This is a genomic window from Jeotgalibacillus terrae (assembly GCF_016908195.1).
Lineage (GTDB): Bacteria > Bacillota > Bacilli > Bacillales > Jeotgalibacillaceae > Jeotgalibacillus > Jeotgalibacillus terrae.
The window spans coordinates 171,168-228,838 of the sequence record NZ_JAFBDK010000003.1; the positions used below are offsets into that span (position 1 = coordinate 171,168).

65 protein-coding genes (2 of these 65 cut by a window edge) are annotated in these 57,671 nt (G+C 39.4%); 19 read left to right on the top strand and 46 right to left on the bottom strand.

The genetic code is table 11. The features are described 5' to 3' along the window. Positions 1 to 325 carry the beginning of a serine hydrolase domain-containing protein gene (locus JOD21_RS04010; RefSeq protein WP_204728376.1) on the bottom strand. Its footprint begins 680 nt before the window's first position, so only the first 325 of its 1,005 coding nucleotides appear in the window; the start codon lies at positions 323 to 325; the stop codon falls past the left edge of the window. Positions 326 to 480: 155 nt separating this feature from the next. Here JOD21_RS04010 and JOD21_RS04015 point away from each other — a divergent pair, with 155 nt between their 5' ends. Further along, positions 481 to 1,299 carry an MBL fold metallo-hydrolase gene (locus JOD21_RS04015; RefSeq protein WP_204728377.1) on the top strand — a complete coding sequence of 273 codons (819 nt, stop codon included), beginning with the start codon at positions 481 to 483 and terminating at the stop codon, positions 1,297 to 1,299. A 23-nt stretch (positions 1,300 to 1,322) separates the two neighbouring features. On the opposite strand, the gene JOD21_RS04020 is transcribed toward JOD21_RS04015, so the two are convergent. Beyond that, positions 1,323 to 1,586 carry a hypothetical protein gene (locus JOD21_RS04020; protein WP_204728378.1) on the bottom strand — a complete coding sequence of 88 codons (264 nt, stop codon included), beginning with the start codon at positions 1,584 to 1,586 and terminating at the stop codon, positions 1,323 to 1,325. 225 nt (positions 1,587 to 1,811) lie between these two features. On the opposite strand from JOD21_RS04020, the gene JOD21_RS04025 reads away from it, so the two are divergent. Then, positions 1,812 to 2,042, top strand: a complete 231-nt coding sequence (locus JOD21_RS04025; protein ID WP_204728379.1) for a hypothetical protein — start codon at positions 1,812 to 1,814, stop codon at positions 2,040 to 2,042. Between the two features lie 59 nt (positions 2,043 to 2,101). On the opposite strand, the gene JOD21_RS04030 is transcribed toward JOD21_RS04025, so the two are convergent. The 8 genes from JOD21_RS04030 to JOD21_RS04065 form a co-directional block, all read right to left on the bottom strand. Further along, entirely contained in the window at positions 2,102 to 2,476 is a 375-nt protein-coding gene (locus JOD21_RS04030; RefSeq protein WP_204728380.1) for a VOC family protein, read from the bottom strand. Positions 2,477 to 2,536: 60 nt separating this feature from the next. Continuing rightward, entirely contained in the window at positions 2,537 to 2,845 is a 309-nt protein-coding gene (locus JOD21_RS04035) for a hypothetical protein (RefSeq protein ID WP_204728381.1), read from the bottom strand. A 167-nt stretch (positions 2,846 to 3,012) separates the two neighbouring features. After that, positions 3,013 to 3,462, bottom strand: a complete 450-nt coding sequence (locus tag JOD21_RS04040; protein ID WP_204728382.1) for a DUF1569 domain-containing protein — start codon at positions 3,460 to 3,462, stop codon at positions 3,013 to 3,015. 220 nt (positions 3,463 to 3,682) lie between these two features. Next, positions 3,683 to 4,603: an aminoglycoside phosphotransferase family protein gene (locus tag JOD21_RS04045; protein WP_204728383.1), complete on the bottom strand. Its 921-nt coding sequence runs from the start codon at positions 4,601 to 4,603 to the stop codon at positions 3,683 to 3,685. A 72-nt stretch (positions 4,604 to 4,675) separates the two neighbouring features. Then, entirely contained in the window at positions 4,676 to 5,431 is a 756-nt protein-coding gene (locus JOD21_RS04050) for a class I SAM-dependent methyltransferase (protein WP_204728384.1), read from the bottom strand. Positions 5,432 to 5,522: 91 nt separating this feature from the next. Continuing rightward, a complete protein-coding gene (locus JOD21_RS04055) occupies positions 5,523 to 5,894 on the bottom strand; it encodes a YhfM domain-containing protein (RefSeq protein WP_204728385.1) in 372 nt (123 codons plus the stop codon). Between the two features lie 22 nt (positions 5,895 to 5,916). Then, on the bottom strand, positions 5,917 to 6,468 hold the full coding sequence (locus JOD21_RS04060; RefSeq protein WP_204728386.1) for a 2'-5' RNA ligase family protein: 552 nt from the start codon (positions 6,466 to 6,468) through the stop codon (positions 5,917 to 5,919). Continuing rightward, the gene (locus JOD21_RS04065; RefSeq protein WP_204728387.1) at positions 6,465 to 7,283 is read right to left on the bottom strand and encodes a multinuclear nonheme iron-dependent oxidase; all 819 of its coding nucleotides are present in this window, start codon (positions 7,281 to 7,283) and stop codon (positions 6,465 to 6,467) included. The genes JOD21_RS04060 and JOD21_RS04065 overlap by 4 nt, the downstream gene beginning before the upstream one ends. Before the next feature lie 298 nt (positions 7,284 to 7,581). Between JOD21_RS04065 and JOD21_RS04070 the strand changes: the two genes are divergently transcribed. Together JOD21_RS04070 and JOD21_RS04075 are read left to right on the top strand one after the other, a co-directional pair. After that, entirely contained in the window at positions 7,582 to 7,920 is a 339-nt protein-coding gene (locus JOD21_RS04070) for a PadR family transcriptional regulator (protein ID WP_204728388.1), read from the top strand. Between the two features lies 1 nt (position 7,921). Further along, positions 7,922 to 8,446, top strand: a complete 525-nt coding sequence (locus JOD21_RS04075; protein WP_204728389.1) for a DUF2812 domain-containing protein — start codon at positions 7,922 to 7,924, stop codon at positions 8,444 to 8,446. Between the two features lie 119 nt (positions 8,447 to 8,565). Here JOD21_RS04075 and JOD21_RS04080 read toward each other — a convergent pair whose 3' ends face one another. From JOD21_RS04080 to JOD21_RS04125, 10 genes are all read right to left on the bottom strand, one after another. Then, entirely contained in the window at positions 8,566 to 8,826 is a 261-nt protein-coding gene (locus tag JOD21_RS04080; RefSeq protein ID WP_204728390.1) for a hypothetical protein, read from the bottom strand. A gap of 192 nt (positions 8,827 to 9,018) precedes the next feature. Beyond that, on the bottom strand, positions 9,019 to 9,279 hold the full coding sequence (locus JOD21_RS04085) for a hypothetical protein (protein WP_204728391.1): 261 nt from the start codon (positions 9,277 to 9,279) through the stop codon (positions 9,019 to 9,021). Positions 9,280 to 9,464: 185 nt separating this feature from the next. Beyond that, a complete protein-coding gene (locus tag JOD21_RS04090; RefSeq protein ID WP_204728392.1) occupies positions 9,465 to 10,034 on the bottom strand; it encodes a DUF6434 domain-containing protein in 570 nt (189 codons plus the stop codon). A 902-nt stretch (positions 10,035 to 10,936) separates the two neighbouring features. Beyond that, a complete protein-coding gene (locus tag JOD21_RS04095) occupies positions 10,937 to 12,712 on the bottom strand; it encodes an acyl-CoA dehydrogenase family protein (protein WP_204728393.1) in 1,776 nt (591 codons plus the stop codon). A gap of 19 nt (positions 12,713 to 12,731) precedes the next feature. Next, the gene (locus tag JOD21_RS04100; RefSeq protein ID WP_204728394.1) at positions 12,732 to 13,787 is read right to left on the bottom strand and encodes a phosphotransferase family protein; all 1,056 of its coding nucleotides are present in this window, start codon (positions 13,785 to 13,787) and stop codon (positions 12,732 to 12,734) included. Beyond that, positions 13,784 to 14,197 carry an acyl-CoA thioesterase gene (locus JOD21_RS04105; RefSeq protein WP_204728395.1) on the bottom strand — a complete coding sequence of 138 codons (414 nt, stop codon included), beginning with the start codon at positions 14,195 to 14,197 and terminating at the stop codon, positions 13,784 to 13,786. The genes JOD21_RS04100 and JOD21_RS04105 overlap by 4 nt, the downstream gene beginning before the upstream one ends. Positions 14,198 to 14,212: 15 nt before the next feature. After that, complete coding sequence (locus tag JOD21_RS04110; protein ID WP_204728396.1) at positions 14,213 to 15,091, bottom strand: 3-hydroxyacyl-CoA dehydrogenase family protein; 879 nt, start codon at positions 15,089 to 15,091, stop codon at positions 14,213 to 14,215. Positions 15,092 to 15,345: 254 nt separating this feature from the next. Continuing rightward, the gene (locus JOD21_RS04115) at positions 15,346 to 15,909 is read right to left on the bottom strand and encodes a TetR-type transcription factor C-terminal domain-containing protein (RefSeq protein WP_204728397.1); all 564 of its coding nucleotides are present in this window, start codon (positions 15,907 to 15,909) and stop codon (positions 15,346 to 15,348) included. Between the two features lie 51 nt (positions 15,910 to 15,960). After that, on the bottom strand, positions 15,961 to 16,734 hold the full coding sequence (locus JOD21_RS04120; RefSeq protein ID WP_204728398.1) for an SDR family oxidoreductase: 774 nt from the start codon (positions 16,732 to 16,734) through the stop codon (positions 15,961 to 15,963). Further along, positions 16,731 to 17,960 (bottom strand): acyl-CoA dehydrogenase, encoded by a 1,230-nt coding sequence (locus JOD21_RS04125; RefSeq protein ID WP_204728399.1) that lies wholly within the window; start codon positions 17,958 to 17,960, stop codon positions 16,731 to 16,733. Before JOD21_RS04125 ends, JOD21_RS04120 begins: the two co-directional genes overlap by 4 nt. A 172-nt stretch (positions 17,961 to 18,132) precedes the next feature. Between JOD21_RS04125 and JOD21_RS04130 the strand changes: the two genes are divergently transcribed. Next, positions 18,133 to 18,435, top strand: a complete 303-nt coding sequence (locus JOD21_RS04130; protein WP_204728400.1) for a hypothetical protein — start codon at positions 18,133 to 18,135, stop codon at positions 18,433 to 18,435. A gap of 283 nt (positions 18,436 to 18,718) precedes the next feature. Further along, on the top strand, positions 18,719 to 19,285 hold the full coding sequence (locus JOD21_RS04135) for a GNAT family N-acetyltransferase (RefSeq protein WP_204728401.1): 567 nt from the start codon (positions 18,719 to 18,721) through the stop codon (positions 19,283 to 19,285). A gap of 67 nt (positions 19,286 to 19,352) precedes the next feature. Here JOD21_RS04135 and JOD21_RS04140 read toward each other — a convergent pair whose 3' ends face one another. Continuing rightward, complete coding sequence (locus tag JOD21_RS04140) at positions 19,353 to 19,697, bottom strand: hypothetical protein (protein ID WP_204728402.1); 345 nt, start codon at positions 19,695 to 19,697, stop codon at positions 19,353 to 19,355. Between the two features lie 81 nt (positions 19,698 to 19,778). Then, positions 19,779 to 20,366 carry a hypothetical protein gene (locus JOD21_RS04145; protein WP_204728403.1) on the bottom strand — a complete coding sequence of 196 codons (588 nt, stop codon included), beginning with the start codon at positions 20,364 to 20,366 and terminating at the stop codon, positions 19,779 to 19,781. Positions 20,367 to 20,652: 286 nt separating this feature from the next. Here JOD21_RS04145 and JOD21_RS04150 point away from each other — a divergent pair, with 286 nt between their 5' ends. Then, positions 20,653 to 21,204, top strand: a complete 552-nt coding sequence (locus JOD21_RS04150; RefSeq protein WP_204728404.1) for a hypothetical protein — start codon at positions 20,653 to 20,655, stop codon at positions 21,202 to 21,204. Positions 21,205 to 21,354: 150 nt separating this feature from the next. On the opposite strand, the gene JOD21_RS04155 is transcribed toward JOD21_RS04150, so the two are convergent. Together JOD21_RS04155 and JOD21_RS04160 are read right to left on the bottom strand one after the other, a co-directional pair. Next, on the bottom strand, positions 21,355 to 22,584 hold the full coding sequence (locus JOD21_RS04155) for a DUF418 domain-containing protein (RefSeq protein ID WP_204728405.1): 1,230 nt from the start codon (positions 22,582 to 22,584) through the stop codon (positions 21,355 to 21,357). A 260-nt stretch (positions 22,585 to 22,844) separates the two neighbouring features. Further along, the gene (locus tag JOD21_RS04160; RefSeq protein ID WP_204728406.1) at positions 22,845 to 23,663 is read right to left on the bottom strand and encodes a helix-turn-helix domain-containing protein; all 819 of its coding nucleotides are present in this window, start codon (positions 23,661 to 23,663) and stop codon (positions 22,845 to 22,847) included. Positions 23,664 to 24,088: 425 nt separating this feature from the next. On the opposite strand from JOD21_RS04160, the gene JOD21_RS04165 reads away from it, so the two are divergent. Then, positions 24,089 to 24,256, top strand: coding sequence for an aspartyl-phosphate phosphatase Spo0E family protein (locus tag JOD21_RS04165; RefSeq protein WP_204728407.1), 168 nt, complete (start codon positions 24,089 to 24,091; stop codon positions 24,254 to 24,256). Between the two features lie 268 nt (positions 24,257 to 24,524). Here JOD21_RS04165 and JOD21_RS04170 read toward each other — a convergent pair whose 3' ends face one another. Then, positions 24,525 to 25,316, bottom strand: a complete 792-nt coding sequence (locus tag JOD21_RS04170; protein WP_204728408.1) for a phosphotransferase — start codon at positions 25,314 to 25,316, stop codon at positions 24,525 to 24,527. Between the two features lie 165 nt (positions 25,317 to 25,481). Between JOD21_RS04170 and nagZ the strand changes: the two genes are divergently transcribed. Then, positions 25,482 to 27,173 carry a beta-N-acetylhexosaminidase gene (nagZ, locus tag JOD21_RS04175; RefSeq protein WP_204728409.1) on the top strand — a complete coding sequence of 564 codons (1,692 nt, stop codon included), beginning with the start codon at positions 25,482 to 25,484 and terminating at the stop codon, positions 27,171 to 27,173. 46 nt (positions 27,174 to 27,219) lie between these two features. Here nagZ and alsE read toward each other — a convergent pair whose 3' ends face one another. The 6 genes from alsE to JOD21_RS04205 are packed head-to-tail and all read right to left on the bottom strand — an operon-like array spanning position 27,220 to position 31,826. Next, positions 27,220 to 27,915: a D-allulose 6-phosphate 3-epimerase gene (alsE, locus tag JOD21_RS04180; RefSeq protein WP_204728410.1), complete on the bottom strand. Its 696-nt coding sequence runs from the start codon at positions 27,913 to 27,915 to the stop codon at positions 27,220 to 27,222. 35 nt (positions 27,916 to 27,950) lie between these two features. Then, complete coding sequence (locus JOD21_RS04185) at positions 27,951 to 29,057, bottom strand: PTS fructose transporter subunit IIC (protein ID WP_204728411.1); 1,107 nt, start codon at positions 29,055 to 29,057, stop codon at positions 27,951 to 27,953. Between the two features lie 57 nt (positions 29,058 to 29,114). After that, positions 29,115 to 29,567 (bottom strand): fructose PTS transporter subunit IIA, encoded by a 453-nt coding sequence (locus tag JOD21_RS04190; protein ID WP_204728412.1) that lies wholly within the window; start codon positions 29,565 to 29,567, stop codon positions 29,115 to 29,117. A 27-nt stretch (positions 29,568 to 29,594) separates the two neighbouring features. Continuing rightward, entirely contained in the window at positions 29,595 to 29,912 is a 318-nt protein-coding gene (locus JOD21_RS04195; protein WP_204728413.1) for a PTS fructose transporter subunit IIB, read from the bottom strand. Next, positions 29,909 to 30,343 carry a PTS sugar transporter subunit IIA gene (locus JOD21_RS04200; RefSeq protein ID WP_204728414.1) on the bottom strand — a complete coding sequence of 145 codons (435 nt, stop codon included), beginning with the start codon at positions 30,341 to 30,343 and terminating at the stop codon, positions 29,909 to 29,911. Before JOD21_RS04200 ends, JOD21_RS04195 begins: the two co-directional genes overlap by 4 nt. Continuing rightward, entirely contained in the window at positions 30,333 to 31,826 is a 1,494-nt protein-coding gene (locus tag JOD21_RS04205) for a PRD domain-containing protein (protein ID WP_204728415.1), read from the bottom strand. The genes JOD21_RS04200 and JOD21_RS04205 overlap by 11 nt, the downstream gene beginning before the upstream one ends. 617 nt (positions 31,827 to 32,443) lie before the next feature. On the opposite strand from JOD21_RS04205, the gene JOD21_RS04210 reads away from it, so the two are divergent. Continuing rightward, complete coding sequence (locus JOD21_RS04210; protein ID WP_204728416.1) at positions 32,444 to 32,629, top strand: hypothetical protein; 186 nt, start codon at positions 32,444 to 32,446, stop codon at positions 32,627 to 32,629. 332 nt (positions 32,630 to 32,961) lie between these two features. On the opposite strand, the gene JOD21_RS04215 is transcribed toward JOD21_RS04210, so the two are convergent. The 6 genes from JOD21_RS04215 to JOD21_RS04240 all read right to left on the bottom strand — a co-directional run bounded on the left by JOD21_RS04215 (position 32,962) and on the right by JOD21_RS04240 (position 38,501). Further along, positions 32,962 to 33,576 carry a hypothetical protein gene (locus JOD21_RS04215; protein ID WP_204728417.1) on the bottom strand — a complete coding sequence of 205 codons (615 nt, stop codon included), beginning with the start codon at positions 33,574 to 33,576 and terminating at the stop codon, positions 32,962 to 32,964. A gap of 291 nt (positions 33,577 to 33,867) precedes the next feature. Continuing rightward, on the bottom strand, positions 33,868 to 34,599 hold the full coding sequence (locus JOD21_RS04220) for a class I SAM-dependent methyltransferase (protein ID WP_204728418.1): 732 nt from the start codon (positions 34,597 to 34,599) through the stop codon (positions 33,868 to 33,870). A gap of 674 nt (positions 34,600 to 35,273) precedes the next feature. After that, a complete protein-coding gene (locus JOD21_RS04225; protein ID WP_204728419.1) occupies positions 35,274 to 36,476 on the bottom strand; it encodes a hypothetical protein in 1,203 nt (400 codons plus the stop codon). Further along, entirely contained in the window at positions 36,477 to 36,941 is a 465-nt protein-coding gene (locus JOD21_RS04230) for an RNA polymerase sigma factor (RefSeq protein WP_204728420.1), read from the bottom strand. It abuts the gene before it with no gap. Positions 36,942 to 37,201: 260 nt separating this feature from the next. After that, complete coding sequence (locus tag JOD21_RS04235) at positions 37,202 to 37,735, bottom strand: histidine phosphatase family protein (RefSeq protein ID WP_204728421.1); 534 nt, start codon at positions 37,733 to 37,735, stop codon at positions 37,202 to 37,204. Positions 37,736 to 37,781: 46 nt separating this feature from the next. Then, complete coding sequence (locus JOD21_RS04240) at positions 37,782 to 38,501, bottom strand: DUF1643 domain-containing protein (RefSeq protein WP_204728422.1); 720 nt, start codon at positions 38,499 to 38,501, stop codon at positions 37,782 to 37,784. A gap of 184 nt (positions 38,502 to 38,685) precedes the next feature. Between JOD21_RS04240 and JOD21_RS04245 the strand changes: the two genes are divergently transcribed. The 3 genes from JOD21_RS04245 (at position 38,686) to JOD21_RS04255 (ending at position 42,503) form a co-directional block, all read left to right on the top strand. Then, complete coding sequence (locus tag JOD21_RS04245) at positions 38,686 to 39,771, top strand: type I restriction endonuclease (protein WP_204728423.1); 1,086 nt, start codon at positions 38,686 to 38,688, stop codon at positions 39,769 to 39,771. A 195-nt stretch (positions 39,772 to 39,966) separates the two neighbouring features. Continuing rightward, entirely contained in the window at positions 39,967 to 41,418 is a 1,452-nt protein-coding gene (locus JOD21_RS04250; protein WP_204728424.1) for a DUF5677 domain-containing protein, read from the top strand. Further along, positions 41,415 to 42,503, top strand: coding sequence for a hypothetical protein (locus JOD21_RS04255; protein ID WP_204728425.1), 1,089 nt, complete (start codon positions 41,415 to 41,417; stop codon positions 42,501 to 42,503). The genes JOD21_RS04250 and JOD21_RS04255 overlap by 4 nt, the downstream gene beginning before the upstream one ends. 503 nt (positions 42,504 to 43,006) lie before the next feature. On the opposite strand, the gene JOD21_RS04260 is transcribed toward JOD21_RS04255, so the two are convergent. The 5 genes from JOD21_RS04260 to JOD21_RS04280 form a co-directional block, all read right to left on the bottom strand. Further along, positions 43,007 to 43,654, bottom strand: a complete 648-nt coding sequence (locus JOD21_RS04260) for a hypothetical protein (RefSeq protein WP_204728426.1) — start codon at positions 43,652 to 43,654, stop codon at positions 43,007 to 43,009. 41 nt (positions 43,655 to 43,695) lie between these two features. Beyond that, the gene (locus tag JOD21_RS04265) at positions 43,696 to 44,202 is read right to left on the bottom strand and encodes a PadR family transcriptional regulator (protein WP_204728427.1); all 507 of its coding nucleotides are present in this window, start codon (positions 44,200 to 44,202) and stop codon (positions 43,696 to 43,698) included. 6 nt (positions 44,203 to 44,208) lie between these two features. Further along, the gene (locus JOD21_RS04270; RefSeq protein WP_204728428.1) at positions 44,209 to 46,662 is read right to left on the bottom strand and encodes an FtsX-like permease family protein; all 2,454 of its coding nucleotides are present in this window, start codon (positions 46,660 to 46,662) and stop codon (positions 44,209 to 44,211) included. Then, positions 46,631 to 47,350 (bottom strand): ABC transporter ATP-binding protein, encoded by a 720-nt coding sequence (locus JOD21_RS04275; RefSeq protein ID WP_204728429.1) that lies wholly within the window; start codon positions 47,348 to 47,350, stop codon positions 46,631 to 46,633. Before JOD21_RS04275 ends, JOD21_RS04270 begins: the two co-directional genes overlap by 32 nt. A gap of 465 nt (positions 47,351 to 47,815) precedes the next feature. Beyond that, entirely contained in the window at positions 47,816 to 48,667 is an 852-nt protein-coding gene (locus tag JOD21_RS04280) for a DegV family protein (RefSeq protein ID WP_204728430.1), read from the bottom strand. A 476-nt stretch (positions 48,668 to 49,143) separates the two neighbouring features. On the opposite strand from JOD21_RS04280, the gene JOD21_RS04285 reads away from it, so the two are divergent. Then, the gene (locus tag JOD21_RS04285; RefSeq protein WP_239581363.1) at positions 49,144 to 50,106 is read left to right on the top strand and encodes a TRM11 family SAM-dependent methyltransferase; all 963 of its coding nucleotides are present in this window, start codon (positions 49,144 to 49,146) and stop codon (positions 50,104 to 50,106) included. An 88-nt stretch (positions 50,107 to 50,194) separates the two neighbouring features. Here JOD21_RS04285 and JOD21_RS04290 read toward each other — a convergent pair whose 3' ends face one another. Beyond that, entirely contained in the window at positions 50,195 to 51,250 is a 1,056-nt protein-coding gene (locus JOD21_RS04290; protein WP_204728431.1) for a PQQ-dependent sugar dehydrogenase, read from the bottom strand. 266 nt (positions 51,251 to 51,516) lie between these two features. Here JOD21_RS04290 and JOD21_RS04295 point away from each other — a divergent pair, with 266 nt between their 5' ends. After that, complete coding sequence (locus JOD21_RS04295; RefSeq protein ID WP_204728432.1) at positions 51,517 to 52,281, top strand: SDR family NAD(P)-dependent oxidoreductase; 765 nt, start codon at positions 51,517 to 51,519, stop codon at positions 52,279 to 52,281. Between the two features lie 240 nt (positions 52,282 to 52,521). After that, complete coding sequence (locus JOD21_RS04300; protein WP_204728433.1) at positions 52,522 to 53,913, top strand: right-handed parallel beta-helix repeat-containing protein; 1,392 nt, start codon at positions 52,522 to 52,524, stop codon at positions 53,911 to 53,913. 302 nt (positions 53,914 to 54,215) lie between these two features. Here JOD21_RS04300 and JOD21_RS04305 read toward each other — a convergent pair whose 3' ends face one another. Next, positions 54,216 to 54,731: a GNAT family N-acetyltransferase gene (locus tag JOD21_RS04305; RefSeq protein ID WP_204728434.1), complete on the bottom strand. Its 516-nt coding sequence runs from the start codon at positions 54,729 to 54,731 to the stop codon at positions 54,216 to 54,218. Positions 54,732 to 54,776: 45 nt separating this feature from the next. Beyond that, positions 54,777 to 55,676, bottom strand: a complete 900-nt coding sequence (locus JOD21_RS04310; RefSeq protein ID WP_204728435.1) for a helix-turn-helix domain-containing protein — start codon at positions 55,674 to 55,676, stop codon at positions 54,777 to 54,779. A gap of 143 nt (positions 55,677 to 55,819) precedes the next feature. Here JOD21_RS04310 and JOD21_RS04315 point away from each other — a divergent pair, with 143 nt between their 5' ends. From JOD21_RS04315 to JOD21_RS04325, 3 genes are read left to right on the top strand one after another with little or no spacing between them, the layout of a single operon-like run. Then, a complete protein-coding gene (locus tag JOD21_RS04315; RefSeq protein ID WP_204728436.1) occupies positions 55,820 to 55,963 on the top strand; it encodes a hypothetical protein in 144 nt (47 codons plus the stop codon). A gap of 51 nt (positions 55,964 to 56,014) precedes the next feature. Then, entirely contained in the window at positions 56,015 to 56,689 is a 675-nt protein-coding gene (locus JOD21_RS04320; RefSeq protein WP_204728437.1) for a hypothetical protein, read from the top strand. Positions 56,690 to 56,730: 41 nt separating this feature from the next. Next, positions 56,731 to 57,030, top strand: a complete 300-nt coding sequence (locus tag JOD21_RS04325) for a hypothetical protein (protein ID WP_204728438.1) — start codon at positions 56,731 to 56,733, stop codon at positions 57,028 to 57,030. 173 nt (positions 57,031 to 57,203) lie between these two features. On the opposite strand, the gene JOD21_RS04330 is transcribed toward JOD21_RS04325, so the two are convergent. Next, a protein-coding gene (locus tag JOD21_RS04330) for a GNAT family N-acetyltransferase (protein ID WP_204728439.1) crosses the window boundary here: on the bottom strand, positions 57,204 to 57,671 show its 3' portion. The gene runs 78 nt beyond the window's last position; the window shows 468 of its 546 coding nt (coding positions 79–546); its start codon lies off the right edge, out of view — the gene reads right to left on this strand; the stop codon is at positions 57,204 to 57,206.

Here is a 57,671-nt window from a genome sequence, read left to right on the forward strand (position 1 = left end):
CGGGTATTCCTGATGTGTGCGTTAACAAGTGGTGCACAGTAATGTCATCACTGAAATGAGGAAACGGAATCGTCAGCAGATCTTTCAATCGTGTGTCAAACGTCAACCGCCCTTCCTCTGCCAACTGACAAATGGCTACGGAAGTGAAAATCTTACAGCCTGAGGCTATTCCGAACCTTGTGTCTGCAGAATTAGGAATGCGGTCACTCCGGTTTGCTTTTCCATAGCCATTTTTAATGATTACTTCATGACCCTGCTGAACTAAAGCCGCTCCTGTGAAGTTCATATTGGATATCACCTTTTGTAATGCTTCAAAACTACTCATCTAGCAGTTCCCCTTGCTATCTTTTTTTCATTATAAACATTGATCTATTGTTATTTCATTTATGTAAGTAAATACTTACCTTATCTTACACTATATTCTATACTGAGTATCTTCTATAATGGATATATCAAGAAATTCTACGGAGGTAATCTAAATTGGAAAAGTCTATTTGCATCACTTGCGGCACACAATACCCGCCATCTTCACAGCAGCCTGAATGCTGTGTGATCTGCGAGGAAGAAAGACAGTACGTCCATCCGGATGGACAGCAGTGGACGACTTTAGAAGACATGCAGTTATCAGGGACTTACACAAACGAATTCATTGATGAGCAAAGCGGGCTCCAAAGTATCACCACTCAGCCGTCTTTCGGGATTGGTCAGACTGCCTATCTGATAGAAGAACGGGGTTTCAGGCTGTTATGGGATTGTATTGCTTACATAGATGAGAAGACGGTGAATGATATAAAAGAAGAGGGCGGAATTGATGCGATCGCTTTGTCTCACCCTCATTATTATACGACTCAGGTGGAATGGGCTGAGGCATTCGAGTGTCCGATTTACATACATGAAGATGACAGGCAGTGGGTGCAGCGGCCAAGTGACCGGATTATTTTTTGGAGTGGTGAATCACTGCAGATCTCGGAAGGATTGGTGCTTTACAGACTTGGCGGGCACTTCGATGGAGGAGCTGTCTTACACTGGTCAAAGCAATCTGACAATGATGCAGTTCTGCTTACCGGGGATATTATTCAGGTTGCGGCAGCCCGGGAATGGGTCAGTTTCATGTACAGCTACCCAAACATGATTCCGCTCCCTGCAAAAGCAGTGAAAACTATAGCGGAGAAGCTGAAGCCACTGGCGTTTGGCGAACTGTATAATGCTTTTCATAGAGAAGTTTCAGGTCCGGCGGATGCTGCCGTGCAGAAGTCAGCGGAGAGATATATTGCGGCATTGGAAGGGCGATTGTTTTAGTTAAGTGCTGGTGAGGAGGAAAGCTATTTTTCCCTTTCCTCCTCTTCTGCCGCATAGGTCTCAGCCTGATCTAAAGGGTCTGCAGATGCATCATATCCGGATTCATCATATCGGCGGTCAGGATGCCCTAACATATAAGAATACTTATGCAGACGAACCTGCCTAATCACCAGTGCTGCAAAACAGCCGGCTAATGCGATGTATAGTAGAGGCTGATAACTAAAGTAGAGACCTAGTAGAAGTAAGATCGCTGATGGAATACCAATGATCGCTTGCAGTTGTTTCAATGGTTGTCACTCCTTTAAAAGAAAATATACATAAGAAGGAGAGATCTAATAAAAAAACCGTTGTCCTTCAAAAAACTTTATACTATTGATACGGAGCGAAACGGTTTATGTTTCATTGTATTGTCACGCCCTGTGATGTGAATATCTTTATGTACCAGACGCATTAATCAATAATTTTGCAGATCATTGACACTCAAAGCAAAAACCAGTGACGGAGGTTACAACATGCAAAAAGCGATTAAAGATAAAAACTTCAGTGTGCTTATGGGAATTATTACAGCTCTTGGTATCATGTCTTATATTGTGATCAGTCACGATATTGTTTTTTATGTAATGATTACAGCCATTTGGAGTGGAGCACTCATATATGACCGTGATCGAAAGAAGCATATTTGGCACTATACAGCTTCTTACCTTCTATTGATGCTCTTCTTTTATCTTTTACTAAGCTTCTGATCTAGCGCTCTTGTGATGATGCTATCAGTCATCGCCATTTGCTGCCCGAACTCATTACTCTACCAATGTGACTGAAGCTTATTACCGTTCGGATCGTAGAAGTTGAAAAAAGCATGGCCCTTATCTTCCTGCATATCCTCCACCTTCACGCCGTGATTAATAAGATGCTGATGAAACGCTTCTAACTCAGGAACTGCAAATCCAAGGATGAAGGCAGCTTCATTACCGATTGTAAAATGTACAAACGTATCCTCATCAGCAGGGACCAGCGTGATTAGGAATGGCCCATCATTCATTTTAAAAATCGCAAATGGATCCTCAGTGATTGTTAATAATTCGAGACCCAGCACATCTTTGTACCACTGTGCAGACTGCTCCAGATCTCTGACAGGAATTCTAACGTAGTGCAGATGTTCAATGAATGATTTGCTCAATGCTGATCTCTCCTTTATTTAAACATTACAGATCCCTTTTTTAGCGTAATATAATAACTTTTAGTGCTTATTATTCTCTGATGATTTTCCATGAACCACTATGTAATTGATAACAGGTGTAGAATGTCCGTGCCATTCATAATCAATATCATATAAATTCGCTTTATCAATTAAATTCCAAGTATTTTCATTTTCCACTATAAACTCTTCTCCATCAATCATAATGAAGTAACTATCCTTCTCTTGTATCTTTTCATCAATTTGTACGGCAACGATCTTATCAGTATGAATACGTGTATAGTTACCAATTAGTACAATCGATGAAATAATGATAATTAAAGATAATGACCATTTGATTGCACTTTTCATAAAATAGCCCCCATTCCCAGACACATTGTTATCAGAAAAGTATCTTTTTATTAAAAATGCTTCTTAATCAGTGTTGATCTCTCCTTTCTATTTTTACAAGCAGTTCTCCATTCCTTTCTTGATTAAAGTAGGCTGCCCCGTTAGTAAAAAGTCTCCAATTTGGTGTGCTATACACCAAACTGTCTTAAATGATGGTCAAGGTGCTTATAAATTCCTTTTCCCCATTGCTCGGAAGTAAGTTTTCCGAAAAAAGGATGTGGGTGATTTGCACAATTCTGAGGACCGTTATTTTGAAATTCTATAATTTTTTGTTTTAACTCTTCTTTTTCTGTATCAAATTCTTTTTCATCTACAATCAAAATTGCAGGGATTGTTGACATGTTTTGGGGTAATGGCTTGTCATTATAAAAAATTGGTTTCACAAACCTCCCAATTACTCTCCCTAACAAACCTCTCGATGGAAAAGTGTTTCCCATTGCGATGTCTTGAAAGGATGAACAATGTGCCAGCATTTTTGCAACATCCATTTGGCCCCATTGCGGTTTAGAATTTGGGCTTAAATTGTTGATTCTGTTTAAAATTTCTTCTGCGTGAGATGGATTAAAAATATTCTTCATTTTTGTACCCCCTATGCATGTTTGTTACCACCCATAACCCATATCCCTAATTAATTGTTCAACTATACTTCTCCGTTGAAAAATTCCCTGTCCTAGACACACTTATGAATAGAATGTTCAAAATCATATTAAGGGAGATGGCCACTATTCAATTAAAGCATTCGTTAGTTTAAGTGAAATCTTTCATTTTAATGACAATCCTTCACAACAAAAAAGTATTTCAAACGTATATCTCTTCTGTATACCATTTAGGTTTTAACTCACTAAAGTAGTCATGATCTTCTAAAAAAGTGTAAACTTTATCTAACATATCATTTAAGTTGTCTGGAACAGTTTTCAAGGTCCATATTACAGTAGAGAAAACACACATTGCCAGATATAGTGAATACAGTCTCCAAAAATATTCATCTGGTTCAGTATGATTGAGATATCCCCGTATTTGTCCAATTGAAAAAGGAATGCTTACTTCCCGACTGAAGATACCGATTTTAAGAAATTCATGAAAAGGATCGCCCCAATCATACCGGTTAAAATCTATCACTCCCGCGAATTTTTTATTATTTACAATAATATTTCCAACATGAAAATCATCATGTTGAAACACGTTCGGCCGCTCCTTCATGAGGTGTATATTTTCTTCAATGAAGTTCATGATTTTATCATCATTTTTAACTCTAATTCCACACGCTAAATAAGAATCAATATAATTCTTGTGTTTTTCCTCTTTCCTTGAATGCCAGCAAGAGACATGATTAGGAGCCGCAAATTGATGGATTTTCCTCAATTCTTGTCCAGCTTCATAGCCAATATTATATTGTTCTTGTTCTGAGTATTTTCCGAGTTCTTCCCCGGCATCTTTACCCTCGATGTATGATGTGATCATGTACCCCCGATTCCCAGCCTGGCCTATAGCAATCGGCTGTGAACAAGTAACGTTATATTCCTGCATCTTTTCCAGAATCGAATATTCTTTCTTTTTTGATTCAAATTCTTCTAACTTAAAAGTTCTAAGAAGTAACTTTTTGTTGCCATCATTAGTATGTATGAGATATTTTTCATCTGTGGAAAACCCTTTTTTAATTTGAATAACGTCTTTATAATTGCTTAATGCAGGAATCTGCTTTAATAGTGTTTCAATCATTTTCTCACCTCTTTTCGATAGATTTATATTTCATCTTTCACTAGCCTGTTCCGTTAGTTAAGTAAGATCAGGTCACCCTTTAATCGCTTTAATAATCATAGTTGTCGGAAATCTCCTTGCTTTGGATAAAGAATAATAACGATCGGATACCTCTTCACTTACTGCGTCCAGCGTTGCTGAAACTTCACTTTCAATGACGGACTCAATTGTAAATCCCGCTCTTATTAACTCATTTATATACGTTGCCATCTTTCTTTTTGGAATGACAACTGGAGCCTCTTCGCCCTTAAAGTTCGGATATTTGGTTACCCCTTCATTCTGATATGAACCTTCAAGATAAATTTGACCATTCTCGCTTTTCAAATGAGGATATAGAGGATGATCCCAACTAAATATAAAGGAACCACCTGGCTTCAAATACGAATGGATAAGTTCAAACGTAGCTGAAAGGTTTGTGGTCCAGCCAATAGCATAAATAGAATAAACTACATCAAAATATTGCTTAGGTATTCCAATATCATCCTCCATTGGTGAGCAGAACAAATTGGCATCTAAACCCTCAAGCGTTTCTTTTGCTGTTTTTAATTGAGCTTCTGATAAGTCAATGCCCCATAGTTCACTTGCACTCTTATCTGCCATGTACCTCAATGAATGACCGCTTCCACAACCAATATCAAGAACTTTTTTATTTTTTATATCATCAAATAGTCGTAACTCATCTTCGGTTTGTGCGTAGGGACCATAACTAGGTAATGCATCCTTCCCATTAAAATAGTGAGCTACTTTATCCCAGCTTTTTTTATTTTGTTTCAGAATATCCGTAGACAATCTAATTCCCCCATCTATAAGTTTATTTGTTACGAGCGTTCTTTAATATGTAAGAGTAAGTTTGAAAGCTTTTATCGAACAATTGCTCCCGTTAGTTTAATAAATCGTAAACTTTTTCTGCTGAATTTTTTGAAAGGCTGTAGATGGTATGAGTATCATTTACATTCATAATTGTTCCTTGTTCCTCCCTTATCCAAAGATAATAGGATTCTTCACCAATTTGAACTTGGTATTCCGGGTCAGCTATATCAACGATGCCTGGTTCTTTTTTGGCGTTATTGAATGCTTTAACAACAAGACTAACCTCTTCAGAGTCTGTATAAGAAGTCAATGAGTCCTCTTTGATGGCCGAGAAGCTCTCCATTTCATAAACGTCAATTTTTTTAATATCATCAGATGAACATCCAGTAGCAAAAAACATAGAAAAAACGACAAACGAAATGAATATAGTTATCTTTTTCACCGAATCCCTCCTAATGAAAAAATCAATGACCTAAAGCAATGTCTTCAACCTTTGAACATCTGTAAGTTTCATAGTCCAACTCATAAATCCGTATAAAATTCACATCAAAAACAGGATACGGTGTCAGTTCCTTTTCCGCACTTTCTTTTAGCTGCTTTAACTTCTGTTCTGTGGTTACAGATAATGAATCAATACTACTTTTCACTTTACAAATCGTTAAGTGAGGGGTATATGCGTCAAGTTCAAAATACTGTTGGATTAACTCTGCTCCCGGGGAAATCTCATGAACTAAACTTTGATGCAATTGATGCAAGTCATCAGAGTGCACACTCATATATAAGATGTGACCCCCAAGTACTTTTGGTTGACCCAATGAGACTTTAAACGGCTTTATATTTATACAGACTTTCTTCACCTGATCGATCCACTGTTTATCGTGTCTCAATCCTCCCTGTGCTTTTACAGTGATATGCGGTTCAACACCTGATTGGGTTGTCCATTTGCTTTGAAAACGCTCAATTCGTTTCAGATAATCCTTGGGTGGAACAATCCCAATAAAGTACTCCACATTCATCGCTCACCTTTCACCATCGTATTAAACGCAGGTACTTGTTCCGCCAGCACTTTCTCCTCTGAACGCCATTCAAATGCCGGCCCGACTCCACCATACTCTAAGGCTGCTATCCAGGGCTTCTGCCATTCCCCATTTCTGATTTTCTCCACTACCCATGATGCCAACTCCCAATCTTCTGCTGTCATCGGCATACTGTCCCTTAACCGACCGTTGCCGTCTGGCTGAATCCCTGTGACATGAAGTTCTTTCAAGTGATTAACAGGAAGACTAGATATGTATTCCTTCACGTCAAAGCCGAGACTTTTTGCACTCATCTGGGCATGGGCAGTATCAAGCAGAAAGCCACAGCCTGTTTCTTTTACAATGCGCGTCAGAACTTCAGGATCAATTGCTGCACGCATCATGTTTTCACCCTGGCCTCTGCAGATCACATTCTCAACAATCACATTTTCCGCCCCGACTTCCCGATCAAGGATCTCTATATCACGCAGGATCGCATCCACCATTTTATTGATATGAGAGGGCTGTTCAGTTTCCACATCCATATCAGGATAATGTTTAGCCATTGCAACTGCATGAACATTAATATAGGGCGTCTGAGTACGGTTTTGCATGTCTCTTATCAATCCCCAATCGACTCTACCCATCTGCCCGCTCCCTGCATTTAATCCAAAATGAATATAGCTGGGCTTACTTTCCCTCGCACTCTCGATCAGTTCATCACTAAAATCCGGACATTTAAACAAATCAATGTCTATAAGAGACTGAGTCAATAACTTCTTTGCCTCAACAGAGTAATTCACAGCAACCTTCATCCAAACACCTCGTATGTATTTTTGTTCATTTGATCTCTCTATACCAATTATTTCAAATAAGCAACTGAGACACAATCTATTATTCAGAATTTTTCATTTTATCCATCCTTACTATCCCTCTGTCCCTAGTACTCTTATGAATAGTGCAGATAGACAATGATCATTTACTAAATTAGAAATTTCTCGTCTGAATCATTTTCTCGAACCAGCCTTGCATTTATCATCAAATTCATTTATTATATCGTCATACGATATATCGCAACACGATATAATGTTGAAATGTCAGGAGTGATCAATTATGAAAAATACTGAGGCCTCTTCATTCTTACCTCTTACCCATACAACCTTTTACACACTGATTGCCCTTGAACACCCTTTGCATGGCTATGGCATTATGCAGAAAGTGGAGCATGTGAGTGCGGGAGATGTCAAGATTGGGCCGGGGACGCTGTATAGTGCGCTAAGTAAGCTGGAAAAACAAAAGCTGATTAAAAAGGTGGATGGAGATTCAGGAGACAGAAGAAAGCTTTATACGTTAACCGGACTTGGACAGGACGTGATCAGGCTTGAATACCAGCGGCTGAGTCATCTTGTACAAGTAGGTAAAGATGTTATTAAAAGAATGGAGGATAACTAACATGGAGAAAAAAGTCACCAGGATTTTCTGGGCCTGGCAGGATGCAGAGGAAGAAATCTGGCTGAGAAAGATGTCAAATGAAGGATGGAAGTTAAAAAGCTATAAATCGCTTCGTTATACATTCGAACAGATCACACCAGAAGATGCCATTTACCGGCTGGATTATAAAACTACTACAAATGAAGACCTGGATGAATATATCGCGATCTATGAGGATGCCGGATGGGAACACGTCGCGCAATTTTCAGGCTGGCATTATTTCAGATCTGCTGAAAACAATTCAGCTGCCCCGGACATTTATTCTGATCAGGCGTCTAAGATCCAAAAATACAGCGGGTTATTAACTACCCTATATATCTCATTGCTCGCGCTGCTGCTTCTCTCTATCAGTGTATTTCTCAATGACAGCGAATCAGTGTTTTTTACCGCCCTCAAATGGATGTACGTCATTGTGATTGCGATTATGGTCATTGCTGTTGTAAAAGTATTGATAAAAATAAGAAGGCTTAAGGATCAGACTTTATAAGCGTGAATTAGAAAACCTCTTTATCCTCGACATATTTATGTAAATTTATATTAGGGTTCAGGAGAGAGAGGTTTTTAGATCATAAGGTCTTAAAATGAATTGATGTTGCAAATTTAACACTAAACTGTATCAAGGGAAGCGACAGTAAAAAGAAGAATGATAAAGATAACCGGTATGAAAGTAATAACTAATCCAATCAACTTATTTTCTAGAGTTAATTGTAGAATTAAACCTATAATCCAAACAACCATCAACATAAATATTCTAATGTTATTAGTGGAACCTTCTCCAATACCACTAAGACCGTAACCAATTAAAGTGTTAATCCCTACAAATAAGCCTGTAATGACGTTAATGATAATTAGGATGATTTTATTCATAATCCTCTCTCCTTTCTAAAAAAATCTTCCTGTTCTAGACACATTTATATATTTATTCATTGAACAGTCAGTATCGTGTTCAGGACAGCGAGGCTTTTAACTCATGAAACCTTGAACATAATTGATATTGCAGATAAATCCCTAATTAATTCCTTGTATGCGTGTTGGTTTTTGTATATTGCAAATCTAACTCTAACCCCAATCAAGATAAACAGCAGTATAAAGGAGGATGATAAAAATAACCGGTAGGAAAGTAACAACTAATCCAATCCATTTTTTTGTTATTGTTAATTGTAAAATTAAACCTATAACCCAAACGACCATTAATAATAATATTCTAGTGTCATTATCAAAACCTTCTTGAAAACCACTAAAAAGGTAACCAAGTACAGTGTTAATGCCTACAAATAAGCCTGTAATAACGTTAATCATGATTAGCATGATTTTATTCATGATCCTGTCTCCTTTCTTACAAAATCTTCCTGCCCTGGATTTATGAATATTTACTACAAATTCATTAAATTTCAGGTGTTATATAAAAGTACTGACTTGTTAAATCTGAATATCATTGTTAGCGAATGTTTAAAATCGTGTTGAGGAGAAATCCAATCATAGAAATGCTAAGGTATTCCTAAAGATTAATTCCGCGATTCATACTTGTTACTTCCAGGGAGGTTCTTGATTATATTCCAGGCTTCTATCGCTTCTTTACGACTTTTGCCATGATTTTTAGTGTCTGCAAAAAAGTCACGAATGAATTGATTATACTCGAATTGAGGTGCAATTTTTTTCTTGTATGATGGGTCTTCTTTGTGTTCTTCTTCCTCATGCCAAGCGATTACAACATCACGATAAGTTCTTCCGACGTTGTTTTTAAAGTAGTTTTGAATATAAGTTGAAAAATGAAATGTCGGTATGACCGTCTTAAAAAATGCTCTTACATATTGACTGCAACGATGATTTTCTGTAATGACTGTATCCAGACTTAAATCTGATTGTTGCTCTATTTTCTTGTTTGCTCTTGAACTTCTGATCGGCTTTTTTATCTCTCCTGTGAGAAGAAATGTTTCTATTCTGTCGGAAATCTCTATTTTAGAGCCAGAAGCACTTATTCCATTCTCTCTACAAAACGATTGTAATTCTTCCTTTAACCAATAGTAATCTCTAAAATTTTCTACACTAATATCGTTTGTTAGCTCAGGTCTCATAAATTACACCTCCATTTATAACTAATCCCACAATAGAACGAATGTCCCTGTTTATCCAAAGTATTAAATAGAGACATTAAAGTTTGCGAGAACAGTCTTTATTAAATTGAAAAAATTAACAACGTTTGTACCAATTATTTCAAATTTACAGTATATACACAATCTATATTTAGAAGTTTTTCACACCTATCCATAGCATTAAAAGATGGAGCAGTCTCCTCTCATAGAACACTTCCGTTTTTCATGGAAACAAAATACCAAATGTCTTAATATGTGGTAAACTTAAGTTACCTTATTGCAAAGAATAACCGTATCAACGAAAACGTAATGAATAGTAAACGATATTGTAAAATTAACTAAATATAAGAAAGGAAATGATATGATGCCAACTGGAATAATTGCCTTAATCGCCTCTGCTATATGGATCGTTTTAATTCTGGAATTTTTAAAGCCTGAAAAAACACACAACAATCGAAAAATCATTACTTTGACTTCTGCGGGTTCATTATTGACACTCGTACTAACCATTTCACTTTTCCAAAACATTAATTTTTAACAAGGTAAGTCTTGCTTTAACTAAAATACAGAATGCAACTTAATAGTAATGTTTTAGGAAAGGAGAGTTTCTAATGAGCTTTTGGACTTGGGTAGCAATAGCGATTGCATTAATCAGCAGCATTGTAGCATCTGGTGGCAAGAAAAAAGAAAAATAAGAAAATAAATGAAATTCCCCCTTTGTATAAAGGGTTTTTCGAAACTCCACAAAAGAATACATACTTTTCATTGGAGATTTATCTCATACAAAAAGCCTGTAACTGGTTAAACAATTTACAGGCTTTTTGTATTTTAATCTCAATACTACATCGTGGACATTTAATCCTCCAAATTAAAAAATTTCATTCCTAACAAACAAACTCGCCCTTCTCTACCAATCGATCCGCAATCCCGCGATTTACCTCAACCTGCCCGCCGAGAGAACTAAAACGGCTGCATGCCCGGACCGTTAAAGCGATCATCTCCTCCCGCTTCTCGCCAGTACACACATTCGCGGCAAGTACGCGTGAAATTCGCTCCGCATCCCATATCGCGCTTTCAAGATACGTTTTCGTCAGATCAACCTTCAGCGATTCCTTTTCTTCTCCATTTTTCAGCACAGCCTTATACGTTCTGGCCACAGCTGACTCTGCCGCAAACAGTGAAATCGCGAGGTCTGCAAGGTTCATGAGTGCCTCTTGCTCTTCCACTAAAGACTCGCCGTACGCTTCGTATGCAAGACCCGCATTGACCAGAAACAGATTCCTGATCGTCTCCACTGCTGCCCGTTCCTGTGCAAGGATGCCGTCCCGCTCAGAATCCGATTGACTAAGTGCTTTAACAGCCTCCTGCACTCGGGCATCCAGATCCACTTCACCCTTCATCACTTTACGGAATAAATGCGTCGGGATCAGCAGGCGGTTGATTTCATTCGTCCCTTCAAAAATCCGGTTAATTCTTGAATCACGGTACATCTGTTCAATGCCGTATTCCTGGATAAACCCGGCTCCACCGTGCAGCTGCAGTGCTTCATCCACCACATAATCGAGCGTTTCTGAGCCGAACACCTTACATACCGCACACTCCACCGCGTATTCGCCCATCTGTTTGCCGATCAGCTTATAGTCTAACGTTTCAGCTAAGTTTCCAAGCGCATCTTCGATCAGACTCGCCGTCCGGTATTGCAGGGACTCTGCAGCGTAAATGCGGCCAGCCATCCACGCCACTTTTTGCTTTGTCGCAGGGAAATCAGCAATTGCCCGTTTGAACTGCTTACGCTCTTTTACAAAACCGATCGTTTTCTTCAAGGCAGTCTTTGATACCCCTGTACCTGCAGAACCGAGGTTGAAACGTCCAAGGTTCAGTACGTTCAGCGCAATGACATGCCCTCTGCCGACCTCACCGAGTAAATTCTCAACCGGCACCTGGCAATCTTCAAAAATGACTGATCGTGTAGACGACCCTTTAATTCCCATCTTCTTTTCTTCAGGTCCAAGCGATAATCCCGGGAAGTCCTTTTCCACGATAAAAGCTGTGAAATGCTGGCCATCCACTTTTGCATACACGATAAACGTGTCTGAAAAGACTGCATTGGTAATGTAGAGTTTCGTTCCGTTTAATACGAAATGCGTTTTTTCATCATTCAGCACAGCTGTCGTCTGAGCTGCAAGTGCATCTGATCCGGCATTCGGTTCTGTTAAGCAGTACGCACCGATATATTCACCTGAAGCAAGCTTTGGCAAGTACTTCTGCTTCTGTTCTTCTGTGCCGAAGTACGTAATCGGCAAAGTCGCAATACACGTGTGATTGGAATGTGCCACCCCGTAGCCGCCACCTGAACCAATCATTTCGCCGACAATGCCCTTACTGATCTTATCGAGTCCAAGACCACCGTATTTTTCTGGAATACTATGTGCGAGCAGGCCGAGGTCTCCTGCTTTTCGCATCAGCTCAGGTACAACTTCAAATTCCTGACGCTCAATCCGCTCAGCAAATGGTGCGACTTCCTTTTCAAGAAACTGCCTGGCTGTCGCGCCAATCATCTTGTGCTCATCTGTCAGATCCTCAGGTGTGAAAATCTCTTCAGGATCAGAAGATGTATATAAATAGCTGGCTCCTTTATGTAGTACAGTCCGCTTTTCCATTTCAAAAACCTCCTCAAGTTTATTCTTCAATCACACTTGCACCGTGCACAAGCAGTGTCTTTACAAACTGATCAAAATGGACAAATCGCTTATCACTTGTCTGTCCTTTTTGATAACGGAAATAGATCTGCTGGCAGATAACTGCTAGCTTGAAATAGGCAAATGTGAGATAGAAATCCATATCAGATACGTCGCGTCCGCTTTTATTCGCATACGATTCAATGAACTCGTTTCGCGTCATGAACCCTTCGTTGACCGTCACAGATGGCTTGCCTAACCCGTGCTTCAACAGATGAGGATCATCATGCTGAATCCAGTAGCTCATCGCAGCCCCAAGATCAGCCAGCGGATCACCAACTGTGGACATTTCCCAATCGAACAGTCCAACCATTTCCTTCAGATCATCACTGAACATCGCATTATTCAATTTATAATCATAGTGAATGATAGTCGGCGCCTGGCTCTTCGGGATATGGTCCATCATCCACTTCTGCAGTCTGTCGGCCTCAGGAATGTCATCCGTCTTCGCTCGCTCATACCGACCGATCCAGCCGTGAACCTGTCTTTCCATAAAGCCGTCCGGGTTACTGATCTCAACCAGCCCTGTTTTCGTATAATCAATTGCATGCAGCTCAACCAGGCGGTCAACCATTGTCTGTGACAGTCCGCGGCAGATCTCAGGTGTCACATCCACGCCTTCTGGAAACGAGGTATCCAGTACAATTCCGCGTTTTCGTTCCATGATGAAAAACGGACTGCCAACAATGGATTCGTCATCTGAAAAGAGAAGCGGCTTTGGTGCAGGTGAAAACAGCGGCTGAAGCTCTGATAAAATCCTGAATTCACGGTTCATGTCATGTGCTTTCGGTGCAATCGGGCCGAGCGGCGGACGACGAAGCACAGCTTCCCACTCACCAATTGTCAGCTGATAGGTTAAGTTCGAATGCCCTGCCCAGAACTGCTTTAATTCAAGCGTTCCGTCCGGCAGATCCAGCTTGCGGCGGAGATAGCTTTCCAGCACACCAAGATCCAGTCCTTCGCCTTCTTTTACCGCAATCGTATCCGTCTGCTTCATACACGTCCCTCCTCCGCTACTAGATGCTGCTCAAGCTCCGTTCTCATATCATCCGGGATAGCCGAACTGACCTGATTTTCAAAATCAAAATACACTACGACTGCGGTTCCTTCTGCAATGAGTGTTCCTGTCTGCGCACAGGACACCCTGTGCTCAAGCTGAAAACTTTTCGTCCCTATCCGTGATACATAGCTTTCTACTTTTAACACCTGATCAAAATATCCCTGACTCTTAAACTCGCATTTTGTTGAGGCAAGAATGAACCGCCAGTCTTTCACGTTCATACCATAGCCAAGTGAGGCAATAAACTGCACCCGCGCTTCCTCGAAATAAATAAAATAACTTGTATTATTCACATGTCCCAACGCATCTGTCTCATAAAATCTGACTGTCACTTCATTTACATGCATGAATCTGCACCCCTTTTATTTTGTCACTGCTGTTTTTGAATAGTCATAGAAGCCCTTGCCTGTCTTCCGGCCAAGCTCACCTTTTTCCACTTTTTCAAGTATGCACGCAAACGGTTTATCTGCCGGATCACCTGTTTCCTGATAGCGCTGTTCCATTACAAACTGCGCGACATCCAGCCCTGAAAGATCCATCAGTTCAAACGGACCGATCGGATGGTTCAGTGCTTTTTTGCAGATCAGATCAATGTCCTTGAAGTCCGCAATACCCTGCTCATATAGAGATACCGCTTCTTTTTGCAGCGCACCTAAAATACGGTTCGCAACAAACCCTGAGATCTCTTTTTCTAACAGCACGCCTGTCCGGTTGATCTCACGGCACACCTCCATCGCAAGCGCAGCCGTTTCATCACTCGTCTCTTCACTTTTCACGACTTCCACAAGGTCCATGACAAGCGGCGGGAAGAAGAAGTGCATATTGACAACTTTATCCGGACGGTTTGTCGCATCGGCAATCAGGCTGTTGACGATTGTTGAGCTGTTGGTTGCAAATACTGTGTGGGCTGGTGCATAGGCTTCAAGCTTTTTAAAGACCTCTCTTTTTACATCCAGCTTTTCCGTTACCGCTTCAATGACAAGGTCTGCTTCCTGCACGGCTTCTTCAATGTCCTGAGAAAAACGCAGCCGTTGAAACGCTTTCATTTTTTCGTCCTCAGAAATTTTTTCTTTTGACACCCAGCGATCCATAATGGCATGAAGCTTTGACTCTGCGTCCTGCAGTGCTTGTTCATTGATATCCTGAATCACTGTTTCGTATCCGCCAAGCGCACTCAACATTGCAATCTGATGTCCCATACTTCCTGATCCAATTACCGTTACGTTTTTCCCTTCACTCATGTTACTTCCTCCTTTGTACTAACCGGTTGGTATGTTTTCTTTGTTAAAAAAAGGCGTGTCAAAATTGAACTGCCTTTGCGAATCGTTTCGCTGCGCTTCAGGCGGATGCTTTCCGGACGGAGGTTGCTGAGCCTCCTCGCCTTCGGCTGTGGGGTCTCAGCTTCCCTCTATTCGTCCCGGAGTCACCGCCTTACGCTCCGCTACACTAAGATAACTTTATAAACGTGAAGCTTAATTTTATCTTTTTTCTAAACTCACAGCTCGATTCCTTTTAAAATCATGTCTGTAAATAGACGTGCAACTTCTTCTTCAGACTGATCGCCTTCAGGGTTGAACCACTGGTAGCTCCAGTTCGCCATGCCGAGTACGCCGAATGTTGCAATTGACGCATTCAGGTCTGAACGGAACTCCCCTTTTTCAATGCCTTCTTTTAAAAGCTCCTCAATCGTCAGCCGGAACTGATCCCGCTTTGGAATGATCTCAGCAAGACGTTCCTCATTCAGGTTGCGCATTTCCCTGAAAAACACCTTTGCACTTGCACCCTGCGTTTTAATATTGCTGATCAGCATATGCACGATCTCATACAGCTTTGTTTTGCAGTTTTTCGATTCATCCCGCATGATACTTTTCTGCTGCTCAAGTAAATCATTGATATAGCGCAGCTGAATATCCATCAACAGTTCTTCTTTACTGGAGAAGTAATAATAAAACGTCCCCTTTGTCACACCATTGGCTTCGACAATATCCTGAATCGACGTTTCACTGAAACCCTTTTTCTCAAATAATCGTATGCTGTGTTCTGTTATTTTTTCCTTCACTGTCTTCACGCCTCTGTTTTAAAAGTATGGCTCAAATTGTATCACATGCCCTTACATGGCATGCGTGCCGCCATCGACGATCAGCACGTCCCCTGTCACATAAGCAGATGCTTTTGACGCAAGGAATAAGGCTGCACCCTTCAGGTCATCATCAGATCCGAACCGCTTCATCGGTGTTACTTCCATGATCGGATCCTTCCCCTGATCAATGATCGCTTTTGACATCTTCGTTGGGAAAAAGCCTGGCGCAATCGCATTGACATTGATATTGTGCCTGCCCCATTTAACAGCGAGATCCTTCGTCATCGTAATGACCGCACCCTTACTTGTGTTGTAGCCGATCGTATCCATTACCCGTGGATCCGTCCCGCCAAGCCCTGCAACAGAGGCGATGTTAATGATTTTTCCTGACTGCTGCTCAATCATTTTTCTCCCTGCAGCCTGGCTCATCAAAAATGTACCTGTCACATTCACATCCATGACTTTCTTCCATGCTTCAAGCGGCATCTCTTCAGCACGCGCTCCCCATGTCGCGCCACTGTTATTTACTAAAATATCAATCGAACCAAACGTTTCTACTGTCTCATCCACCACGCGCTGCGCATCAGCTGGATCAGAGATATCACACTGCAGTGCTAGTGTTTTGACACCCAGGTTCGCTAAACGGTCAGCCACTTCCTGACACGCCTCAAGCTTTCTTGAACAAATCACCACATTCGCTCCAGCCTCAGCAAACCCTTCAGTAATCTGCTCACCCAGGCCACGTCCGCCACCAGTCACAAGTGCCGTCTTTCCAGTCAGATCAAACAATTCCATTACCTTCATCTTTCATTCCTCCCAGTTCCCTGATATTTCTTCAATTCAAGCCTGCCAATCTGAGCGCGGTGCACCTCATCCGGTCCATCCGCGAGCCGGAGCGTTCTTGCACTCGCCCAGTGAGCAGCCAATGGGAAATCTTCTGATACACCCGCTGCACCAAGCGCCTGTATCGCACGGTCAATAACCTTTAGTGCCATTGAAGGCGCAACGACTTTAATCATCGCAATCTCCGCTTTTGCCACCTTATTGCCAACCGTGTCCATCATATTAGCAGCCTTCAGCGTCAGCAGTCTCGCCTGCTCAATCTCAATCCGTGAATCCGCAATCCATTCACGGATCACGCCCTGGCTCGCCAGCGGCTTGCCAAATGCATGACGGTCGACGACACGCTTACATAACTCCTCAAGCGCTCGTTCTGCTGCCCCTATCAGCCTCATACAATGGTGAATCCGTCCAGGCCCAAGCCTCCCCTGCGCAATCGCAAATCCTTTTCCCTCACCTAAAATCATATTCTCTGCCGGCACCCTGACATTTTCAAACGTAATCTCCCCGTGGCCATGCGGCGCATGATCATAGCCAAACACCGGCAGCATCCGTTCAATTGTCACACCCGGCGCATCAAGTGGCACGAGAACCATTGACTGCTGCTCATACTTATCAGCACCAGGATCTGTTTTTCCCATCACGATCCCAATCTTACATCTAGGATCTCCTGCACCTGACGACCACCACTTACGGCCATTAATCACATATTCATCACCATCACGCTCAATCCGCGCTTCAATATTCGTCGCGTCAGATGAAGCCACATTCGGCTCCGTCATCGAAAAGCACGAACGGATCTCTCCGGCAAGCAGCGGCTTTAGCCATTTTTCCTTCTGCTCATCTGTTCCGTACCGCACCAACACTTCCATGTTGCCGGTATCCGGTGCATTACAATTGAATACCTCCGGACCAATCATCGAACGCCCCATAATCTCACAAAGCGGTGCGTACTCCACGTTGCTTAGGCCAGCCCCGTACTCGCTCTCAGGCAAAAATAAATTCCACAGCCCCTCAGCCTTTGCTTTTTCCTTCAGCTCCTGCATCATTGGCGGCACTTTACTCCAGCGGTTACCCCCTTCACTTACTTGCCGCTCATACAATGCTTCATTCGGATATACATGCTCTTCCATGAATTTGTTGAGCTTCTTCTCAAGATCTTTTACCTTAGCAGAATACGAAAAATCCATCTTTCCATCCCCTTTTGACCTTACTAACTAACCGGTCGGTATGTATATTTTTAGTATAACTGATTTGAGTGAATTATCAAATAAATTAATTTTAAAGATGGAAATATATGATAGACTGTCATTGTCTCAATTTATTGAATAAAGGTTAATAAATTTTTGTGGGGGTATCGTTGTGTGGATTATACTGGGGTTTATCGCAATCGCAGCAACATTGATTAATATTTATTTATTTTCAACAGGAAAGGATTATAGACTTGCCATGGCAGCAGGGTTGTCATTTACAGCACTTACACTTTGCGCTGAAATCAGCTTTGTAGCGGGACAGGCAGAAAGAGAAGACTGGTCAGCCGTCAGGGAAGTCGTTCATTATCAATGGGCATTGTGGGGTTTAACAATTGCTTCTATCTTTATCAATGTATTGCCTGTATTAATAGAGCGGAAAGATAAGAAGAACAAACTTAACGCTACTTCATAAACGTGAAAACGGTCCTGTACTATTAACATTTATGGATATTTATTTTACATTATTTGTTATTATAAGTTCATATAGGCATACTAGTTTTATACTTCTGAATGTACATGTATAGTGATTGTTCACCTTCGTTTTTAGGACGGGGAGGAATTTTAAAGTTAACAACAAAGTTATGGAGTGTATATTACATAGTGAGTGGAGTGATGTCTCATGGCATATAAGCTGAATTACGATAAAAAGTTTGGTTTCGAATTAAAGGAAAAAATATTATTGAGGAGATGTCACTTTGAAATTGAAAGAGGAAAAATTTAATTATATTTCAGAAACAGAAAGATTAATAATAAGACCATTAAAGATAGATGACTATGAAAATTGGTTAAATGAATTTAAAAACCGGCATCCATCACAAAATCGTTACGATAAAGGAAAAATAAATATGACTGAGTGTACACTGGAGTGGTTTCATAGTTTGGTAGATAAACACCAAGAGTTAGCACTTACAGACACTGCTCACGTTTTTGGTGTATTTAGAAAAGAAATTGGTACACACTTGGGCATGGTTGATTTTTCAACTTTAGCAAGAGATGGTTTCCAATGGGGAAGGATAGGATATGCCATCCATAATCAGTATTGGAAAAAGGGTTATGGCAAAGAAGCAGTAAAAGAAGCGCTTAATATTGCATTTAAACATTTGAAATTCCATCGTGTTGAAGCACATATTAATATTGATAATACTCCTTCTATACACTTAGCTGAAAGTGTAGGAATGGAATTTGAATGTATGCGTAAAGGTTTTATATACGAAAATAGTGAATGGACTGACCATTTAGTTTATTATAAAAACTCAAAATAGTTTTTTCACCATTTATACTATTGTTGACCAAGAGAACTCACAAAAAAGGAGTTCTCTATTTTATATCTTATTCCTGGGGATTATTTTCAAGTAAAAATTTTTTCAATTCTTCAATATCATTTGTTTCATACACCAAATCTTTGCTATCAAAAACGAAATATGAGGGCAATGTATCAATTTTTAAGTATGGAAAATTTTCTTCAGCTCTATCTTGTGATTCTGCAATTGAGTATGAATATAAATTCCTTACTCCTGCTTCCCATAATGATTCACTAATATCTTCATCACCAACTTGATACAAATGATATCGATCCTCTGACTGCGATGTTAAACCATCTTTCTCATAATCATTTCCGCATCCAGTGAGAATAAGTAATAATATTAAAGTAAGTAAGAACCTTGTGAGCTTCATGATCATCAATCCTCTCAAGCAATGGTTGACCATTTGATGTCATATGGTCATTCTTATGTTATTAGAGTATATGATGTTATTTTAGTAAGTCGGAACCTCCAATGACTCAACCATCTTCACCAGTTCCTCCTCAGTCAAACGATTATTCTGCTCCCCTTCTTCATGAATCACATCCATGGAGTAATGATAGCCCGTCTCTTCATCCAGCCAGTTGACCATTTGCGAGAAACCATAATCGGTATAATCAGCTGTGGAACCATCTGATAATGTGAGCTGTTGAACGTCAGATTCGTTCGCATATTCTACATCTATTCCGCCAGGTTCGACCAGCAGATACATATGAATATTGTCACCGTAGAAGAATTGTTCAATCGCAAGCTCGTCTTCAGACAATTGCGCTGTTTCAATTGAACTTGACGCAGATCCATTGTTTTCAGCTGATTCTTTTAATTGATTGGCATCTCTCATACGTACTTCCACATTGCCACGAACTTTTTCTACTTCAAATGGCAGATATTCAGGTACTTTGAGCTTATCCTTTACGGAAGCTGGTATGTCTTTCGAAAGTTCGAGTGGCAGTTCTGATAAGATTTTTGCAGACTGGTTCATTTGTTGGTCTTCCTGTGAACCTGCCTGAATGTTTTTCGCTATAAAATACCCTGCAGTCATTAAGATCACTACTGCTGCAATCGTGATGAAGTATTTTGGTTTAATTGATAACCCCTCCTATGTTTTATCGGTAGTAAGTCATAACATCATAGCGCTTCTAAAATGTGGATTATATCCCAGTTAGCAGGAACTCTATGCCTATATGGTACAGAAATTTTCGTTTTCTTTCTATGCATTCATGTTATTTTTTTCTAGTTCTGGCCTGATCCTCACATGATACTGATGGACCTTTTGAAACTAATCCCATTCAATTTCGTCAAATTTATATATAAAAGGGGGAATTCCATTGAGAAAACTGAGCGTTGTTTCAGCTTTCATGTTTTTACTCGTGAGTTTATCCGGTTGCCAACAAAACAATCAGGTTGATTATGAAACGGAAGCTGAAGTCATCGACGGAGACTTTATCTATCGGCTTTCTACAGAAAAAGCAGCATACGGTAAGGACGAACCAGTAACCATATATGCCGAATTAGAATATACAGGTGATCAGGAAGAAATTGAAATTACGCATGCAGATTCTCCATTCTCTTTTCCAATGATTGAGACGACGAGGAATTACGAAATCGACTACATGATGCAAGAACCATTGGTGTCTACAACCCTAACGAGAGGAGAGCCGCTCCGTGAAGAATATAGTGGTGGCCAAGTCACTTACAGTTACAAAGATGAAGAGGAATATATAGCATTTCTGGAGCAGTTTACGGATCAGAGGTTTCCGGAGGGACATTATGTCGTGACTGGTATTGCAGATTTTAATGTTCCGGATAACGAAGGCCCTGGTGAAGATATAGAGTATAATATAAGAGCAGAGATTGAATTTAGTGTTGATCGCAATTGAAAAAGAGCCTGAGGCAAAACGATGATATTTGTTGTTTGAATGACTTTTTATTGAAATAAATCTTAGTGGAACGGAGCGTAAGGTGGTGACTCCGGGACGATTAGAGGCTGAGACAATTTTTATAATGACCCAGCCTCTCTCTTCCTCTATTTACGCCGCCTTCGAATGCTTCTTTTCACCCGAATACGTCCACTTTCTCCACACGAACTCCATCGGTCCCTGCTTGTATCGCTTCAGCAGCATGTGACTCAGCACAACCTGGATGCTGTAAATCGCAATCGCAATCAGCACGCCCTGTGATTTCGACACCTGGCCGAATAATCCAAAACCGTAGCCGTTAAAAATGATTACTGCAATGATAGACTGCATTAAATAATTCGTCAGTGCCATCCGGCCAACTGAAGCAAATGGCATCAGCATCTTTTCAACAGATGATTTTTTTGTAACTAAGACAATCGCTGCTACATAAAACAGCATGAGGAGCGGCCCTCCAAGAACATTCAGGCCTTCAGCAAGCGGTACAGTCAAATAAGGCGCCCAGTCAAACAGATTGTATCCAATTGCTACAGACAGGCCTACAAGAGGTGCACCCACAAGCAGTCCAACCCACATCACCTTTTTCCAACGCTTGATATTGTGTTCAATCTCCGTGAACATGCCTGTTTTCCCCAGATACAGACCGATCAAAAACAACGGTAAAATCGTCGGCACTAAAAACAGGACCTGTAATAAAATCAGGACGACTTCATTTGTAAAACGGAAAGCAAGAATTTCTCCAAAGCTCCCGTTTGCCATCACTGAAGCAGCAAGATCAGCAGTATGATTCAGGTTTTCAAGTGACTCCATTTCCCCGCTCACCATCATATTCATCCCGATACTGCTCAATAACATCAGTGCTGTCATCATAAAAGCACCAAAAGCAAAAAGCGAGATCACCCAGATCTTAATTGTTTTTGCAGACCGCTCAATAAATAACGGGAGCAAAAATCCTGTAATCGCATATGTATGTAAAATATCGCCCGACCAGATAAATATCAGATGGACAAGTCCAATCAGCAGCAGAAACACCAGACGGCGCATAAACATTTTCCTTGCCGGTAGTCCCCGTTTCATCAGACGACTGTAAAAAATATAAAACCCAAGACCAAACAGCATTGAAAACATGGGATAAAACTTCCCATCCACAAAAAATGCTGTCATGAGTGTGAGTGCAGCATTCATCGCGCCCTCAGGCAGGCTGGCCCCCTCAACTAAATCCCTGACCTCTGTAAAAACAGGTGTCTTAAACGCAATCATATTCGCAATCAAAATCCCAAACAGTGCAAACCCACGGATAATATCGAGCGTGTGGATCCGTTCTTTCAGTGAAACTGAGTTCATTGTGCCAGCCTCCAATTTTTCATTCTGATTTCATCTTAATTCAACGTGCCTCATTAGACAATCAGAATTTGGAAATTATCATGACGATTCTTAAATAGCCCGATCAATTGATACAGAGTTTGATGATCTTAAATAAATATCTTCCTTTCTGTGCTCAACTACATTAAAAAGAACTCCCTTTTAGAAGGAGTTCTTATTATCAGACTATATCATTCTTATTGCAGCCAGGTATAATAGCGTTAGCTGATTGATGGTCGGCATCACTCTTTATCTGTAATAGGATCAAATAAAGTTGACGCCTTGACATATTGTTTATTATGAAAAGGGGAACTCACAAGTTCATGATCCGTCATCATATAATGAAACAGTTTCATGGCTTTGATGTATTCATTGGCTGAAACCATTGAGGCATCAAACGAACATATCAAAAGCCACTTGTAGTCTTTCAACTCTATTTCACAGGTTTCGATAAAGATTTTTAACTTTTGGAAAGAATCTTTTCTATCTAGAAAGGTATCATTGATCCATATGTTAAAATATTGATGATGTTTCACCTTTTCTTTTATAAGCTTATAAAAATCCGAATTCACTGGATCCGTACTTATATCATAAGAACAGAAATGAACATAATTTTCTATTTCACTTTGTGGAAGTAACTGATTTAATTCATGGTAGATGTCTAAAGAACTTTTATTGTGGTTAATGATCACACAAGGTATATTTTGTCTAACTTTCGAAAGAATAAATGCAGTCGTATTTTTTGAGAAGGCTTCAATGTTGCTGTAGTGGTACATAACCTTCCCATGCTTCAATTCAACCAATGACAGCACATCGTGATCTGTCCGCACTGTTTTGATCATAGGCATATTAGGTTCATTCTGATAAAAATGGTCTGTAAAGAATCTTAAAAAATCGAAATTTAACACCTTTGCGATATTCTCAGCTACTGATGGACTCGGATCGCGCACGCCATTTTCAAGTTGAGAGTAATAGGACCTGTCAATAAAGGATTGATCTGCCACCTTTTGCTGTGTAAGTTCTTTCGCTTTCCTGAGTTCAATTAACCATTCACGCTTCATTTTATCCCCCAACCCTTTAACAATTAAAAAGTACCCCTCACATGATTCAGACCTTATCTTTCTACTAAATCACACCTTTAACCACTGCTTCCATGGTAATTAAATCCACCATTGCTTCTCTCTGTAAAATATAACGCTTGAGTAATAGCTATTCGTTCAATGGTAATGACTCATTAAAACACAAAACATGTGCTAATTGATCAAATGTGGCAAATAGAAACATGAATATGGCGTTGCAATCTGCCACATTTATTTCTAGAAAAATATAGAATGATTAAATAAGAAAATCTAAAATAAGGAAAATACCTATTTAAAACCATAAGGTCGAGCAAAATCACGAATTAATTTTAGAAAAGTGGTTATCTGCTTATACTATTCAGTTATATCTAGTTAACTATTACGTTTACTCTTGAGGAGATAATCATATGAATAAGTCAGAAAAAGAACTCGAAGATCACATCCTGTTAAAGCGAGAGGCTATGATTAAAAGCGGCTTATCGAACGGACTATTGCATACAGAAACACTGAAACTGAGCCACGAGCTGGATCAATTAATCTGCGAGTCTCAAAAGAGGAAACTGGAACATTCTTAAAGAGGGAATTCTTATCTGCAAGGCTATGTTAAAGTCCAATGTTGTTTGAACACAGCTGTTGATTGTAGCGGAAGGGGACGACTCCAGCAGGAGAAGCGTGACAGGTGAGACCCCGCAGACGCGAAGCGGCGAGGAGGCTTACCGCACGCCCTGCGGAAAGCGTTCCCCTAGAGCGGAAATCAACAGCCAAATTTAACAGAACCATCTGCAAAAAAAGAACCCCCTTCTACAGGAGATTCCTCTTTTTGAATTCCACATGCATATTTCTTTAAATCCATTCCTCCCCGTGTTCCCGGATGAACTCAATATCCTTCTGATAATGATCAAAATGCCCTTCTTCCATCATTTTTTGAAAAGCAGCATCACCTTCAGCAGCTTTTCTTTTCATGTAATGACACAATCCCTCGAGTCGCAGCAGGACCATATCCAGATATTCTTCTTTCATCCCTTCAATTCCATAGGTGTCAAAAAACAATGCCACTCTCTGCTTTATGCGTCCGGCATCACGTGTTGAGCTGTAATGCACTTGTTCACCATTTTCAGCGTAGTAATGTCTGCTTAAAGGCACGCAGGTGTATAGGGTATATGCGATGTCCCACAGTCTCGGGCCAGGCGCAGCAACGTCAAAGTCAATCACCCCAACTGGCATTTTCTGATTAAAAATAATGTTATAGATCGCAAAATCATTGTGGCAGATCACTTCAATCGGATCAGGTGTCAGATCCATTGGGGTCCACCCGCTCGTATCAGGAAAATCACTTACAGCATCATGATACAGGCGCAGCATCTTCGCAATTTCCATCAATGCTTCATCCGACCACATATATGTTTTTAACGGATAATTTCCCGCTTCTCCTTCTATAAAAGACAGAACCTCTCTATTCTTCTCATCAATTCCTAAAAATTTTGGTGCGTAGTCAAAACCTTTTGCACTCAGGTGGTGTAATAACTTATAAATTTTTTCACTGCCTGGCTTTAATTCTCTCCGGACAGTATTTTCTATACGGGTTACCTGAGAGACGTTACCTCCAGTTAATTTTTCTTCGTGCTGATCGGACATTCAGTGCCCCTCTCCCTCCTATATCGACTAAAATCTCCTTCATTCGTATTATAAACTTCTTTCAACTGGGTATATGTATATATAGATACGATTTATTATTTTTACATTTTTCTGAAGCGGAATTCTAAAAAGAAAAGTGCTTCACAGTTATTGGGAGGAAATATCATGTTAAAGCGTCTATCAATCATGTTATTCATCGCTATACTTGCTTGGGTATCAGCTTACTTTTTTATTCATACCGACGGAGAAACTCAGGGCCAGCAGGCTGATTCATCGTCCGGGCAGATGGATGAAGACAAAGATTCAATTCCTGAGAATGCTGACGAAGCCTCAGATCCCCAGGAGGCGGCAGCCACATTAGACGAGTTATTCAACTTAGCAACGCAGGGGAAAATTCCCGACAGTCCCATTGTGGTTGGAGAAACAACCATACATACAATAGAAGAAACGCTTGGAGAATCAAATCATATTACTGATACCAGTGAGGGAACGTTTTATCATTATCCTGAACTGGATATTGGCGTGACAAACGAGGTCGCAGCAGATCTACGCTCATTTCAGACAGTCTTTACATCCTATGACCTTGAAGATGTCACATCCTTTAGAGCTTCCGATGAGACGCGCTACTATCAGGATGAACAGACTGATCAGATCATTCTCGTTTACAACCTCCCAAATCATTATGTGCTGAAATGGGTGTTCCCGAACCCTGATGATACAACAGATCAGCCGGCTGCCGATCATATTTCTTTATCAAAAAATATTGAAGACATCGCTGCAATTGATGAGATGTCTCTGGATGAAAAAATCGGACAGATGATTTTCAGCGGGGTCAACGGAACACAAATGACTGATGAAACAACTGATGTGATTAAGCAGTACCATGTTGGCGGGATTATTTTGTTTGGTAACAACATTGAAAATACAGCGCAGACCGTAAATTTTTTGAACGGGATGAAAGAAGCAAATGCTGATAACCCCTATCCTCTTTTAATGGGTGTGGATGAAGAAGGCGGAAGGGTAACCCGAATGCCTGATGAGATCAAAAGTCTGCCAACCAGCCTCTCAATTGGAAGGGTAAATGATCCTGAGCTGTCCTACAAAGTCGGAACGATTCTCGGGCAGCAAATGAAGGCACTTGGCTTCAATCTGACCTTTGCCCCTGTACTGGATGTGAACAGCAATCCGAATAACCCTGTTATCGGCAACCGCTCATTTGGCAGCAATCCGGATATTGTCTCACAGCTCGGTATCCAGACAATGAAAGGCATTGAGGATAAAGGTGTGATTTCTGTGATCAAGCATTTCCCCGGCCATGGAGACACAAGCGAGGATTCGCATCTGTCACTTCCGCTGGTCGATAAAAGTTACGATGAACTCGCATCACTTGAGCTGATTCCATTTAAAGCAGCAATCTCTGAAAATGCTGATGTAACCATGGTTGCACATATCCTTCTGCCAGAGATTGATAGCGAGTACCCTGCATCTATGTCCAAAGCCGGAATCACAGATATCCTTCGTGAGGATCTGAATTTTGACGGTGTGGTCATTACTGATGACTTAACAATGGGTGCGATCACAAACAATTACAGTGTGGAGGAGGCAGCTTTACAAACCGTAAAAGCTGGCGGTGATCTGCTGCTTGTTGCACATAACCCTGAGCTCATTCCAGCTGTAGTCAATCGGTTAAAAGCAGCTGTTGAAAGCGGTGAGATTACTGAAGAGAGAATCAATGAGAGTGTCGAACGTATTATTGAACTGAAATCTGATTATGGACTGTCAGATGAACCAACAGACATGCCGGATGTTCAGCCGATTAACGATGCGGTGGAACGTGTGAGGGAGCGTGTGTCTTAAGGAACTAATTGAAAAACGACGAGGATATACCTCGTCGCTTTTGCTGTCATGTATAATTTAACACTTTACCTGTCATTTCCTCATAATCCCTTGTCATGATCTCCCATGACTTTTCAATATTATCATCAAGCCCAAACAAACCGCTGCGTCCTACAATATAGATATCCGGACCCGCTGCATCAATTCGTTTAAATGATTTGCGGTTTGACGATCCATCCATTTCGATCACATATTGAAATCCTTTATCTTCACGCAGCTTTCTTAAACTTACGATTTTGTCTAATGTACTCTCGATAAAACGCTGTCCTGCAAATCCCGGATCAATCGTCATAACGGTGATTTTATCGACTAATTCAATATACGGAAAGATCGTTTCAATCGGTGTTTCCGGATTAATCACCACACCTGCTTTTAATCCTGCATCATGAATCTGATCGATCAAACGAAATGCCAGTCCATCGAGTACCTCTGCATGGACACAGATCCATTCACATTTCAGATCAATCAGCTTCTGTACCCACAGGCTTGGGTCGGTGACCATCAGGTGAGCGGAAATTGGCAGGCTGCTGATCTTTCGGACCTCTTCAATAAACCATGGGGACAGCGTGATATTGGGTACGTAGTGTCCATCCATAATATCTACGTGATATGAATCTGCATGATGATTTAAAAATGTTATCTGCTCTTTGAATTTATCCAAATCCATTGTCATTAGTGATGGTGAGAACTCTACTTTTTTCATCATTCATTTCTCCCTTACATATAAAATACTGCTACTTAAATCACTTTAAAATCATCAAGATCAATGTCATCCTCTTCATCATCGTCATCTGTTTTCAAACTGATTTCTTCCTGTGTTTTATGCTTCATAATCAATGCTAATGTGAATCCAGTCACGAGAATATTAACGACCAGTGCTGCCACGCCTGTCCATGGATTAGTCATAGTAGGCAGCATTAATAGTCCACCAAACGGTACCGTTGCATCTGCGCCAAGTGACATAGATACAGCACCACCTGCAGCACCACCAACTGCTGTTGCAATTAGACAGCGAACAATATTATTCATAACGATCGGGATAACTCCCTCTACGATATTAATTGCACCCATTGGTACTGCTGATTTCAACGCTTCTGTTTCGATCGGTGTGTAGATGTTTTTCCTGAACATTTTTGCGATAAAGTAAGCTAGTCCAAAACCGATTGGAGTCGCTGTATTGACTAACTGAAGTGCTGTAATTGGTTCATTGACACCTTCTGCCTGCATCGTCAATACGAAAGCGAACACTGTTTTGTTAATAGGACCGCCGTAATCAATTCCGCTCAACAACCCAACAACTCCACCAAACGCCAGTAATGAAGTAGATCCCAGGTTATTCAATGCACCTGTCAGTAATGAAGTAAATGCTGCAATTGGAGACCCGATCAGATAGATCATGATGAGCCCGCCAATAATCGAAGTAAAGAATGGAATTATCAGTGTTGGCATTAGACCCTTTGCCCATTTAGGCACTTTGAGGTGTTTCAGGATCGCCAGTGCAAGGTATCCTGATAAGAAACCGCCGAGAATCCCACCAATAAAGCCCGCTCCAATTGCGTTTGCAGCTAAGCCGATAATAAATCCTGGTGCAATCCCGGGCTTGTCAGCGATCGAATAAGAAATACCTGTCGCAATGACGATCGGCAAGAGACCTAATGCCGCTCCGCCCATTGTTGCTAAAGCATCCCAAATCTCGAATTCCCCCTGAACCAGTTGACCCTGACTCAAACCGCCAAATCCCATACCAATCGCAATTAAAAAGCCGGCACCACATACAATCGGTATTAAAAACGAAATCGCCGTTAGCAAGTGCCCCTTCAGATTTAACTCTTTGATCTTTCCCATCTTTGAACCCCCTGTTCATTTAACTGAATTTTCAATTATTAAAAGGTAGATTAACACCTAATTTGCAAAAGCCTCTTTCACATCAGCCGTTTTTTCTGACAGCAGCAGCTTTTCAATGACTTCATCATTACCGAGTTTCCTGGCAAACATTGATAACAATTTCAAGTGGTTTTGCGCACCTTCATTGTCGTTACCGACAGCAAAAAGAATGATCACTTTCACGCCGTTCCCATCCAGGCTCTCCCATGGAATCTCACTTTTATTAATCCCGATTGCAACACCGATTTCTTTAACAAAATTACTCTTGCCGTGGGGGATTGCAATATAATTTCCAATCCCCGTCTGGCCGATTTCTTCCCTTGCGTAGATATCCTTCATAAAACTTTCAATGTCAGTGATGTATTCATGATCCAGCAGTAACGTTGCCAGCTCGTTTAACGCTTCTTCTTTACTTTTTGCGTCCATATTTGTTTTGATTGTATGGTCATTTAACAGTTCAGTGATTTCCATTACTTACACCTCGACGTGAATAAGATTTTATTGTTTCTGCGCCATTACTTCTTCAACTTTTTTGATCAATTTATTCGGTGATTTGACAGCGACTTCTGTTGGCACTTGAATAACACGTTTTCCTTCAAAGCGATCACGACCTGATACTTTTACATCTGCAGCAAGGATGACGATATCCGCTTCCTGAATCTGTTTTGCTGAAAGTTCATTTTCCGTTCCAATCGTGCCCTGCGTTTCGATTGAAATCTCATGCCCTGCTTTCTTGCCTGCATTCTCAAGCTTTTCCTGCGCGATATACGTATGTGCGATTCCTACTGTACAAGCTGCTACACCAATGATTTTCATGATCGTTCCTCCTGAAATTGAATAATTTTTTGATGGAATGTGGTTTCTTCTGCATGTAATAATTCATCTATAAACGCTTCATCTGCTAAAGAGCGCATGAATAGCGAGATCTTTTTCTTGGTACCAATCTCTTCGTCTTTTTTCAATACAAGTGCGATGATCAGTTGAACATCTGTTGACTCCTGATCCCAGTCAAATGGCTTTGCCAGTCTGAACATCATGATCTGACTTTCTTCAACCTCTTCACTTTCGATATGTGGCAGTACAACATGCTCTGCGATGAGGAAACTTCCAGCCTTTTCTCTTTCTTCAAACTGATCAATGACTGTCAATCTTTGCTGAGATGTATGTTCGGCAATCCATTCATACACATCTTCTTTCGTTTGAAAATGACTGTCAAAATAAGATTGAAATAAATTTTTACCGACCATGATAGATCTCCTCTATTTTTCTTTGTAATCTCTTCTGATCATCCACTGTGAACATTGCACTGACTAGCAAGGATTTGCTCGACTGGTCTCCCTGAACCTGAATCGTACTCAGGATTAATTCAACATCCGGATATTTTTCTTCAAATTTCTGAACATTTCGTGAGGCGACTAAATCCACAATGTCTAACTCAGGAAACTTTTTTGACGCTTTCGCCTTCAGTAATTCTGAAGTGCCAATGCCTGTGGTACACATGATCAACGTTTTAATGGGTCTCTGGTGCTGACTCGTTTCAATCATCTTCGCAAAGTATAGTGTAATGAACCCATTTTCATCCTCGTTAATCGCAGGCAAATTGAATGTTTCACTTATCAGCGCGGAGACGATTGCTACGTTTAGAAAGAGTTCATCATAAGTCACTTTTATTTGACTGAGCAGACTGTTTGTTACTCGAATTTTATGTTCGAGTCTGTTCAGCATTGGTTTAATATGATTTGCCAGATCAACAAAGAGTGATTGGTTGTCTATTGTAATGCCAATCCTCGAACTCATTTCCTCGATATATACTTCAGTCACCTGAACCACTTTTGAGGACAAGTTGGATGTCGTAACCATTGTCCCCTGCATTCTGGATGAGACTAAGTATTGATAAAGGAAATAAACCTCAATATCAGGGAGCGTCTGGTTTAAATATTTCATGAGTCGGTGAACGATTGATTTAGACACCTCATAAAGGATTGAGTCTCTTTTCATTCTGTCCGTCTGCTCTTGGGATACTTGATCTGTAAACACAAAAGTCGGATTTTTTCTGGAGCGGCTAAGCAAAATATACAAGTGAGAGAAGATATTGACGTTATATGGATAAGGAATCGTAATATTCAAATCCTTTTCAATCTGTCTTAATTGATCCAGTATAAATAACACATCATACTGATTGAAATTAAGCTCCTGGTTCATTTTCAAATCATCAATATCAATCACATTAAATATCTCATTGCTCTCTTTGATTGCTTTTCTGATATTCGCTTCTGCTCCGATTACTGCCAGTGTTCTGTTTTTTCTTTCTAAAATCAGATCGAACTTTTTTAACTCATCCCCTATTACCTGTTCATCACTGAAAATGACTGAGTCACCCACATAATAGTCATTGTAAAGCTGGTGGATTTTCAGAGCCTTTGGCGAAGATAACAGCAGCTCCTCCATAATGCGCTTGCGTCTTTCATCAGGAGAAAAGGAATCTCCTTTTGATGAGTGATTGTTTTTCTGATCATTGATGAACTTTTCATAATCCAGCTTGTAGCCCCTGCCCTTTTCAGAAACAATCAGCGAATCAAACTGACTCTTATCATTAATTTTTTTGATTAGACGGTATACTGTTTTTTGAGATGTCCGGAGGATTTCTGCTAAATCCTCTGATGTCACATAATCCTGATTTTTTGACAAAAACAATAACAGCTCTTGTTCACGATTATCTTTTGAATTCACAGTGTCCCTCCTTGTGTTTATATCTTAACTCACCAAAAAGAAAGCGCTTCCCTAAAAAATGTCCGTTGCAGCGGACATTTTGTTGAAGTTGGTTATTTTAAAATGTAAAACTGTTGATAGAAATTAATTTACCATAGCTTTATCGTGAATTGAGGCTTTTCGATTGAAAAAGGAACTTCACTGATTGAGAGGTTCCAGTATTTATTGGATTGTATAATATTTACTCTTTTTTTATCCTAATCGGTGCTTATAATACTTACATTCAGCTAAACCTGAGACATTACTAGAGAAATTGATTCTACAGTTATAGAAATTAAAACCGCTCCCTCACAGTATAATGGGTTCTGTTGATGAGTACTTTTTGTTAATTTGTAGTGCAAAATGTGTTCAATTGAATGAAAAAACACCTCGGATTGGGGTGCTTTTTGTTATGGTTTTATAGGTTTTTTTAATTTGACTATGTTAATAAAAACATACCGATATAAGAATTTTACAAGGTAATGGAAATATTTGTGTTAAACTAAATAAAGAGAATGTGAAGATTTACACTTAAACTAACGGGGCAGTAATATTCGATAAGGGTTTAATATATAGGTAAAACTTAAAGGGGGGCTTTTATGATAATAAGAATATTAATTGGAATTGTTGTTGGTGGATTACTTGGTTTTATAAGTAGTCTTCTTATAGGTAGTGCAATGAATGCATCAGATGAAACAGCGCTTTTTGCGATCTATTTCGGAGTTGTTTCAGGTTTATTGGTTTGTTTAATTATAGAAATAAATAAACTTAATAATACGAAGTAAATTGATGACTGAAGTATCTTGGTATTAAAGCAAAGTATAGCTTTAGTTAAAAAAGGCTAATAAATATACATCAAAAAGAGACCTGCAAATTAACATACAATTCGCAGGTCATTTTTATATACATTTTGGTTGAAAGTACTCGTCAACAGAACCCGTTACTCACAGTACGCGGGTTTTTTCACAACAAGTACTTTTCTTAAAATTACTATATAAAATGTTGCTTAAAACATACTAAAAAAGCACCTCCAATAGAAGTGCTTTTAGTTATCAATATATTTTATTTTTTTATTCAGTACATTATAGATTTATCATAAAACGATACTTTGAACACTTTAAATTCCTTCTAGCTTAGCTTCCACTTCTTCTTCGTATTTTTCAACCAGTTCATTGTTTTTGGTTATATCATATTTCTTTTTTAATTCAGGTATCAACTTTAACCAAATGACGTTTCTCTCATAAATGTCTCTGTCAAAGTTGTGATTTAGTTCTTCAAGAGACAAGTCTAGAGCATCCGCGTAAGCAAGATGTTGTGGTAACTCACTGGTATCTGGTCCCTGTTCAATGAACGTATCAATTTCTTCTTCAGTTACAGAAACACCATATTCGTCTTTTGCGATCGTTTTCCACACTTGATCTTCCTGCATAGCTTCCTTTGATATTTCAATTACTTGTTTGTCAGTTAAATCTGTTTCATAATACAGCTTTTCTTGAGCTAATGTTCTTATGACCCACTTCTTTAACTGAGCATCAGCTTCCAAGGAATCTGTTTCTGAAACAGATTCTTCAAAAACTTTCTTATAATCTTCATATGTGTAACCATCTAAAATTTGTTGTTGTTCTTCTTCACTCTTCATTTGTATCTCTTCTACTGTATTCGCAGATGACTGACAACCCGTGAGTATAACAATCACCGCAGCAAATAAAATAAATAAATTGTTGGTTCTCAACATTTTGTCCCCCAAAAAATAATTAGATTAAACTTATCAAATCCATTAATTAAAATTCAAACAAATGAAAATGATAGCCATTTTGCAGCTTAGGGTTTTCTTCTTGTAATTTGCATGTTTGGAATATCCCACCCAACGATTATTTCTATTCAAGAAATGATCAGAAAAGCCTTTCTTAGAAGAATGGCCAAAGTATATTTATTAGCATCCTTAAACTAAAGTCCCCGTTACTTGAAGCGCATTTGTTCACAATATAGGATTTGGTACTTTCAGTAACAAATATTTTTTCAGTTACTTTGTACATGAAAAAGCTAATACTAGAGGAATCCTCAGCCTTCTCTCGTATTCTTTTTCATTACTAAAATGTTCACGTTTGGGAACCCCTTCACGTAAATCATTTATTATAAAGCCTGATTTAGTAAGGGCTGCATAGTAGTGTTCTATGGTTCGATGATATTTAACTACTGTTTGATTAATCCAAGGCTCTTTTCTTTCTCCTTCGATAAAATAATCATCAACTATCCAGTTTCCCCTCTTATCTCCTGTTAGTTTGCTGAGAAAAGATGAAGTAGTTAGGGGATGTTGTACACTGAATACAAATTTACCTTCATCGGTTAAAGTGTTATATACATTTTTAAATAGTAATTGAATATCTAAAACATAGTGTATTGCAAACCGTGATGTTACAATATCGTAATTTTTCATTGGGTAGCTATATGATTCCATTGTATCGTGAAGGATTGTTCCGTTTTCATCTAGGAGATTAAGATTTGCAGATGCTACCATTTGTGCAGAACCTTCTACTCCTGTATAAAAATTAGCACCTTGATTAAGTATTTCCTTCCCAAATGATGCATCACCACAACCCAAGTCTAAGATACTCTTATTTTGAAAGTCTCCGATAAGCTCATAAATGATAGGATTTTCGATTGCATTGTTGGGACTATCCTTTCTTGCCCTTCTCTTCATATAACTAGAAAAAAAATCCTCTTGATCATAAACCTTGGCTCCCCTATACTCCATAAAAAATTCCCCCTTCAAAGTCTGCCTCGAAAAAACAAAAATTTAAATCAAATGTTTTATAAATTTCACCATAGGCTTCGTGCAATATTAGGGGTTATTTATAAGTGCTTTCTAACATTGAAAGAAGCGATTACCTTATTTAGCAATTGCACAGTTTAATTTATGTTGTGACTCTAATAAAAGATTTTTTACTCTGCTAACTCCTTTAAAATCAGAGTTTACTTTTGATTGTCTATACTGACTTTTAATAATTCTTCTTTCGCTAACCTGCCCGTTAATCCAAGTGTAACTCTTTGTATTCTCTATATTTAGGTTAACATAAATATTTCCATTCGTTTTAAGTTTTCTATATCGTCACTATGCTTTTAGGCACATGTACAAATTAATAAAACCTTCAACACCATTACAAAAAAGCACCTCAAATTGAGATGCTTTCTTCATTCAATTTACCACACTATTCTTACTGCCAATTCACAAAAAGTACTCTTTAACAGAACCCGTCACCCTCTCAAAAGCGGTTCGTACATCAACTCATTAGTATCTATTTTATGTTCCCTCTCCGCTTCTTAATCCGCTTTGCCAGCCTCTGTTCCTCAATCTGCCTCTGCTGGTCATTCATCATGCTTTCCGCAAGATTTCTGTCATGATAATACATCGCTCCACCTGCTTTCCTGTTATAAGCTAAGTTCACCGTAGTTAGCGACATCATATTCGTCATCAGCAGGCTGATCAGGGTTTTCCACACTGCCATCATTCAGACGCAAGAGTGATTTGACAGTACCTTTGATCTCAGGCGTTGCTGCTACAATGGTTCCTAAAAGATCAATGTTTTTAATAATGATGTTAAGCTCGTCGGCGCTCAGATCTTCTCCAAAGTGCAGCTTTCCTGCCACGATCAGTGTGACCGGTTTTTCATACGCCGCATATTCTTCTGTCACCCATGTTTCTTCGTCTTCAATCAGTACATATTGTCCTTCATAGGATAAAATCTCAGCCTCAAGATTCGTTTTTTCATAAAGCAGATCCTCAAGATTTTCGTCTACTACCACAATAGAAGTGGTTTGGATCCGGTCAATCGCTCTTTCCAGCATCTCACGCGTAACGTCTTTTTCAAAATAGATTGGATGCGTCGTCATCAGCTTCGCTCCATTTAATCGGCGCAGTGTGCGCGCAGAGTACGATTGGGCTGAAGTCAGCAGACTAAAACCTTCTGGAATCTTAACGGAATTCCCGCTGATTGTATTCGGGACAGAGAATACAACTGATTCCTGCGATTCATGGTAATACAGGATTCCATTCACAGTCAGGTGCTCAATTTTTTGTTTAAAAGCTTCCATAGATAGATCTTTCTCAAGTGTCAGCTTCCCGTTAACAGTCAGCTTCACAGATGTTTGTATAGAATCAAGATAAGCATTTGTCAGCTCGAGCTTCCCATTGATCAGTCGCGGCTTTTCACCTTGATACGTGTCAAACATGCCTGTCATATGCTTTACCTTGCTTTGTATGATCCCCTGTAAATGTGCCGGTGTGTACAAGACCCCCACAACAAAAAGTCCATCAACTTTACCCTCCAGATCCGCTTCCTCGATATCCTCATCAAGTACGACACTGCCTACAGCTAACATCTGAACGGGAGAGGTCAGTGACTGGAAATAGCCGCGTGATAAAACCGTTTCTCCTGTCATCGTCTGATAGTCGCCATTGATTTCAATACTCGCCCCTACATTTTGAACCTTTAAAGCAGCCTGAAGATGAGCTGTTTCACGGGAGTAAATGATACACCCGACATTCTCGATACTTTCAATGCCTGAAATCGTTTTTTCATCTACCTTCGTTAAGTTAAGAACACCTATATTACCAATCCTCTGTTTTGTCATTTACGCTTCCTCCAATTTCTTTTTCAGCTGTTTTAATGCCTGACTTAATTTGTAGCGGACAGTGGCAGCGGGCAAATGAAGCTGCTGACCAATCTCCTGACTCGATAATCCAATCCAGTACCGCTTAAACACAATATCCCTGTACTCCTGCGACAGATTTGAAAGTAATTCAGTCACTTCTATATGAGTAAAACGCTGATCTAACTTAAACTGATCATAGTCCTCCTCCCAGCCGGTCAGACGCTGTTCCTTTCTCCTGTCATCAACCAGCTGGTTCTTCATCACCCGGAAAAACCAGGCCCGCTGCTTATATACAGGCAGCCCCTTCAGCAGATCTTCATGAGCAAGTGACTTCATTACAGCCTGCTGGATCAGATCATCCGCCTCCTGCTCATGCCGTGCAATTGACCGCGCAAACCTGCGCAGATCTGTCTCTAATTCCAGATACACCTCACTTGCATTCATCAGCTTCACTCACTTTTTTGTAGTTTCATATAGATAACGTTTCAACGTGGGGAAGTGTTGGACCTTTTTTATATTTTTTTGATTTATTATGAAAAGGTTGTTTTTCCGTGGTGTGAATATATTTACTCCAACAGAAAAGAACCTCTGAAATAATGAGGTTCTTTTTTCAAATACATTAAAGCTCAAGTAGTACACCTTTGAAGAAGCTTAACTCATTTTTTATAAAAGCTGTCCGTTCATGTAATAAGTTAGCGAGTCCTTTATCTATCACCAAATTGATAAACCTTAAAATGTCCAGTATCGGATGAGAATTTCAGGATGTTACCGTTAGCAGGTAACCTTTCAAAGAATGCACCAATACAGCCTTTTGTACACCTGTGTCCTGATATTAAAATATTGATCTCTCTTTTAACAGTATGTCTTTTAAGCTCGTTCATAAATTCGAAGACCCGCTGAACAAAGTGGTTCGGATCTTCAACACCTTTATAAACATTTGCATCAGGTAGCAGTCCAGCCATTTTCACTTCGTTGACAGGTACTCTATCAGCATCTCCTAAACCATATACATCAAGCCTTTCATCTGTTTTAGCTTTAAGTCCTGTTACGATTTCAGCTGTTTGAACTGCTCTTTCCTGTGGAGAAGAAAATACAAAATCAAAATTGATATCTTTGAGCTCGTCTTTTAATTTGTCTGCTTGTTCTAGTCCGGTTTCATTTAACGGCAAACCCATTCTTCCCTGCATTTTTCGTTCTTTATTTAAGTCAGTTTGGCCGTGCCTGATTACATAGATCATCTATTTAGTCTCCTTTAAATTAATTATTGTTACTGGTTAAAACTATTTAGATTGGAATAATCCTATTAAATTCTTCTATTCTTAATTCCTTTAGTGAATGACCTTCACTATACGGTGGCCATTGCAATGGATGTTTAGGAAAGATCTTTCCTGATTTTTGTCCCCCAAAATCAAAAACTCTTAACTTACTTGAATGAGCTGCTAACAAACTTCTGAGTGGATAATGATCACTTAATCTTGAGATTCCAAATTTCTGACCATTCTCCCCCCACCCCAAAACCACTAAGGATGACTGCTCAATAGCAAATTGAATATACTCCCACGCTTCTTCATCCAATACAAAATCATTCTTTGTCGTGCTGGCACTTTTTATATAAGGGCTGGTGTTAACTATGTATAAGGAGCCACAACCATTCTTCTTTGCAACCTTAATCATAAATTCTACAGTATTATCGTTCGAGCAGGATGCAGCAGTACTCGGATTCATTCCAAATAAAGTCATGACAGGTAAATTTGAGTCCCACGTTCTCGCCAAAAAATAACGCCTTTTTGTTGTAAGACTATTAACATCAGGGGAATACTCACGATGAAACACTGCAGTACCGCTTCCAACTTGAGCTGCTGAAGCGGATTCAGGCAATATCATGGACTGTTCATTTTGAGAGATGTAACCTTTTTCAGCTAACCATTCGTTAAACTCCTCTTCAAATTGCTTTTGAGAGTCAATGTTTTTCATATTGATTAGTTTATTAACTAGAATATGCATGGTAACCGCCTGCCTTATCATATTTATATAGTTCATCCGATTAAAATACAGTATAAATTAACATTTTTTCCTTCAAGTATCCTACTTTAGTACATATCTATGTTAAAATCTGATTATTACCAATTTACTAATAAATATTAACCTTGTAAATGAATACCACAAAAAATATTTAGGAGGAACGACAATGGAACAATTTTCTGATCAGATTAAGATGATTGCAAAAAGAATTGAAAAGATTAAGGCCAACATTTCTACAGAAGAATCTACTAAAACGAGCTTGATTCTACCATTCTTTCAGGCTCTTGGTTATGACATTTTTGATCCGTCAGAATTTACGCCAGAGTTCATTGCTGATGTAGGGATTAAAAAGGGTGAAAAAGTGGATTACGCCATCATGAATGATGGTCATCCTGTTATTCTGATTGAAGCAAAATCTGTGAGTGAAAAGTTATCCAAACATGATTCTCAGCTATTTAGATATTTCGGTACAACTGCTGCCAAGTTCGCTATCCTTACGAATGGGTTGATCTATCGCTTTTACACAGATTTAGAAGAGCAGAACAAAATGGATTCCGCCCCTTTCTTTGAAATCAATCTGGAGGATTTGAAAGAAACCCACATTATTGAGCTGGCAAAGTTCCGAAAAGACAGCTTTGACTTGGAGAAAATATTTACAACCGCTTCCGACTTAAAATACTTAAATAAAGTGAAATCATTCCTTTATGAACAATGGGAGAATCCAACAGAGAATTTCATTAAGTATATTGTTGGAGAAGTATACGATGGCATGAAAACGAGGAATACACTGGAGAAGTTTGACCCGATCATTAAAAAATCTTTCAGCCAGTTTATTAACGAGCAGGTAAATGAAAAGCTGAGCAAAGCATTAAAATCAACGACTACCCCTGCTGACCAGGCAAGCCAGGAAGCTGCTGCAACATCAGCACCGGATCATGAACCAATTGACCTGCCCACTGAACCACTCATTATTACGACTGAAGATGAAATCCAGGGCTACACAGTGATCAAAGTGATTGCAAGTGAGATCATAGATGCTGACCGTGTATTCTATCGGGACAACCAGAGCTACTTTAATGTGCTGTTGGATGATAATATTCGAAAGTGGATCGTAAGGCTGGATCTTGATCGCTCTAAGAAAACAATTATTTTTAATGATGATGATAAATCTAAAGTTCAAATTGAGCGGGTTACGGATGTGCTGCAATATAAGGATAGGATTTTGGCGGTGATTGAGAAGTTTAATAGTTGAATCTTGTACCGGTGACTAAGTTCCAAAATGATTCTGGATCACTATCCTTATTTATTTCTAATGATGCAATTATAATCAGCTAACATAAACAAAAAACTTTTACTAACTTACATTATAATAGGACGCGACAAGCTACTTAGAATTAAACCTTTAAACTTATTAACATTATATAGAAATCCTAAAGAGGAGTTTTCAATGAGCAAAGAATACAAAGGGCATAAATTTAAGAGTGGTAAATTTATAACTCCATTCAATGAAATATTAACTCAATTAGGTAAAGAGGAACAGTGGTACTTAGGAAGGTTACCTGAGTATACGTGGTTAGCTTTAATTTTTAAATCTAAACCTCGAAAAGAAGCAATAGTCTCAATTCAAGATATCTTGCAAGAATTAAATAGTTATTTACCTGATACCATTGTTCTTCCTAAAATATCACACATAATTCAATTAAGTGAAGAAAGACAAAGCGATTTTTATAAATATTTATTAAGGAAAATAGATAAAGAAGTTTTAAGCCCACTAACTATAATAATTTCATATTCGTATAGTAGACCTTTTTCAAAACATTTTTCTAATAAAGGTGAAAGTATAGAGGAGAAATTGAGGAAATTAGAATCAATCCTCCAAACCTTCTCCAGTCAACATTCTGAACAAACTACAGATATTAGGTATTTAATTTTTTATTTTATTCAATTAAGAAAGAAAATAGTTATGTCTGAGGATCAAAGCGAATTAATTAAACAGTATCCAAGCCTCACTCACGACAATCATTTAATGCCATTGGTTAGACCCGCGGTGAGGAATTTAGAGATGATGCTTTCGAATATAGAGGAAAGTACTAATATTCAATACTTAGAAACATTCTGGGAGAGGATGAGCGAATTGACGGAATGCGAATTGTTTAGTGTTCATTTTGATCTAGAAGAGTCTTTAGATAAAAGAGATGCAATAGAAAATTGCTATAGGGAGTTAAAATACTTTACCGATCTCTTTCATACTGTTTCGCCTTTAGATAACAAAATGTTAGTTTTATTAGGTTTAACAACATTTTCTTATAAGCGCTTTTTAGAATTAATTGAGCATGATCTTTATAATACTATTACTGGTAGAAGCATTGTAAGATCATTAATTGATAACTATATTATGATGAAATACCTGATATTAAAAGAGACAGAAAAGCCAAATATATGGGAAGAATATCAATATTATGGTTTAGGTCAATTCAAACTAATTACCGAAAGATATGAAGATACTGGTGATATATTCCCTGATAGTCATGTTGAATATAAGTACATTAGTTTAATTGTAGAAGAATATAAACGAAAAGAATTTATTGATATGGATTTAAATTATTTTGATCGGCACAATATTAAAAAAAAGGCAGAGATGGTTGATGAATTAGACCTTTATAAGCACTTGTATGACTATGATTCCATTTATGAACATGGATTGTGGGGAGCAATTCGAGAAAGTAGCTTATTAAAATGTAATACAGCCAGTCACCAGTTTCATTGTGTCCCAGATTTAGAAAATCAACAGAAACTCAAAAGTGTATGGCATGACTGTCATTTATTAATGCAGAAAACACATAACATATTAAAAGAACAATACGGCTATCCATCTCATTTAGAGGTGAAAGATAAATGATCAAAACTAAGTTTCAAGAGGAACTTGTGTACATTCAAGATGAATATAAAAATTTATTAGAACTTGGACTAAATGAGTGGGAAAACGAATATTTCATCGAATTCATTGAAGAAGTAAATCTGTTTTGGAAACAAAATGAGTCTGTATTATTAAATATTTATAGTTATGAATTCCCTAAAATAGATACAGTTTTTTTGACCGCAGTTACAAAAATCGACCTTGAATATATGCAACATTATTCAATGAAGGTAACTGCAAGTATATGTTTGATAGATGACTCCTTGATTAGTTATTTAAATCTATTAAATGCAGAAACTCCTGAGAACATGAGAGAGAAACTCGCTATTGCTGCACGAAACAATATATCTGAATCTTTAAGACTTATTGAAAATTGTTCTAATGATTTTATTATTTTACCCATACGCACTATAATACCAATTGATATAGTTATTCAAGCTTCAGAGCAGTTTTTCGCATCATTATTTAAGGATATAAAAAGCATCGAAGATTACTTTGAAAAAATTAAATCTTTTGATGATATAGAGAGAAATTTAAAAGAGGCAGTAAAAGAGTGGCTATTATTTGGTTGGGATGATAGTGATTCTAACGATGGCAATTTTAAAAGAAGGTTTTTAGATTTTATAGAGACAGAATATATTGGAAATAAGAAAAGTTCCGATGCTGAAAAATTTTTCTTTTCACAGATAGCCTATATATCTCAATCGATGAATATTTTATTTACTGTAATGGAACTTAATTTCGTCCCATACATACGTGGAAAAGTTCCATTTAGATATCTTACTGTTATATATACCAGCCTCAAAGACAATTTAGATTTAGACTTAGATGCTCAAATTCTTCGAACTAGCATTAGCTACTTTTTTGAGAGAATCTTTGATTATAATTTAGTATCAAAAATTCCCTACATTGATTACCTTGAAATGATAAATGATCTACACTTGTATGATTATGTTGAAGATACTTTATCACTTAATAACCAAAAATTAAGTGATATAAATATCAGACAAGTAAATTTGACAGTTGAACAGTTTTATAAAAAAGAATTTCTAGAACGCTTAAAATAGACATTTTTCAAACTAAGATATTAATCATTATTTTGTCTAAAAAAGCTTTCTTGTTCTAAACACAGTTATGAACATCTAGTATTGATTAATTTGGAAAAACTCCCTGTCCTATAAACACTTGTGAATATTTACTACAAAACAATTAAAATTCAGGAGTCATTTAGAATCATTGGTTTTATACTTCTGAATATACATTTGTAGTGAAAGTTTAAAATCGTTTTCAGGATAGGGAGAATTTACTAACTATTTTTAAAAAATCCTAAAACACATCTTTACTCAAATTGCCAGTACATATAAAACCCTCTTTTATTCTTGCTTATCGAAAAAATAATAATCCTTAAAATGCCCAGCATCTGATACCTACCCTGCCCTACACACGCATTCATGTTTTCAAAATCGTCTTTAGAACAGGGGTGGGATTTTTGAGTGTATTTAATTGTGTTCAAAACAAAGATTCTGATTTCAATTTTTAAGAATTCGTTTATGCAGCTTCTTTGTCCGTATTATTTTGATGCAGTCCTCCCTGGAGAAAAGGTATATGACCAGGAGTACAGAAAATCAACAATGAAAACAACGCCCCAAATGATGCCTATCGAATACAGGGTCTCATTTGAATACGGGGTATGATGATAGGAATCTTCATTCAGCCACGAAAAGTCTGTGATATACAATCTTATCTCAGCCAAACTATCTGTTCCCAATCCCCAGAATACACCTTGTCCTATAACAAAGAAGACCAGATGAATAATAGAAGAACGTCTGTATTTCCTAGCAATGTATTTAGGATCCTTACTTTTTAGAATGACATCATAATCTTTTTGATTTAGCAATTCGACGCCGCGCCACTTCCCTATTTTCATCCGCATCCAGCGGTCTAGCCGGATGAAATCAAAAATTCCGAAAGTGCAGGCATAGAGAACAAATACCATAATGACAATTAATAAGGAGGATATTTCCCCTGTAAAATTATAAACGTAAGTCCCAAGAAGTGCTTCAAGTATAAGCAGAACTAGAAACAGTCCGATAAAAACCAGACTCATGCGCTGTTTCATAAAGTAATAACGAAATACACCAAATAGCAGCAGAGCTACGATGGATAACACTTCTGCAGTAATAAATAACGCCCAGCTGTAGTCAATAAGTATATTCACTGCAGCTCCCCCCTTTTATACTTTATCTGTTTGGAATCATCTTACGAGCGATTGCGGTTCTCTACCTGGTTCAGCCAGTTCAGGTCTGCTTCGAGATGCAGTAATGTTCCGGATAACAACAGATAGGTTTCTTCATTTCCATCCATCAGCGCTTCCGTTTTTAGCTTCGTAAGCTCCATTACCTGCTGAATAATGGTTGCTTTTTGCCGCTCAATCATTCTTTGTTCATGTGGATAATGAATTTTTCTGGCACAGCTCCACTTAAGAAAAAAATCGTCTTTAGATGAATGGAACGACACAGGTTCAAGCAGCCACATCTCAAGCTCTTTTTTTCCGTTGGGCTCAATTTTATATAGCTTACGATCCTTATCGTCTTCCCCGGGGGAAGTGACGAGCTGATCACGAATGAGCCGGTCAAGTGTCGTATAAATTTGACCGGGGTTTACCTTTCCTTTTAACGAAAGTAATGAATCGATCTCTTTTTTCAGCTCATACCCATGGTGATTCTGACCAAATAATAATGTTAAAATTCCATATTTTACTGACATTGTCCATCAACCTTCTCTTAGTGAGGATTGGAGCTCCATTTTTGTTGCACTCTCGCTGGAGACCCATGCTGCAAGGAGACTCAAGGTGATCCCTGCCACTATTGATAGTACCACATGGCTGACGGGAAACTGGAATGACAGAAATCCTCCCATGATAACTGATTGGCTCATAATATAAATGAGTAATACCCCGCATGTTACCCCGCCAACAATGCCAGCCAGACCAATCATAAGCCCTTCTGCGAGGATCATTTTCCGCACCTGGCTTTTAGTAAACCCAACTGCCCTCATCGTTCCAATCTCTTTTGTGCGCTCTAATGTGTTCATGAGTAAAGTGTTTCCTGTACCGATGCTTGCGAGGCCAATGACCAATATGAGCATGACCATTAACAGTTCATTCATACCGGTTATAGCAGAGACAACAGACTGGATTTCTTCTTCCACAGTTTGCACCTTTGAAAGATTATCACCGAAATCAGACCATAGCTGTTCGCGCAGTGCTCCTGCTTCTCCATCTGTTACTGTTAACAACAAATCAAAGCTGTTGGACCAGCCGAAATGACGTTGAAGATGGGATTCATCCATAAATGCAACATAGCCTGAATAGTGAGAAGTCGCGACCACATCCGCCACCTCAAAATCTCTTTTTCCCATTGGTGAATTCATTTCAATGGTTTGTCCAATTTCTCCTCCCCACTCTTCAAATGCTCGGCTTCCAAGAACAACAGTGGGACCTTCACTTAATTTTGCATACTCATCGCCTTCTGCTTCAAACAGCTCTGGTCCATTTTCCGAGACAGAAATCACAGAAAATTGCCTGCTGACTCCTTTTCTTGTTTCCCATGTAATGGGTGTGGCTTCTGTTATTGGCTCGGCTGCTGAGATTATGTCGTATTGAAGAATAGTGTTCCTGTCTTCTTCTGTCCATGGCGCTTCAAAGGTAACGCGTACGTCACCTCCATATGTACTTCTGATTTCTTCATCATAACCAGCAGGGGCTGATTGAACCACAGCGCCAAGCATCATAATTACAGCAATCCCTACAGCTAAAATAGCCGCTGTATTAGCATTTCTGTTCAATTGCTGAGTAAGGTATTTTGCTGCCAATGTTCCTGGATGATGAAAAAGAGCAGTCAATACAGGTTTTAAAACGGTGCTGATCCCCATTAACAAAAGCGGAAAAAGCAGGATGATTCCGATAACAATTGTAAAGTATGCTGCGGCGTGATCAATGAAACCCAGTGCGAGAAGCACGGCCCCAACAGAACTGCGCCATACTAAATACTTTGATGCCGTCTCCCGCTGCTCTCCTTTCAACGCCAATAATATAGAGGTTTTTCCGGCATGGTAAATTGGAAAAAGAGAGAATAGCACCGGAAACAAAAGTCCAATGAAGACAGATATCAACACCGGAATTTTCCAATCTAATGTATACACCATATCAAATTCAAATACACCAAGGAGCGCCTTCATAAAGACATCTCCAAGCAAAACACCGAACGGCACACCAAACACGGTGCCTATCAGAGCTAAAAGCGCAACCTCTATCAAAATAAACCCGGATACTGCACTTTGGACGTACCCTAAGCTTTTCATAATTGCAAATTCCTTTTTCCGTTCGATCACGCTGGTATAGATCATGTTAAACACGATAAAACCACTTATAAACATCGACAACCCGGCAATCAAGTAGAAAAAGGTATAAAGACCGCCTATATCATTACTCTGCAAATCGTCCGCTACAACAGGCTGAATATAGACACTGGAATCCTGAAATTCATTTTGGAGAGATTGAAAAAGCTCTATTCCCTCACCTTCTGTCTGAAAGCGCATATACGAGATTTCGTCTTCTATTCCTGTCCACTCTCTCAGCGTATTAAGCGGCATCATAACACGAAACCCCATTGATTCTGCACGTTCCCAGTCACCTGGACTTGCGAGAATTTGAGTGTACTCCACAATGGCAGAAATTTTTGCTTCTCCAAGTCCTGAAAAGACAATCGTATCGCCAACCTCTTTTCCTAAAAGGTCAGCTGCAGCTTCCGGAAGCACAATTCCTTCATTATCAAGGCTTCCATCAATGACCGGCAGTTCCAATAGAGGACTCCTCTGGTCACTCACACCTGTGATCCTGACTGAACGCTGACTGAGTGATTGATCCCCTTCCACCGAAAGAAATGTCTGTTTATCCAACACCAGCAGCTGCTCGTTCACATCCGGATTCTCCTGAAGCGTCGTGAGCATCTCCTCCGGATAAGTATGCTCGTCACTCAGAATCCAATAGTCCGCATTTGCTACATACATCTGTTCATAATAGTCAAAAACCTGATCAGTTGTTCTTTCTGACACAAGCATTGCGGTAACAAAGGACACGCCCAGCATAATTGCGAACAGCGTAAAGAAGAACCTTTTTCGATTAGTCGTTATATTACGCCATGAAATGAGCCAGGTATTGAGCATAGTTATCGTCCTTTCTGGAAATGATTTGATCAATCCTGCCATTTTTAAAAAGAATAATCCGATCTGCAAAGCCTGCCGCAAAAATATCATGTGTCACCATGATAATTGTTTGCTTATGCTTAGCGTGGAAGGTCGATAATAAGGCGAGAATTTCTTCTGCTTTTTCCCGATCAAGATTACCCGTAGGTTCATCCGCTAATAAAACTGCCGGGTTTTGTATTAATGCCCGTGCAATTGCCACTCGCTGCTGCTGACCACCACTAAGCAAATTTATACGTTTATTACTGACATCCTTTAATCCTACAGAATTGATTAATTCTTGTACTCTTCTACTTTTTTCACTCGTAATCTTCCCCTCAGCATGTAAGGGAAACGCAATATTTTCTTCAACAGTGAGTGTCGGAAGCAACTGATAATTCTGAAAGACAAAGCCGATGTTCTTTCTGCGGAAGACCGTTCTTTCTTTCTCCTTCATTTGATGGAGAGGGCTGCCGTCAATCTCAATCTTCCCCTCCGTTGGTACATCCAGACCGCCTAACAGCTGAAGCAGAGTACTTTTACCGGAGCCGCTGGGACCCATCACAGCAACGAATTCCCCTTTTTTTATTTCAAGGTCGACTCCTTTTAAAACACTTGTTTTTTCCTGCCCCTGTAAAAATTCCTTCTCAATTTTTTCTAAATGAATCATTTAAACCAGTCTCCTTTATTAAAATAAAATATATATACTAAGTATATATTATAATATTCATATTACAACGATCAATTCTAATATTTATCATAATTGAATGCATTATTAATATATACTGAATAAGCAAACCTTTTACTTTCTAATAAGAATTTATTTAATACAGACAATCATTTTCTCATAAAAAAATGGAACCCCCTGTTACTTTGGAGGTTCCTTTCATCCCATATTTAAGTTTAGAATCCACCGACTATCGATGCCTGTGGAATAGTCAGCTCACCAAAATTATTCAAGACCCAGAAGGCTGAGCCGTATGGCAGTAAAGTACCGAAATGCTCCAGCTTAAGAAGCTTCACTGTCCTAGAAACACTTATAAATGTTCAAAATCGTTTTCAGGACAGGGAGAATTCTTTTAATGAAAATTAAATTGTCTGCTAATTAAATGTAATTAGTCAACACTAACCTACATTACTTTACCAACCCAGCAACCCCAAATCCCCCAGGCCCCGAATGAGTCGAAATCATCCCGCCAGCCTTAATCCATCTAACATTCTTAAATCCATTTTCCTTCGCAACTTCATCCATCCGCTGCTTGATCCCTTCGTCAAGACCCGTCGAATAAATCAGATAAAGCTGCTCTCGATCGATATCGAACTCTTTTAAGTAATCATTAAATAGCTTTTCAGTCGCTCCGCTCATTTTCCCGCGGTATTTCTTTGTGGAGACGAGCTTTCCATCTTTTAGTTCGATGCACGGCTTTATTTTCAGCAGTGCACCAATCAGGGAAGCCATGTTGCTGACGCGGCCTCCTGCTTTTAGGAATTCCAGGCTTCCTGGAATGAAGGCGAGTTTTGATTTGGGAACGACTGCTTCTATTTTTTCGATTAAGCGTGCTGGTTTGATGTCAGGTTCTTTTTCCAGTAAGTCAGCGGCATATAATACAACTGCAGCTAATCCTCCGGTTACGTTCAGCGCGTCGATCAGGTGGAGGTCTTTGAATTCTTCTGCAGCGATCACTGCGTTTTGAAAGGATGAGGATGCTTTTGATGTGTAGCCGATATGTATAATGGTACAGTCAGGGTACTTTTCTTTGATTGATGTAAAAAACTCCTGGTATTCGTGAATATTCGTGGCAGTAGTGGAGGGTATTTTCTTGGTGCGGTCATAGTAGTCATAGATGTCCTGGACTGGTAAAGAGCCGTCTAGATAATCTTTTCCGTCCATGATGATGTGCATAGGAACGACTTGCAGGTTGTACTTTTCAACTAGATCATTCGGCAGGTCGGCGCCGCTTTCGGTTGATAGAATGATGTTACGCATGTGAACTCCCCCTTGGTTGTTTGTAGCGTTTACTTTATTCATACGTCATTCATACATATGTTATTGCGGTTTATTTTTACGATGATTTTCCATAAAAAGTAGAACAACAGCAAGTAACCCAAATAAGAAAATAAAAAATGCAGATATTTTTAATGACCAGAGTTCTCTTCTGAATACTTCATAGCCCATAAGAGATGTAATGATGATGAGAGCGATTAGGCTTAATTTTTGTTTTAAGCTCATGGCATTAAGAGTCAGCTCCTTTTAATAAACAGGTTTCCAGTATTATACTTCAACTATACAGGAGATTAGGGGATTAGTGATGTGACAAATATAATTTTATAGAAGAAAAAAGAGTCCAAAATTTTAGAGTAGCTGAAATTCCAGCCTTATCAACTTTTTCCCGGATAATCATTCAAACAACTCCTGCTATACTGAATATATAAAATAAGTCCCAAAGAAAGTTGGATATCCTGTTGAATCAACTTATACAAACAAGCCAATTCATTTACACCTATGCCTATAACAGTGAAGACGCACCGCTTTGTCATATGGAAATGCGTGCACTTTTCGGCACATATACACAAGGGAAAATCCTTAAGACTGACGTCAACATCGATCCAGGCAGAAGTCCGTTTATCAAGGAACGCATTGAGGTGCTCTTCGAAGGTAATGACCTTCAGGACCTTTACAGCCAATTACACCTGATCAATCTCCAGGATGAGACGTTCAAAGTTCTCTTTGTGAAGATCAATGACCAAACCGGCCCAGACAAAGTGGAATATGATGAAAAAAGACAAATCGAACGTGATACCGGGATGCACATTACCGGACAGCTCGACATGCGTGACCCGGACATCATATTCGGCCTGGTCCCATATGAGGGTCGCTGGTATCTCGGGATTTACAAGAAAGCCGAATCCGTCTGGCTGAAGCATGTCAAAAAACCGCGTGAATACTCAACCGCTCTCAGCACCCGCACAGCGCGGGCCATTGCCAATATCGCTGTCCCGGAACCAGCAGGTAAAAAAGCGATTGATCCATGCTGCGGCATTGGCACTGTCCTGGTTGAAGCACTGTCAATGGGTATTAACATCGATGGTCGTGACATTAACCCGCTAGTCGTACAGGGCTCCCGTGAAAACATTCAACATTTTGGTCTCACAGGTAACGTCACACCCGGTGCCATCGCTGACGTTCAGGAACATTACGATGCCACCATCATCGACCTGCCATATAACCTCTATACCAATGCAACACCCGAAGATCAGCTTGCCATTCTTAAACATGCACGTCACTTTACCAAAAAACTTGTGGTGGTCACCATCGAAAACATTGATCATATGATCACCCAGGCTGGCTTCACCGTTAAAGACCGTTGCATCGTTAAAAAAGGAAAAGCCTCTGCGTTTTCAAGGGAAATACTCGTATGTGAATAAACAAAGGATCAGTCACCTGGTAAGGCGTTTACCTTACCGGATGACTGATCCTTTACATCGTAAGTTTATAAACTAATTAACTTAGGTTTCATTCTGCATTAAGCAAAACCCTATACAACTTATCATCATTCTCCTCAGGATTCCCTCTCCCATCAGTGTTGTTACTAATGAAATAAAGCGTATCTCCCTCAATGTACAGGTTACGGATTCTGCCAAGACCCGAGACGAGCGTTTGCTGTTCTTTCGTCTCAAGGTCAAACTCAAGGATAGCCGTTCCTCTTAAAGCTGCGACGTATAGCTTTTCCTCATGATAACCTATGCCAGACGGCGCCCAGGTTGAATCATCTCCGGAAGTAAACAGCGGTGAAATCATGTCATCCTGTTCTTCATTCCCTTCAATTACAGGCCAGCCATAGTTCTGCCCGGCTTCTATGATGTTGATTTCATCGTTTGCGCTGTTCCCGTGCTCACTTGCATACATTGTGCCATCAGGTGACCAGGTCATGCCCTGGGGATTCCGGTGGCCGTAGCTGTATACATATGAGTCCTGAAATGGGTTGTCATCCGGTATGGATCCATCCAGGTTTAACCTTAGAATCTTACCGCCCAGTGAATCGAGGTCCTGCGCAATGTCAGCGTCAGAAGCATCTCCAGTGGCTGCGTATAGTTTGTCATCAGGACCGATTTTCAGCCTGCCGCCGTGATGGACGTTGCCGCTTGGTATCTGATCAAGAAGGATATCTTCTTCCCTCCAGACATCGCCCTCCAACTGAAGCGTGACGATACGATTAAATCGGCCATCCTCTCCTTCATACGTATAGTAGGCATAAGCTGTATTCGATTCCTGGAAGTCAGGGGCAAGCACAAATCCAAGCAGCCCTGCTTCTGAAGCGGTTGACAGTTCTTCTTTCAGTTCTACGCTCTGCCGCTCCGTCTGTCCATCTTCAATTTTGACAACACTACCGGTTCTTTCAGTGACATACATCGTCTCATTCAGCTGATCAATGGACCATGGGATCTCCAGATTTTCTGCGATGACTTCTATATCCTGTTCAGGTACGGATCCTTCTTCAGCCTGATCGCTTGAAGAACAGCCTGCGATGAATAGGAGTGCAATCAATGAGGTGATTAAGTTGTTTTTCAATGTATGTGAGTCCCTCCTCTTTTAGACAATGTTACCGTAACGTTTATCAAACAATACCCATTGCACCTGCATACAAACTTTTAAATGGGTCGTGCTTCACCTGAATTTAATCGGGTTTTTAATACTTAGAAATTGATAAAATTATTCCCCCTACCCATTATTAAAAAGTCCAAGTCTGCTCGCTCCGCTTCACATCATTTGCTTTCTGGTTAAAGTTAACAGTACGATAGAATGAGCATCATAATACACTTATTGGAGGAGTTCTTATGAAATACACGGTCATTACAGGTGCCAGCTCTGGTATTGGATACGAAACCGCATTAGCTTTTGCATCACGGGGTAAAAACCTTATCCTTGTGGCAAGACGTGAAGTCGAGCTAAATGATCTGAAAAACAAAATCCAGAGTATGAACGCTGATCTGGACGTCATCATTATGCCAACAGACCTTTCTGAAAGTGAACAAGTTTATGAGCTATACGAGAGTTTCAAAGCATACGAGATTGAAACCTGGATGAACAACGCCGGCTTCGGAAATAGTGCCGCGGTCGCTGAACAGGATGTAAAGAAAACTGAAAAGATGTTGCGTGTAAACGTTGAAGCACTCACCATCCTCTCCACCCTTTACGCACACGACTATGCGAACCAGCAAGGCGCGCAGCTGATCAATGTATCATCTGACTTAGGCTATAGAATCGTACCAAACGCAGTTACATATGCTGCGACCAAGTTTTACGTAAGTGCCTTTACAGAAGGACTTGCCCAGGAACTGCAGGATAACGGCGCTCTATTGAAAGCAAAAATACTCGCGCCTGCGATGACAGAAACTGAATTTGTGAAAACGGCTTCTGAGTTAGACGAGTTCAGCTACAGTGACAATGTGCAGAAGTATCACACGGCGAAAGAAATGGCTCAGTTTGCACTGGAGCTTTATGATAGCGAGAAGATTCTTGGGAAGGTGAATAGTGACACGTATAAATTTGAACTATCAGACGCTATCTTTCCATATACATCCCGTCCCTCATCTAATTAACTCAGCTGCATAAAACCACTTTCTTCTTAGTGAAGGAAGTGGTTTTTATTGTCTACCACCATTCCATTCTCTTACACATTCTGTCCATATGGTAAAATTAAATATAAGATAATTGGAGTGATGAACATAACAAACGATCATTGATGCAGATCATCCCTATCAAAAAATACAGGACCTGAAAGAACAGTAATAAGTGATAGAATAAAAAGCTTACAGATTGATACATGGAGCGTAAAACTAATGAAAATAAAAAAAATAATATTAATCATGATCCTCCTATTGCCGGTTACGAGCACAGGAGCTGCCTTTTATGATCAATCAAACCAATATCCGGATAAGCAGATTTTTGTATCAAATGAGGGAAATGATCAACATACCGGTACCATTCATGCACCGTTAAAGACGATCTCTAAAGCAATTGATTCAGCAGCACCTAATACGACTATTTATGTACGTGAGGGGATATATAAAGAACAGATTATCGTTAACAGGTCCGGTCTACGGCATCAACCGATTACGATAAAACCTTATCAGAAAGAAAAAGTGGTCATAGATGGTACTGATGTAGAGGTAACGTGGGATCACCAGGGCCTGATATCAATTAAAGACCAGAGCTATATTACAATTGAAGGCTTTGAGATAAGAAATTACCGGACTGACGAAAAAGATTTAGTTCCTGCCGGGATATTCGCAGGCGGCAGCGGCACTGGTATTAATATTCTAAAAAACCATATACATCACATTGAAACGGCTCATCCTGACGGAAATGCACACGGCATTGCTTTTTACGGCACAAGTTCTCCTCGTTCCCTGAATCATATTATGATTTCCGGTAATATTGTTGAACACCTTAAGCTTGGATGGAGTGAGTCCCTTGTGCTGAATGGAAATGTATCGAATTTCACAGTAAAAAATAACACCATACGTTTTAATAACAATATCGGCATTGATGTGATTGGTTTTGAAGGAGTTGCACCAAACAAAAAATACGATCAGGCCCGAAACGGCAGAATTCATCATAATACTGTCTATCAAAACTCAAGTTACCTGAACCCTGCTTATGATCATGACTATTCCGCCGGGGGCATATATGTGGATGGCGGAAAAAATATAGAGATCCGCGCTAACCATGTTTTTCAAAATGATATCGGCATTGAAGCAGCAAGTGAACATAAAAACAAATCGACGAGTTCTATTGATATTACTGAAAATATCATCGTCAACAATAACGGTCCGGGGATCGCTATAGGCGGATATGATGAAGCTCGCGGCAGGACAGTAAATGCTGATATCACAAACAATATCCTGTATCAGAATGACAGTAAAGATCAGGGGTACGGACAGATCCTTATTCAATACAATACATACAATAATAAAATATTGAATAATGTCATTGTGGCCGGGCCATCAAATTGGATGATCACCAGTATAGCTGAAAAAAGCCAAAATAAGATAAATAAAAATACGTATGTTACTGAAGACAAATCTACTGAAGCTCGCTGGATTTGGGAATCAGAAGAGATTACAGGACTTACTCAATTTCAGAAATTGAGCAAACAGGATCGTAAAAGCAGGCTTAAATCTCCTAACTTCACAACAAAGCAGCTAGACATAATTCAAAACTCTTTTTAACAAAATTACGTATTTCAAAGGGTCCGCCAATCCTCTATCAGGCGGACTTTTTTATTGCATTGTTCTACATTGACTGTCATTCTTCCTCTTTAAGCCCTAAAACAATACACCACGAAGATTACATCTCAGACACGGGGTTATATGCTGATTGGAATTTACTTCAAGCGAATGCTAACATGGAGATAGTATGATGTATAAGCAAGAGATGATATCAGTATGACAGAGGCGCTTGAAGGATCCGAGTGGACAGACGATGGCAGAATCGTTTGAACAGGTCATTGAATCTGAGACGATTAGTGCTGTTAATCAGAGTGTTTTTTTTCTATCACATAAAGTCTTACAATCGTATCTCCATCATCGTATTCTCTGACAAAGCTCATAGGAGACCGCTCCAGTATTCTCACAGAAGGAATATTATCTTTCTCAACTTCTGCCTTCACTTTCTTTGCCTTCAAATCCTCGAAGCAATACGTTAAAAGACCCTCTAATATTTCACCACCGTATCCATTACCCCAGTTATCCTCAGACAGTCTGTACCCCACTTCCACATATTCCTCTTTCAGTGATGTAATAGCGCAGGTACCGATCAATGCAGAGGTTGAATCTGCTATTTTCGATACACCCATGATGATTTTGTCCGGCTCGCTGTGTGAATACTCACTGATCATGCGATTGAATTCAGCTGCATTTTCTTCTTCCGTTTTTGCTCTTCCCAGTATATATTTCATCACAGCCTGATTGCTTTGCATATGATGAAACCGGTCAAAGTCATTGGGTTTTAACTGTCTGGCTATTAAACGTTTGGTTTGAAAATACATATGTAAGGTCCTCTCAAGATAGTTGATATGATTTACAGCGGACGATTACAGATATTCTTTTTTATGTGTGTATAAAATATCCAGGTACACTTTCTTTTCTAAAAACACAAAGATCTGTTCAGCACTCTTATAGGCTTCGCTAATCGTTGCTCGATCCTTGCTGAGCTTCTCGTAGCACTGCCCAAGGTAATAATAAAAATTGCCAAGCAGTGACATATTGTGTTCTTCCCGCGAAGCCAGTATCCCCGCATTTAATTCCTCAACCGCTTTTTCATAGTCTTCAATTTCATATAAGGTCTTTGCTTTATTATATAAAATTCTCAGCCGGTAGATTCGCGGCAGTTGAAGAGGTGACTTGTTCTCACGGTCAAAATCCCTTTTCAGACTCTTATTATAATAGAGAAGTGATTCCGTATACTGCTGATGCTCTGCATGGATAAACGCAATAGCATTCATGATCTTCATCGCCAGAAAATCCTTTTCATTAATGAGCGCATATTCATCTGACAGCAGCTGCTTAAGGGACACGATCGTGTCTTCATAGCCTGACTTCTTAAGCTGATAAGCACTGACTGCTTCAACCCAATACAAATACTGGACATACCATGACCGATTGTTTGTTTCCTCTACATGCTCCCGTTCATCTTGCACCAGCCTGTACACCTTTTCGAACTCATGACGATCCATCAGCTGATCTATTTGATACGTCATTTTATTAATATGTGCAGCACTTTGTTCCTGCATTAAAAACTGCAAAAAGTAATCAATCGGCTTTTTTAACTTTAGAGAAAGATAGAAAATATTCTCCAGAGTGGGTCTGACTTCCCCTCTTTCAATCAGACTTAAGGCAGGCTGTGAACAGATATCCTTAGCCAATTCATGCTGCGTCATCTTCAGCAATTTCCGCTGTCTCGCAATTTCTTCCCCAAGTTCAACCGCTCCCACTGGACCCCACTCCTTATTCTATCAATCACGTCTTTATCAGTTATTGTACACCAAAATATTAATCTACTTATAAAGTATTTCCATTTATTTGAGATGAAAGTAGACTAACTTTAACAGGACGAAACAAAAGGGGAGTTGAAAAAATGAAGTACGCAGCAGCATTACTTGTTACATTCAGTTTATTATCAGGCGCTTTCTTCACAGATGTAAATGAATCTGTGCATGCATCCATTGTCACGCCCGGTAATGGAGACAGAGAGATTTTAGACCTGCCGTATGAAGTGTAAGTTTCATTTAATACGAACATGTAAATTTCAAAATGGGGGAGAGATTCGATCGTGAAGAAAAAAGTGGTATTTTTAGTGTTAAGTTTCATTCTAATGTTCAGCAGCTTAGGCTTGAGTGAAAAAGCAAATGCAAATTCAGCTGATAATCTCAACTTAACTCCTGAACAGGAACAGCAGGTAAATGAAATGGTTAAAGAATGGGATCGATTTAATCAGCTGACAGATCATTTAACCGAGGTAGAGATTGAAAGACTCTTCCGGACTGCAGACGTTACAAGAACAAAGTCGAACGCAATCTCTATGGCCGCGTCATATGCAGCACCTTCAAGTGAAATCGTTATTGCTCAAAATAAAAATGATGTAAAAGTTCTCAACGAACAGTTGGAATTTGCGCAACAGCAAGAACTTCCGGAAGGGACAGTTTCAGTTAAATTAAAAGATGAACATACGTTTCTGGCCGTAACAGATTCAGGTGAAGAAGTCATACTGCCAGCTGGCTTCTGGGGTGGCGCATGGCAGGTAACAAAGTGTGTAGCTCACTTAACACTTGTATTAATTCCAGGTGGTGCAGCTTTTAAAGCAGTGAGAGCGCTAGGTGGAATCAAAACTACTGCTCAATTATTAGTAGGCGCTGGAAACGCTAAAGACTTCCTCTTAATTGCAGGAGGCTCAGCTTCAGCAATTCTTGGGATAGATGGAATCTACAAGAATTGTCTGCAATGGTAGAACCTGCTAGTGTAATTAATTTTAAGGGAGGAATATAATCGATGTCTGCTATTACACAGGATAAAAAGAAACTCAATGGAAACGGTGTATTAGGCCCTATCAGTAAAGGATTTGATGCAGCGATCATGTATGGTCTGCTATTCGTATCACTCATGCTCGTCACAGGAAAAGAAATCACGACAGAATCACTTGCTATGCCCGCGCTTCTACTCTTTTTAGTAGTTAACGGAGCAGATTATGCAGCAGCCAAAAAGAATGGAAAATCGACGCCACAATGGATTGTTGTTGGTTCATTTGTTCTTGCTGCAGGTGCAGCGGTGGCCATGACTGTTTTGTTGTAAAAGTATAATGTCCTGAAGCAGAATCTAAAGCTTTTATAGCTCGCAGCTGCAATCAAAAATGCGCAAACCTTTGAAAGGGTTGCGCATTTTCATGCTAGATGGGATGGAGACATAATTAAAGAAAATTTATTACCATAGAAACAGTTATAAATAAGAATTCTTAAAAACACTTTTCACTTAAATAACTTATACCAATACAAAGTAGCTTCTATATTTAGATTATATGATTGCTTCAAAGTATCAACGCCACCTAACACAAACCCCTGATTCACATAAAACCTGCAGGCTCCAAGGTTGTCATCCTGAGTCTCTAAAGATATTCCGATAAGGCATCTATCTTTTGCCCACTCTTCAGCTTTAGTCAACAGCAGCTTTCCGATCCCATATTTTCTAAATTCTTTTATTACCGCAATATTTTCGATATAACAGAAGCGGTTCCAATCCTTTACTACTCTAATCTGACCAATACACTGCTGACCCTTATAAACTAAAAATAAAGCTTTATCTTCCTGGTTGATATACTGATGCCAATCAAGCTGATCATCCGGGAAACGAATGACTTTCGTTTGATCAAATAACTGCTCTTCAAAAGACCATTCTCCTGATTGAAAGCTTGGTATTACTTTACCGAACACCTTGAA

Coding starts and splice junctions, on each gene's coding strand:
- JOD21_RS04090 (WP_204728392.1), bottom strand. CDS start 10,034: ATGAGACCTGAGCTAACAAACGATATTAGTGTAGAAAATTTTAGAGAT.
- JOD21_RS04080 (WP_204728390.1), bottom strand. CDS start 8,826: ATGAATAAAATCATCCTAATTATCATTAACGTCATTACAGGCTTATTT.
- JOD21_RS04160 (WP_204728406.1), bottom strand. CDS start 23,663: ATGAAGCGTGAATGGTTAATTGAACTCAGGAAAGCGAAAGAACTTACA.
- JOD21_RS04165 (WP_204728407.1), top strand. CDS start 24,089: ATGAATAAGTCAGAAAAAGAACTCGAAGATCACATCCTGTTAAAGCGA.
- JOD21_RS04300 (WP_204728433.1), top strand. CDS start 52,522: ATGAAAATAAAAAAAATAATATTAATCATGATCCTCCTATTGCCGGTT.
- JOD21_RS04265 (WP_204728427.1), bottom strand. CDS start 44,202: ATGTCAGTAAAATATGGAATTTTAACATTATTATTTGGTCAGAATCAC.
- JOD21_RS04200 (WP_204728414.1), bottom strand. CDS start 30,343: ATGGTCGGTAAAAATTTATTTCAATCTTATTTTGACAGTCATTTTCAA.
- JOD21_RS04225 (WP_204728419.1), bottom strand. CDS start 36,476: ATGACAAAACAGAGGATTGGTAATATAGGTGTTCTTAACTTAACGAAG.
- JOD21_RS04040 (WP_204728382.1), bottom strand. CDS start 3,462: ATGAAGAATATTTTTAATCCATCTCACGCAGAAGAAATTTTAAACAGA.
- JOD21_RS04110 (WP_204728396.1), bottom strand. CDS start 15,091: ATGAGTGAAGGGAAAAACGTAACGGTAATTGGATCAGGAAGTATGGGA.
- JOD21_RS04295 (WP_204728432.1), top strand. CDS start 51,517: ATGAAATACACGGTCATTACAGGTGCCAGCTCTGGTATTGGATACGAA.
- JOD21_RS04120 (WP_204728398.1), bottom strand. CDS start 16,734: ATGAAGGTAATGGAATTGTTTGATCTGACTGGAAAGACGGCACTTGTG.
- JOD21_RS04045 (WP_204728383.1), bottom strand. CDS start 4,603: ATGATTGAAACACTATTAAAGCAGATTCCTGCATTAAGCAATTATAAA.
- JOD21_RS04105 (WP_204728395.1), bottom strand. CDS start 14,197: ATGCATGTAAATGAAGTGACAGTCAGATTTTATGAGACAGATGCGTTG.
- JOD21_RS04145 (WP_204728403.1), bottom strand. CDS start 20,366: ATGACTGCAGGGTATTTTATAGCGAAAAACATTCAGGCAGGTTCACAG.
- JOD21_RS04025 (WP_204728379.1), top strand. CDS start 1,812: ATGCAAAAAGCGATTAAAGATAAAAACTTCAGTGTGCTTATGGGAATT.
- JOD21_RS04190 (WP_204728412.1), bottom strand. CDS start 29,567: ATGGAAATCACTGAACTGTTAAATGACCATACAATCAAAACAAATATG.
- JOD21_RS04220 (WP_204728418.1), bottom strand. CDS start 34,599: ATGGAGTATAGGGGAGCCAAGGTTTATGATCAAGAGGATTTTTTTTCT.
- JOD21_RS04065 (WP_204728387.1), bottom strand. CDS start 7,283: ATGAAGGTTGCTGTGAATTACTCTGTTGAGGCAAAGAAGTTATTGACT.
- JOD21_RS04070 (WP_204728388.1), top strand. CDS start 7,582: ATGAAAAATACTGAGGCCTCTTCATTCTTACCTCTTACCCATACAACC.
- JOD21_RS04230 (WP_204728420.1), bottom strand. CDS start 36,941: ATGAATGCAAGTGAGGTGTATCTGGAATTAGAGACAGATCTGCGCAGG.
- JOD21_RS04240 (WP_204728422.1), bottom strand. CDS start 38,501: ATGCATATTCTAGTTAATAAACTAATCAATATGAAAAACATTGACTCT.
- JOD21_RS04035 (WP_204728381.1), bottom strand. CDS start 2,845: ATGAAAAGTGCAATCAAATGGTCATTATCTTTAATTATCATTATTTCA.
- JOD21_RS04060 (WP_204728386.1), bottom strand. CDS start 6,468: ATGAATGTGGAGTACTTTATTGGGATTGTTCCACCCAAGGATTATCTG.
- JOD21_RS04255 (WP_204728425.1), top strand. CDS start 41,415: ATGATCAAAACTAAGTTTCAAGAGGAACTTGTGTACATTCAAGATGAA.
- JOD21_RS04250 (WP_204728424.1), top strand. CDS start 39,967: ATGAGCAAAGAATACAAAGGGCATAAATTTAAGAGTGGTAAATTTATA.
- JOD21_RS04210 (WP_204728416.1), top strand. CDS start 32,444: ATGATAATAAGAATATTAATTGGAATTGTTGTTGGTGGATTACTTGGT.
- JOD21_RS04095 (WP_204728393.1), bottom strand. CDS start 12,712: ATGGAAAAGCGGACTGTACTACATAAAGGAGCCAGCTATTTATATACA.
- JOD21_RS04315 (WP_204728436.1), top strand. CDS start 55,820: ATGAAGTACGCAGCAGCATTACTTGTTACATTCAGTTTATTATCAGGC.
- nagZ (WP_204728409.1), top strand. CDS start 25,482: ATGTTAAAGCGTCTATCAATCATGTTATTCATCGCTATACTTGCTTGG.
- alsE (WP_204728410.1), bottom strand. CDS start 27,915: ATGAAAAAAGTAGAGTTCTCACCATCACTAATGACAATGGATTTGGAT.
- JOD21_RS04235 (WP_204728421.1), bottom strand. CDS start 37,735: ATGATCTATGTAATCAGGCACGGCCAAACTGACTTAAATAAAGAACGA.
- JOD21_RS04280 (WP_204728430.1), bottom strand. CDS start 48,667: ATGCGTAACATCATTCTATCAACCGAAAGCGGCGCCGACCTGCCGAAT.
- JOD21_RS04125 (WP_204728399.1), bottom strand. CDS start 17,960: ATGGATTTTTCGTATTCTGCTAAGGTAAAAGATCTTGAGAAGAAGCTC.
- JOD21_RS04100 (WP_204728394.1), bottom strand. CDS start 13,787: ATGAAGCAGACGGATACGATTGCGGTAAAAGAAGGCGAAGGACTGGAT.
- JOD21_RS04155 (WP_204728405.1), bottom strand. CDS start 22,584: ATGAACTCAGTTTCACTGAAAGAACGGATCCACACGCTCGATATTATC.
- JOD21_RS04275 (WP_204728429.1), bottom strand. CDS start 47,350: ATGATTCATTTAGAAAAAATTGAGAAGGAATTTTTACAGGGGCAGGAA.
- JOD21_RS04170 (WP_204728408.1), bottom strand. CDS start 25,316: ATGTCCGATCAGCACGAAGAAAAATTAACTGGAGGTAACGTCTCTCAG.
- JOD21_RS04075 (WP_204728389.1), top strand. CDS start 7,922: ATGGAGAAAAAAGTCACCAGGATTTTCTGGGCCTGGCAGGATGCAGAG.
- JOD21_RS04245 (WP_204728423.1), top strand. CDS start 38,686: ATGGAACAATTTTCTGATCAGATTAAGATGATTGCAAAAAGAATTGAA.
- JOD21_RS04140 (WP_204728402.1), bottom strand. CDS start 19,697: ATGAAGCTCACAAGGTTCTTACTTACTTTAATATTATTACTTATTCTC.
- JOD21_RS04305 (WP_204728434.1), bottom strand. CDS start 54,731: ATGTATTTTCAAACCAAACGTTTAATAGCCAGACAGTTAAAACCCAAT.
- JOD21_RS04185 (WP_204728411.1), bottom strand. CDS start 29,057: ATGGGAAAGATCAAAGAGTTAAATCTGAAGGGGCACTTGCTAACGGCG.
- JOD21_RS04085 (WP_204728391.1), bottom strand. CDS start 9,279: ATGAATAAAATCATGCTAATCATGATTAACGTTATTACAGGCTTATTT.
- JOD21_RS04270 (WP_204728428.1), bottom strand. CDS start 46,662: ATGCTCAATACCTGGCTCATTTCATGGCGTAATATAACGACTAATCGA.
- JOD21_RS04325 (WP_204728438.1), top strand. CDS start 56,731: ATGTCTGCTATTACACAGGATAAAAAGAAACTCAATGGAAACGGTGTA.
- JOD21_RS04195 (WP_204728413.1), bottom strand. CDS start 29,912: ATGAAAATCATTGGTGTAGCAGCTTGTACAGTAGGAATCGCACATACG.